Consider the following 56,650-nt stretch of genomic DNA (forward strand, 5'->3'; position numbering starts at 1 on the left):
AAGAAACAGAACCAAAGAAAAAGCGACCCCGGCATCTGCATCCCGCTTCGCGGGATACCCTCACTGCGGACAGTCGAGGCGGCGGTTGCGCTTAACAAAACAGGCGCAACCGAAACCCCGCCCCGCCTGTTCCTCGCTCGGCGCAGATGCAGGGGAATCCACGTGGCACAACGATCTGTGCATATACGTGCTAGGGTATTGTTCGGAAGGTTAATTTTATTCTTGATTTGATCGATATACCCCTTGATTGATTGGCGTGTAGGCTGGGCTAAGCCTGCGCAGCCCAACGTCAATCGTGACAAGTGACAAATAAACTGCAGGATTATTCCGGCGGTTTTGTTTTATGTGTCTTCGGTACGATATTTGCCCACGCGTTCCGCCACGCGGACAGGTAAGGGCTTTGCGTTGTAGCCAAAGCCGACTGCGACCCGGGGCGTAGTCGGCTCCAGCGTGCCCTCTCTCGTTAAGAGCCAAACGATAAAACTGCTTATCTCGCGTCTCGCTCGGCCTGCTTGGACGGGATGTTAAGCCCCAGAGCAACGCCAGCGGTTTCTTATTAGTGCGTATTAAGAATATTGCCCTGGATATTAATCACAGAGCAGCACTAAGCAAAGCTCTGCCGCCAGTTGATGTGTGCTTGTATCCAGACCGATTCAATGCTCTCGCCAGCCAGCAGTGCAATGATGTGGCGCAGGCTTTGTGCGGCCAGTTGCTGGCTGTCTTGTACCACAGCGTTGATCGGGCGTGGCATGCAGTCGAGCAGGCGGTGGTCGTCAAAGCTGAGCAAATGCTGCGGCGCTGTTTTGAATTTGTCTTTTTCATTGATAAAGGCCAGCACGCCTTCCAGTAGCGAGATGGATGCGGTAAAGACCGCCTCCGGGTAGCGCCCCAGTTGCTGGTAACAATCGGCCATCATCGCGTAGCCGCTGTGCTGCTGGTAGTCACGATGAAAAATCAGTGCCAGGTTGGCTTCGGCGTGTACTGCCTGCCAGGCTTGCTCAAAGCCTGCCAGCCTGTCCACGCTGGGCGAGAGCGCAATCTGCCCGCCAAAATAGGCAATTTCGCGCACGCCATGCGCCAGAGCGCTGCCGATCAGCTCCTGGACTTTGTCCTGCGCATTGCTCACGACAAAGGGCAGGGTGCTGCCGATCACGCGGCGGTCAACCAGCACCAGCGGCAGCCTTTTGGCCCATTTGGCGTACAGTTTGGCGTTGGTGGTGCACGGCACCAGCATCAGTCCGTCCACCTGACGCGCCAGCAATTGCTCGACGGCGGTGACTTCCATCGCCGCCTGATCATTGCTGCAGACCACAAACAGCTGAAATCCAGCCTCGCGGCACAGTGCTTCCAGCGCCTGCGCCAGCATGGCATGGGCAAAATTACCCAGCTCGGGCACGACCAGACCCAGTGTGCTGCTGCGCCGGGTGCGCAGCGAGCGCGCGGATGTTGAGGGCTGGAAATGGTGCTCGGCGGCAATCTGCTTGACGCGCTCCACCGTGGCCGGAGCGATGCGATATTGCTCGGCGCGATCGTTGAGCACCATGCTGGCCGTGGTTTTTGAAACTCCGGCCAGGTGGGCGATATCGGCAATGGTGAGGCGTTGATAGGCTGTCATTGGATTCCTGTTGAGCCCTATTGGGCACCGATGCGCTCATCGGCTGGGCTGTCTTGCCGGGGCGAAGCAGGGAAACCAAGCAACTTTTCCACTGCTACTGTTCCGCTGCTTCATCCGGCAAAACGTATTGCTGCTTATTGTTTGACTACATCCAGCGGCACGGGGATAAAGGCATCAACCGCTTCGCCCTTACTCAGCTTGATGGCCGTTTCGACGCCCATTTTACCAATCAGCTCGGGTTTTTGCTGCACTGTGGCTGCCAGCTGGCCCGCTTTCACTGCATTCACCGCGTCGGTGGTGGCATCAAAGCCGACTACCACCACATTTTTCAGCCCTGCCGCTTCGATGGCTTTCAGTGCGCCCAGCGCCATTTCATCGTTATGCGCAAAAACGCCTTTCACGTCCTTATTGCCCTGCAGGATGTTTTCCATCACCGAGAGGCCTTTGGCTCGGTCAAAGTCGGCAGCCTGTTTGGCGACCAGCTTTAAATCCGCCTTGCCATCAACGACCGAATGAAAGCCCTGGCCGCGTTCACGCGCAGCTGAAGAGCCAGGAATACCTTCGAGCTCGACGATACTGCCTTTGCCGCCGATTTTTTCCAGCAAGAATTCTGCGGCCATTTTGCCACCAGCGATATTGTCCGAAGCAATATGGGCGTTCACTTGTGCGCCATTGACGCTGCGATCGAGCGATACCACTTTGATCCCGGCTTTGAGTGCTTCATTCACCGCGCCAGCTACGGCATCCGAATCGGTCGGGTTGATCAGGATGACCTGAACTTTTTTCTGAATCAGATCTTCAATATTTGAAATCTGCTTGGCCGAATCGTCCTGCGCGTCGACGGTAATCAGCTTAACGCCTTGCGTGGTGGCTTCGGCAGCTGCACCGTCTCGCAGCGCGACAAAGAAGGGGTTGTTCTGGGTGGAAATAGCCAGCCCTACGCTCAGTTGGGCGCTGGCGGGCGCAGGCTCGGCTGCGACCTGGGTATCTGGGCCTTGTTTTGAGCAGGCGATCAGACCCGTGGCCAGCAGGCCAATCAATAGGGGAGAAAGAATGCGTTTCATGGGTGACTCCGTAAATTGTAAGAGAAAGTAAAGCAGGGTATTTCGCTCTGTATCAATCAAATCAATATTTACCGGGCAATACCTCTTGTTGTCCTGATAAAAAATCAGGCTTTTTTTCCTGAGCGATCAAGCAAGACCGCCAGCAAAATCACGACACCTTTAATCACCTGCTGATAGAACGACGACACGCCCAGCAGATTTAAGCCATTGTTCAAAATCCCGATCAGCAAGGCGCCAACCAGCGTGCCAAAGATCCAGCCACGGCCACCGGTCAGGCTAGTTCCGCCGAGTACCACCGCTGCAATTGCATCCAGCTCATAGCCCGTTCCGGCCGTCGGCTGAGCAGAATTGAGACGTGAAGTCAGAATCATCCCGGCCGTTGCGGCCATTGCGCCCGATAGCGTATAGACCCAGATTTTGATGCGATCAGTTTTTATGCCCGACAAGGCTGCCGCTTCTTCGTTGCCGCCGACGGCATACACGTGGCGGCCAAACACGGTGCGTTTGAGTACAAACCAGAACACGGCAAACATCACCAGCATCAGAATGACTGGCACCGGAATAAAGCCCGCCACATAGCCGCCGCCGAGCATGGCGAAAAAGTCGCTATTGAGGCCCGTAATTGGGCGGCCTTCAGAGAACACCAGCGATAAGCCGCGCAAAATCGTCATCGTTCCCAGCGTGGCAATAAACGGCGCGACTTTGCCCTTGCTGATAATCAGGCCATTGACCATGCCCATACCCGCACCGGCCAGCACGCCAACGCTGGTTGCGACCACCGGATCAATCCCGTGGCTGAGCATCAGCGCGGTCAGTACCGAAGACAGCGCCAGAATCGAGCCGACCGATAAATCAATCCCGCCGAGCAAAATCACCAGCGTCATGCCAAAGGCGATCAGCGCATTGATCGACACCTGGCGGAACACATTCAGCAAATTGCCGACGGTCATAAAATCCGGGCTGGTGATCGCCAAACCGGCCACCAAAACCAGTAGCGCCAGAAATGGGCCCAGTTTTTGCAGGGTCGCTTTGTGTTGTATCGTCATATTCATCATTTCAAACCTCCAGTTGCAGCAGTCATTACCGTTTCAGCATCGGGCTGGCTGAAAATCCCCGCCTGTGTCCCCTGATGCATCACCAATACGCGATCACTCATGGCCAGAACTTCCGGCAATTCGGACGACACCATCACAATCGCCACGCCTGACTGCGCTAATTCATTAATGATTTGATAGATTTCAGCCTTGCCGCCGACGTCGACGCCACGGGTAGGCTCATCAAGAAACAGGACCTTGGGCGCAATGCCCAGCCATTTGGCAAACACCACTTTTTGTTGATTACCGCCCGATAGGGATTTCACTTCCAGCTCGGCATCGCGAGTGCGGATGTGCATCCGGTCGATTTCCCGCTGCACTACCGCCATTTGCTCTGCGTGATTGATCACGCCAAAACGCGCGTATTTCGATAGATTGGCCAGCGTGGCGTTTTCGCGCACCGACAAGCCCAGCACCAAACCTTGGCTTTTACGATCTTCGGTGACAAAACCAATGCCAGCGGCAATCGCTTCAGCGGGATTACGCGCATGGAGCTCTTGGCCATCGAGCTCAACGCGGCCTGATCCTTTTCGATTAATGCCAAAAATGGTTTTCAGGATTTCACTGCGCCCCGCGCCCATCAAACCGGCGATGCCCAGAACTTCACCGGCACGTACTTCAAAATTAATCCCGCTAATGGTGGCATCGGCCAGATCACTGACTTTCAGTCGCACTTCGCCTAGCGTGGCCTGCCGCTGCGGAAAACGATCACCAATTTCACGGCCGACCATCATGCGGACGATTTCGTCAAAGTTGGTCTGTGCAATCACCCGCTCGCCAACGAATTGACCATCACGCAGTACCGAGATCTTGTCGCAGACTTTGAAAATCTCTTCCATCCGGTGCGACACATACACAATGCCGACGCCGCGTGATTTCAGATCGGCAATGATGCCAAACAGCTTTTCGGTTTCACGCTCGGACAGCGCCGCAGTCGGCTCGTCCATAATCAGCGTCTGCGCATTGAGCGACAGCGCTTTGGCGATTTCGACCATTTGCTGCTGGCCAATCGACAGCGTGCCGGCTTCGACATCGGGGTCGAGGTTTTCAATCCCCAGCAATTGCAGATATTCCAGGCATTGCGAGCGCATTTTGATCGTGTTGATCACGCCAAAACGCCGTGGTTCACGCCCCAGAAACATGTTTTCCATCACCGACAATTGCGGGATCAGGTTCAGCTCCTGGTGAATGATGGCAATGCCCTGCTTTTCGGCATCGCTGGTGTTTTTAATGGGGGTATTGCTCCCATCCACAGCAATGGTGCCGCTATCAGCTTGATACACACCGCACAAGATTTTCATCAAGGTGGATTTACCCGCGCCGTTTTCACCCATCAGCGCATGAATCTCGCCGCGCTCCAGCGCAAAATCGACGCCTTCCAGTACCCGGACGGGGCCAAAGGCTTTGCTGATGCCTTTCATTTGGATCAACATGCTCGGCTCCTAAAAGATCACACCGGAATACAGCACGATATTGGCGTAAGGGCTGGCTTCACCGGTGCGGATAATCGCGCGAGCTTGGTGGGTGAGCTGCTTAAATTGCTCGTGCGGCACATAGTCGATCTGTACGCCGTGCTGCGCCATGCCTTCGGCTTGCTCGGCGACGGCGGGGTTTTTGCTCTGGCATTCGCTGGCGAGTACGGCGCGCTCAACCTGAAAATCGGCCAGAATGCTGTCCAGTGTGGCGAAATACGACGGTGTGCCAATTTGTAGCGATAAATCGATGCACTCCACATGATCGGGGATCGGCAGGCCACAGTCGGCAATCACGATGCTGTCGGTGTGCCCCATGCTCGCCAATACGCGGCTGATGTCACGGTTGAGATGACCTAGCTTTTTCATGCTGCTTCTCCTTGTTCACTCAGAAATGCCAGCAATTGCGCTTGTGTTGGCATGCCACCTTGAGCACCGGCTTTGGTCACCGATAAAGCCGCTGCCGCACAAGCCATACGGCTGGCTTGCGCCAGGCCTAGATCCCAGAAGGCGGCCAGCGCGCCATTAAAGGTGTCGCCCGCGCCGGTGGTGTCGAGCGCTTCAACCTTGAAACTCGCTTGCTGCTGCAGTTGTCCGTTTTCATCGCAATACCACGCGCCATCCTGGCCTGCGGTCATCAGCACTTTGCCTGGGCGCTGCTGCAAGGCGCTGCGCCATTCGCTTTCCGGGATTTGCAAAGCCATGCCCAGCTCGAATTCATTGGGGGTCAGCAGGCTCACTTGCGCCAATAGCTCGGCAGGTAAAGTCATCGCCGGGGCGGGGTTGAGCACAAAAGGTTTGCCGTGTCGTTGTGCCAGCTCGGCCACTTGGCAAATGGTGGGTAGCGGCGTTTCCAGCTGGGCGATCACCACATCGGTATCAATAAAAGCCGCTTCGGCCGCCAGAATGTCTGCGGGGCTGAGCATGGCATTGGCGCCGGGCACTACAATAATGGCGTTGTCGCTCCCCGCCAGTGTGATCATCGCGATTCCGCTGGCGATGCCCGTGCTGGTCTGTATCCAGCGCGTATCAATCCCTTCGGCGATCAGGCCGGCTGTGAGCTGCTGGCCAAATGCATCATCGCCGACCCGGCCGATCATGCTGACCTGAGCGCCCAGCCGCGCTGCCGCAACGGCCTGATTGGCACCTTTGCCGCCGTGGTGGGTGGTAAAGCCACTGCCCAGCAAGGTTTCTCCCAAGCGCGGGTAGTGCCCCACCTGCGCGACCAGATCCATATTGATGCTGCCAACCACCAAGACCTTGCTCATGCTGCCTCCTGAAATATGCTGATTCGATTTAGCCTGCTGTTGGATAAATGCTAAACCGTAATCAGCAATGCGGATTGATTTATATCAAGGATGTGTAGTGAAAATATATACACTACATCCCTGATGCGAAAATCACTTATCGGGCTCTGGTTTGATCCTGATCTAGGTGCTAAGCCGTGTTTTGCGGTGCAATGCTGTTGCGCCTTTCATCCTGAAAGGGGTATGAATATCTGGAGGCAATATGCTGTCATTGGAAATGGCCGAACGCCTGGCGTCGGCGCAAGAGGGGGCTGGAATGGCACGCGAAAACCTGCTGGCGATTGCCGACGAGTTGCGCAGGCTGGCTATGGAAAACGAGCGCTTGCAGGCACAATGTCAGCAATGCGTGCAGCTAAAAAATATCGCCCTGACTATGGTGCATGACTACGCGGTGAACGCCTGAGCGAGCCAAAGCAAATCCGGCTTAAGTCAGTCTGCTTGGTGTTGCAGGGGTATGTGCACGTGGCCATTGTTGGGATTTAATTTCAAACATATACCCATGGATGTATTTAATGAGCGCCTTGTATTCGGTTTTAATGGTCTGCACCGGCAATATTTGTCGCAGCCCGACTGCTGACGGTGTGTTGCGGCAAATGCTGGCTGATCAAAATCTTGCGCAGCAGGTGATGGTTGATTCGGCCGGGATTGCCGACTATCACGTGGGCGAAGCGCCGGATCGACGCTCCCAGCAGCATGCCAAAAAACGCGGCTATGATTTGTCCAGCTTGCGTGCCCGTGAAGTGCGCGCGGCTGATTTTGAGCGTTTCGATCTGATTCTGGCGATGGATCAGGGGCACTTTAATCATTTGCATCGTCGCTGCCCGGCGCATTTGCAGCATAAAGTGCAGTTGTTTCTGGACTATGCCAGCGAGGCGGGTGAGCGCGAAGTGCCTGATCCGTATTACGGCGGCTCTGATGGCTTTGAGCATGTACTCGATCTGATTGAAGACGGCTGCACGGGGGTGCTCAAATGGGCGCAGCAACGCCTCGCCGATCAGTCGCGATAATCCCTTACTTGTAAGTATTGCGCTGCCTGTTTTAGAATGTCGGCTTCCTTCGGGGGAGTAATCGCTGGCCGTTTGCCAAAATGCAATTGAGCCAGGTTTGCGTCAACAAACTTGAAGCTGCTGATGTTTCGCTAATGCAGCTTCATGGCGCCTACAGTGCGCTGGGTTTTGTCTTTGCGGTCTGTGCGACCGCGGCAAGTTCAGTGCGCCTGATGAGACCCGAGGCTGACCATGCGGTACCCTTGTGGGGTGGGCGGCGTGGCTGGCCTCGTCTCGTTTGCCCACCCCGGAGCCTGTTCAATGTTTGATGCTTTACTGATTTCTACCGGTGTTGTCGCAGTGGCCGAAATGGGGGATAAGACCCAATTGCTGTCACTCATTCTGGCTGCCCGGTTTCGTCGCCCGCTACCTATTGTTGCGGGCATTTTTGTTGCTACAGTATTAAATCACTTTGCTGCCGGCTGGATCGGGCAGCAGGTGGCGGGGCTGATTTCCCCGGAGATTCTGCGCTGGATTGTGGGTTTGGGCTTTCTGGCGATTGCGGCGTGGGCTTTGATTCCGGATGTGATGGAAGAGGGCGAGGCCGTCGTCAAACCCTATGGCGCATTTATTGCGACCTGTATTGCTTTTTTTCTGGCCGAAATGGGTGACAAAACGCAAATTGCCACTGTGGCGCTGGCGTTAAAATACACGCCACTGTGGCAGGTGGTGCTAGGCACCACCGTCGGCATGATGCTGGCGAATGTGCCTGCGGTCTATCTGGGCGACTGGATTGCCACGCGTATGCATATTTTGCGCATGGTGCGATTTGTGGCTGCGGCCATTTTTGCGCTGATTGGTGTTCTGGCCTTAAGCGGTATCGGGTATTAAGCAGGGCGCAATATGATGGCGAGCGCAGGCGGCATAACACGCTGCCTTCGCTCGCTTTTTGTATCAATTTGATTCATTAAATGAAACGGGGAAGAGACATGCTGGACGCTTTTTTCAAGCTCAAAGAGCATGGGACTGATGTTAAAACCGAAGTCATCGCGGGTTTTACAACATTCCTGACCATGGCCTATATCGTGTTTGTCAATCCGTCCATTCTGGCGCTGACCGGCATGGATTTTAACGCGGTCTTTGTGGCTACTTGTCTGGCTGCGGCGCTGGGCACGGCGATTATGGCGCTAGTGGCCAACTATCCGATTGCATTGGCACCCGGCATGGGCTTGAACGCCTACTTCACCTTTACCGTGGTCAAGGGTATGGGCGTGTCATGGCAAGTGGCCTTGGGCGCCGTGTTTGTTTCCGGCATTATTTTCCTGATTGTTTCGCTGTTTAAAGTGCGCGAGGCGATTGTGAACGCGATCCCGCACTCGCTCAAGCTGGCGATCTCGGCCGGGGTGGGGATGTTTCTGGCGATTATCGCGCTGAAAAACGCCGGTGTCGTAGTTGGCTCTCCCGCCACTCTGGTGACTTTGGGCGATATTCATTCGCCGACCACCTTGCTTGCGATCTTTGGTTTCTTCCTGATTATTGCGCTGGAATACCGCAAGATTCATGGCTCGATCATCATTTCCATTCTGGCAGTGACGGCGATTTCAATTGCGCTGGGCCTGTCCGAATTCAAAGGCGTGTTTTCTGCGCCGCCGTCAATGGCGCCAACATTCATGCAAATGGATATCGCAGGTGCGCTCAATGTCGGCCTGCTGGGAGTGGTGTTTGTCTTTTTCTTTGTCGACCTATTTGATACCACTGGTACTTTGGTGGGCGTATCGCACCGCGCCGGTTTGCTCGATAAAGATGGCAAACTGCCACGCCTGAAAAAAGCCTTGCTGGCCGATTCGGTCGCCATTACTGCCGGTGCAGCTATGGGCACATCGTCTACGACAGCGTATATCGAGTCGGCGGCGGGCACTGCCGTTGGCGGGCGTACAGGCCTGACTTCATTGGTGGTGGCCATCCTGTTTCTGCTGGCGTTGTGGTTTTCGCCGCTGGCGGCAACTGTCCCGGCCTATGCGACGGCACCAGCGCTTTGCTATGTTGCGGTACTGATGACACGCGGTCTGGCTGAAATTGAATGGAACGATCTGACCGAGTCCGCGCCAGCGGTAATGACCGCGCTGGCGATGCCATTTACCTTCTCGATTGCCGATGGTATTGCATTTGGTTTTATCAGCTATGCTGTGATCAAGTTGCTGGCGGGCCGCCGAGACGATTTAAGCCCGGCAGTGCTGATTATTGCCGGTCTGTGGGTTGTTAAATTTGCCTTTTTCCACTGAGATTGACTGATGACTTCGCCACTGATTGTCGAGCCGCAGATCGTTGAGCCCCCGTACGCTGGATACATTCGCTCGCGGATACGTACCGTGCCGGATTGGCCGCAACAGGGCGTGATGTTTCGCGACATTACGCCGCTATTGCAGGACCCAAAAACATTCCGGGTACTGGTGGATATATTCGTGCATCGCTATATGGACCAGCAGCTGGATGTGGTCGCTGGCGTTGACGCGCGCGGTTTTATTCTGGGAGCGGTTGTGGCGTACGAGCTTAATCTGGGTTTTGTGCCGGTGCGTAAAAAAGGCAAGCTGCCGTTCGATACCGTGGCCGAAGAGTACGAGCTTGAATATGGTTCGGCCACCGTTGAGCTGCACGCCGATGCGTGCAAGGCGGGTGACAGGGTGTTGCTGATTGATGATCTGGTGGCCACGGGTGGCACCATGATCGCGGCGGCCAATCTGCTTAAACGCATCGGCGCGAATGTGGTTGAGGCGGCTGCCATTGTTGATTTGCCCGAGCTAGGTGGCTCGAATCTGGTGCGCCAGCAAGGCATAGAATTGTTTACCGTTTGTGATTTTGCCGGTCATTAACCGGCCTGAGGATGTCATCGTGACTATGGAACTACCTGAAGCCCGTACCATTTTGGATAACGCCGATTGTCTGCACCCGGAGTCCGAGGTGCTGGCCGCACTCGATCAAATGGGCGAGGCCATGTGCCAGGCTTTAGCGCACACCAATCCGGTGGTGTATACCGTACTGAACGGCGGGTTGATTGTGGCAGGACATTTGTTGCCACGCCTGAAGTTCCCGCTGGAAATGGCCTATCTGCATGCCACGCGTTACCGCAATGAAACTTCAGGCGGCGAGCTGGACTGGAAGGTAAAGCCACGCGAAGACATGCGCGGTCGCACAGTAGTGATTGTTGACGATATTCTCGACGAAGGCCACACGCTGGCGGCCATTGTTGATTATTGCAAGCAGCAGGGTGCCAGCGCGGTTCACGTCGCGGTGCTGATCGACAAAAAACATAATCGCAAAGCGACGGGCATCAAGGCCGATTTTGTCGGCATGGAAGTTGAAGATCGCTTTCTGTTCGGTTGTGGCATGGATTACCAGGGTTACTGGCGCAATACGCTGGCGGTTTACGCCGTCAAAGGGCTGTAAAGTTCGCCTTTGCGCTCGCCAGTATGTCCTTGCAAGGGGGAGATATGGCGAGCAGCGCAGATATTGTAGTTAAGCATTTCCGCCAGATTCTGATCTGGCCCTTGCAGTTGATGCCTACGCCGCACAAAGATGGCGAACATCGGGCGATGGGGCGGCAGTGGGAAGCGATGGAAGAAGCTGCCGCAGCCGGTTCGCCGTGGCAGCCGCGCCCGACCGAGTTTGATGGCGATCCCGAGCAGTTTGAAGAGCGACACTATCGGGAGTTTGTCACCTTCCTGCCTTATGTTCAGCGGTTTTTATATGGCGAAAACAGGGCTTCCAATCTGGGGAGCTACGGCCATTCGCCGCTGCATGTTTTTCGCCGCACCGACATCAGCACCGTGCTGATGATGTTCAAAGATGGTGCAGTTCATCATTTCAAAGTTGCCCATATCGACCTGTATTTCTTCTACGACGTCGACGTGGTGATCCTCGCGTTTGAGATCATGGGGGATAATCTGCCGCTTAAGCGCGTGCAGGATGCACTATTCCGGTTTGGTCGCGCCTTTCCGGCTCAGTGGGATGAGGATGCAACCGCGGCCAATTGCCTGCGCAAGGTGGCGTGGCTCAATGCGGATGGCGACGTCATTGCCGAATCTGATTTTGAAGACCGCGCGGGCTATCTGGCTCACCTGGGGCAGTATCGTGCGCCCCGTATGGCGGCGCACTGGGATTTTCTGCTGCAGCCACTGGTTTTGCATCACTCGTCGGCTGTGGGTGCCTTGCGCTATCGGCAAATTGAATATCACCGCATGCCGATTCTGGCCTATCTGGCGGTGGATGATCCGTTCAAGCTCAGCGAAGAAGATTTTTACCGGCTGGGCATGGTGACCCGGCCCGGTCATAGCGATTCCCAGCCCTACACACAGAAAATGTTCGATGAGTTTGAGCGCACTTGCTGCTATGACCGTTTCTGGGTTCCCGAGCGAGGCCATGCCACAGCCTCTACCCGGATGATGTGTAATGGTCACGCCTTTGTGATGGTGGGTATGCATGGCAACGAGTTCTATTCCAACCCCTACACGGGCATACTGGGGCAATTTCGACATCAGCATTTTTTGATGGCGCTGATTGCGCATTTTCACAAAGCCGCTTTGCTGATGTTTTCTGATCGCCTGGCCGTGGCTTTGTCCGAACTCAACTTGAAAGATGTTCGTTCAATCAGGACTTTCAAGCGGGAAATCCGGCTTTTGCTGGAAGGTTTTTTGCGTTTCAACCAGCGTTACTGGTTTCGGGAAGTTTCCAACCAGGTGGTGTCTGATCAGCTCTTTCAAATGATGTCGCATCATTTGAGTACCGATAGATTGCATCAGGATGTTAAAGACTCGGTGCAAAGCATGAATCAGTATCTGGAAAATGACGATTTGCGCCGGCAAGCCGATACCGTCGTGCGTTTGACCGTGGTGACGGTTTTTGGTTTGATCGGCACGACAATTACCGGCTTTCTAGGCATGAATCTGTTTGGTTTGGCCGATGAGTCTGGCTGGATCAAACTGGCGTACTTTGCGATGGTCAGTGTGCCGATTGTCTGGCTGATTTTTCTCACCGTGGCCAAATCCAAGGTCTTGTCCGAGTTTCTGGATGCCGTTTCGGACGAAAGAATCAGCTTTGTACATACGGTCAAAATTCTTGCAAATATCTGGCGCAAAAAGAAATCATGAAAATCTTGCATGGCAAGCTGATCACCGTGCATCTCGATTTGCGCCAAGTCGTGTTAGAATCCTGCATCTTTCAACGATTACGGATGCTTCCCGCTCATGTTCTCGAAGTCCCAAACTATCGCCTCTTACGATCCAGATCTCGCTGCAGCAATCGCTGCTGAAGTTGTTCGTCAGCACGAACACATCGAGTTGATCGCGTCTGAAAACTACACCAGCCCAGCCGTGATGGAAGCCCAAGGCTCTCAACTCACGAACAAATACGCTGAAGGCTACCCAGGCAAACGCTTTTACGGCGGTTGCGAACACGTTGACGTGATCGAACAACTGGCGATTGATCGCGTAAAAGCATTGTTTGGCGCTGAATATGCCAATGTGCAGCCACATTCAGGCTCGCAAGCCAATCAAGCCGTTTACTTCTCGATCCTGAAGCCGGGCGACACTGTGATGGGCATGAATCTGGGTCATGGTGGTCACCTGACTCACGGCTCTCCTGCCAACCTGTCGGGCAAATTGTTCAACATCGTTGCTTACGGTCTGAACGAAAACGAAGAAATCGATTACGACGATATGGAACGCGTCGCGATGGAAACCAAGCCAAAACTGCTGATCGGCGGCGCTTCAGCCTACGCCCTGCGTTTTGACTGGGCGCGCATGCGTGAAATCGCCGATAAAGTGGGCGCTTACTTTATGGTCGACATGGCGCATTACGCTGGTCTGATCGCTGCTGGCGTATATCCAAATCCAGTGCCACACGCGCATTTCGTAACGTCAACCACGCACAAAACATTGCGTGGCCCACGCGGCGGTATCATCTTGGCTAAAGCCGAGTTTGAAAAATCATTGAATTCAAACGTATTCCCGACACTGCAAGGCGGCCCGCTGATGCACGTGATTGCAGGTAAAGCGGTGGCTTTCAAAGAAGCGGCGACGGAAGAATTCAAAGAATACCAAAAACAAGTTTTGCTGAACGCGCAAGCGATGGCAAAAACTTTGGCAGAGCGCGGTCTGCGTATCATCTCTGGTCGCACCGAGTCGCACGTATTCCTGGTTGATCTGCGTCCTAAAGGCTTGACCGGTAAAGCAGCTGATGCTTTCTTGGGTAAAGCCCACATTACTGTGAACAAAAACGCGATCCCGAACGATCCGGAAAGCCCGTTTGTGACTTCAGGTATCCGTATCGGCGCACCAGCGATTACGACCCGTGGTTTTAAAGAAGCTGAAGCGATCCAGGTTGCGAACCTGATTGCCGACGTTCTGGACAATCCGGAAGACGAAGCGAATATCGCCGCAGTGGCAGCCAAAGTGAAAGCGTTGACTGCACAATTCCCAGTTTACGGCGCGTAACTTTTTACTCGCGTACGCTGAAAAAGAGGTGGGGCATTGCGCTCCACCTTTTGTGTTTTTTAGTCAAAGTTAAACTCAAAGCGCTCACGCCGCGTAGCTTCGTCTTCGGCTTTTCGCCTTGCGTGGAAGCTTTTGTTTAATTGCTTGATGTATGTTCTTGAACTTGATGTGCAGCAATGCATACAGCTCAATACCTAACTAGAGTATATGCGGGCTTGAGATTTTTATGCTCGCCCTGATTTAATACTCATTGATCTTTTTCGATCTTTTGCCCGGGGTTCGTTAATGAAGTGCCCATTCTGTGGTTCCCCTGATACGCAAGTCGTTGACTCGCGCGTATCTGATGAAGGCGACGTCGTTCGTCGCCGTCGCCGCTGCACGATTTGCGACAAGCGCTTTACGACTTTTGAAACCGCCGAAGTGCGTATGCCGCAGGTGGTTAAACAGAACGGCCAGCGCGCCGAGTTTGATCGTGAAAAAGTCCGCACCAGCTTCTTGCGCGCCCTGCATAAACGCCCCGTCCCGACCCCGCTCGTTGACGAAGCCATTTCCCGCATTATTCAGAAAGTCCTCACCGTCGGTGAGCGCGAAATCATGTCGCGCCAGATTGGCGAGATGGTGATTGCCGAGCTTGCCAAGCTTGATAAAGTGGCTTATATCCGTTTTGCCTCGGTCTACCGCTCGTTTCAGGACGTTGAAGATTTCCGCGACGTTCTTCGTGAAGTCAGCAATCGTGAAGTGACGAAGGAATAAGCATGTTTACCGCTTTCGACCATGCAATGATGGCCAAGGCGTTGCAAATCGCAGCGCAAGGCGCGCATTTGACGACGCCCAATCCCTGCGTCGGTGCCGTGCTGGTGAATCACGGACAAATCATCGGCTACGGCCACAGCCAGGCCGCTGGCGGTGCGCATGCGGAAATCATGGCGCTGAAAATGGCGAAAGCCCGCGCGCCCGAGCTGATTGTCGGTGCCACAGCCTACGTCACGCTGGAGCCTTGCAGCCATTTTGGCCGCACGCCACCGTGCGCCAACGCGCTGATCGGTGCTGGCGTTGATCGGGTCGTCGCTGCGCTGCGCGATCCGAATCCGCTGGTGGCCGGGCAGGGTCTGGCGCGTCTGGCGACGCACGATATTGCAGTTGCGCACGGTCTGCTGGCCGCGCAGGCACGCGAACACCATAAAGGCTTTCTGTCGCGAATGATTCGTCAGCGCCCATGGCTGCGCGTCAAGCTGGCTGCCAGTCTGGATGGGCGCATCGCGCTTGAGAATGGCCAGTCGCAATGGATTACCGGCGCGGCCGCCCGCGCCGATGTGCAAAAACTGCGCGCCAGATCGTGCGCCATGCTGACAGGCATCGGCACCGTGCTGGCCGACGATCCACAATTGAATGTGCGCGATTTTCCGGCTTCACAACAAGTCCGCCAACCGCAGCGTGTCGTGCTCGACAGCCAGCTGCGCACCCCCGCCAATGCCCGGATTCTGGTCGATGGTGGCAAAACACATCTGCTGACCACGCTGAATGTAGCGCAATCCGTCAGTCCTTACGACGCGACCAACGTCACCGTTGCCACGCTGCCTGCGCAAGATGGCAAGCTTGATTTGCACGCAGTGTCTGCCTACCTGGGCCAGCAGGGTTTTAATGAAGTCACCGTCGAGGCGGGCGGCAAGCTGGTCGGCGCTTTGCTGCAAGCTGGCCTAGTCGATGAAATCATCCTGTATCAGGCCATGAGCCTGATCGGCAAGGGACAGGCGATGGCCGATTTCAGCTTGGCCGATTTAAACGATCAGTACCGCCCGACTGTGATCGAACGCCGCATGGTTGGCGACGATCAGCGCATTACCTTGCGCTTGACCGACCCAAACAGCGTCTTCGCTGAAAGTACTTCAGGAGCGTGAAATGAGCGATAACAAGCAATTACTTTGCCCGGATTGTGGCAAGGAAATCGAAGTTCTGGCCGCTTGCGGTGCGAAAAGTTATTTCTGTAATCACTGCAACGAGTTGAAATCATCGGCACGAGTTCGCGCTGGAAATCCTGCAGTGTTTCCTGAGCCATCATCAATTCCCGAGCACAAGGATTAATATGTTCACAGGCATTATTCAGGCCGTTGGCCAGATTGAAGACGTCAAAACGTTTGATGGCGGTGTTCAGCTGACCGTGAATGCGGCCGATCTTGATATGTCCAATGTGGTACTGGGGGATAGTATTGCCCACAGTGGCGCATGCATGACGGTGATCGAGCTGATACCCCCTAATCGTTACAAAATTGATGTTTCTGATGAGTCACTGCGCTGCACCGTGGGTTTGAGCGAGGCGGGCGGCAAGGTGAATCTGGAAAAAGCCCTGCGGCTGGGCGATATGCTCGGTGGCCATATGGTATCCGGTCACGTTGACGGCGTGGGCAAGGTGATCAGTTTTGAGCCGGTTGGCGAAAATCGCGAGCTGGTGATCTGCGCGCCCAAAAATCTGGCCAAATACCTGGCCGCCAAAGGCTCGGTGGTCGTGAATGGCGTTTCGCTAACGACCAATACCGTGCGCGACACGGCGGATGGTTGCGTGTTTTCAATCAATCTGATTCCGCACACGCTGACCGTCACCACGTTGGGGCAATTAATCGCCGGTGCGAGCGTCAATCTGGAGATAGACCTGATTGCGCGCTACGTTGAGCGCATGGTTTCATCGGGCACCGTTCAAATAGGAGTGACCTCAGCATGAGCCAGATTTCCCCCGTACATGAAATTGTTGCCGAACTCAAAGCCGGGCGCATGGTTGTGCTGGTTGACGAGGAAGACCGTGAAAACGAAGGCGATCTGGTACTGGCGGCTGACTTTGTTACGCCCGAAGCGATTAACTTTATGGCCAAATTTGGCCGTGGCCTGATTTGCCTGACCCTTACCCCCGAGCGCTGCAAAACGCTAAATCTGTCGACGATGGTCTCGAGCAATGGCTCATCATTTGGCACCAATTTCACCGCATCGATTGAAGCGGCCGAAGGCGTCAGCACCGGGATTTCGGCGCATGATCGAGCACTCACGATCCGCAAAGCCGTGGCTTTTGACGCCAAGGCCAGCGATGTTGTGTCGCCTGGTCATATTTTCCCGGTGATGGCGCAGCCCGGTGGCGTGCTGGTGCGTGCGGGACATACGGAGGCCGGTTGTGATCTGGCGATGATGGCTGGCTTGACACCTGCGTCGGTGATTTGCGAAATCATGAACGACGACGGCACGATGGCGCGCCTGCCTGAATTGCTGGTTTTTGCCCAGGAACACAATCTGAAAATCGGTACGATTGCCGATTTGATTAATTACCGTAGCCGCACCGAAACGCTGATCGAATGCGTCGGCCGCCGCCCGGTACGCACTTTTGCTGGCGAGTTCGAGCTGGCGGTTTATCGCGACAAACTCACCTCGGCAACGCATCTGGCTCTGGTTAAAGGCCAGCCCTGTGCCGATGAAGACACGCTGGTTCGCGTGCACGAGCCGCTGTCGGTGATCGACTGGCTTGATCTGGATGCGCGTAGCCATTCATGGAGTATCGAGTCGGCGCTGCAAGCGATTGAACAAGCGGGCAAGGGCGTGATGGTGCTCTTGCATCGCGCTGAAGATGGTAGCGATCTGCTAGCACGTGCTCTGCCTGAGCTCAAACTAAATAAACCGCAGAAATGGGATATGCGTACCTACGGTATTGGCGCGCAGATGCTGAAAGATCTGGGTGTTGGACGCATGCGCCTGATGTCGCCCGAGCGCAAGATCCCGAGCATGACTGGCTTTGGTCTGGAAATCACTGGCTTTTATCAGACTGAATAAGCAGCTTTAAAGACTAATTTGAGCTTACTGCCGCTGGCGGTGAGCGAATAGAACGAATATTGAAAAGGATAAAAAATGAGCGTGGAAGGCATTGCATTGATTAAACCTGATTTGTCTGGCACCGGCCTGCGCATTGGCGTGGTGATGAGCCGTTTTAATACGCCAATTTGCGAAGGCTTGCGCGACAATTGTTTGGACGAGCTGATCAAGCTGGGCGTTGCGCCGCAAGATATTTTGCTCAGTAGTGTTGCTGGTGCGCTGGAAATCCCGCTTGTGCTTCAAACCATGGCGGCCAGCGAGCGTTTTGACGCGCTGATCGCGCTGGGCGCGATTATTCGCGGCGAAACTTATCATTTTGAACTGGTGGCCAACGAGTCCGGCGCAGGCGTAACCCGGGTGACGCTCGATTTTGGCTTGCCGATTGCCAATTGCATTTTGACCACTGAAACGGACGAGCAAGCAGAAGTCCGTGTTATCGAAAAAGCGCGCGAAGCCGCGCGTGTTGCGGTAGAAACCGCTAATTTAGTAAAGGCATTACAAGCATGACCGAAGAACAGAAAACACCGCCCGCAAAAAAACCGCCAATGAAGTCCGCCCGCCGCCGTGCGCGCGAATTTGCGGTGCAGGGGGTGTATCAATACCTGATGAGCCACGACACGGTAAATAATATTGACCTCTATCTGCGTGGCAGCAGCACTTATTTCACCAAGGCCGACGCCAATCTCTACCGCGCCATTCTGTTTGGCGTGATCAAGGATGCGGCCAAACTGACGAGTGCACTTGAGCCGCACGTTGATCGCCCGCTGGAAGAAGTCAGCACCGTTGAGCTGGCTGTGCTCTACACCGGCGCCTTCGAAATTATGTCGATGCCCGAAACGCCGTATCCGGTGATTATCAATGAAGCGATCGAGCTGACCAAAACCTACGGCGGCAGTGATGGTCACCGTTTCGTCAATGGCGTACTCGATAAGCTGGCTGAGCTGGTGCGTAGCACCGAATTTGCCGCCATTCGCGCCAAACGTCAGGGTTGATTGGCAGCTCGGAAGTCATTGACCAAAAGTTTTCGTGCAAGGCATCGAGCCGAAGACAGTACACAGGTACGGCTAGGCGAGATAACGATGCGCGGAAACTTTTGTCTTAATACTTATGAATGAATTCGATCTGATTGCCCGGTATTTCACCCGCCCAACGCTGCCTTTGCAGCACGCCGATTTGGGCGTGGGCGACGATGCCGCGCTGATGAGCGTGAGTGCAGGTCATCAACTGGCGGTGTCGGCCGATATGCTGGTCGCTGGCCGGCATTTTTTTGCCGACGCCGACCCGGAGCGGCTAGGGCATAAATGCCTGGCGGTGAATCTCTCTGATCTGGCTGCGATGGGCGCACGCCCAACGTGGTTTACGCTGTCGCTGGCGTTGCCGCAGATCAATCCCGACTGGCTGGCAGCTTTCAGCCGTGGTTTGTTTGCGCTGGCTGACGAGCATCAGATCGAGCTGGTCGGTGGCGATACCACACGGGGGCCGCTCACGATTGCGATTCAGGTGGCTGGCGAAGTGCCGCAGGGGCGTGCCATGCTTCGTAGCGGCGCACAAGTGGGTGATGACATCTGGGTGACAGGCCCCCTAGGCGGCGCAGCGGCAGCGGTGATGCACCGAACCGGGCGCGCCCAGTTGCCCGTCGATATTGCCCGGCAGTGCGATTTGCGGCTTGATTTGCCGCAGCCGCGAGTGGCATTTGGGCGAGCCATTGCCGCGTATGCGCATGCTGCGCTGGATATTTCGGACGGTTTGGCCGGTGATTTGCGGCATATTTGCCAACGCTCACAGTGCCGCGCACAAATCCGGATTGATGATGTACCTGCTGCGCCGCAGCTCAGTCACTTGCCCGCCGCGCTGGCGCTGGAAGCCAAGCTGGCGGGGGGCGACGATTACGAATTGTGCTTTACTGCGCCGCAATCGGCACGCCAGCAGATCGCCGCCATTGCGACCCACTGCGGGCTTAGCGCCAGCCGCATCGGCAGCATTTTGCCCGCCTCAGCGCAAACCGAGCCGCTGCAGTTTCTAGACTCGAATGATCAGCCATTAGCGCTGTCTTTCGGCGGATTTGACCATTTTAAAACGACATAAACGCAATGCCGATTTCTGCCAGCAGCGACAAAAAACAGCCCCCTCAGCTTAAGCCCGATCTGGGTTTTGTTTTTTCCCATCCGGCGCACTGGCTGGCTTTTGGTTTTGGTAGTGGCCTGGCTTCAAAAGCCCCCGGCACCTGGGGAACGCTGGTGGCCTTGCCCATCATGGCCGCTTTGCAATGGCTGCTACCCAATCCGGTGATTTTCGCTTTTTGCATCCCGCTGTTCGCCTTGGGCGTCTGGGCGTCGGAGGTCACCGGCAAGGCGCTGGGCGTGAGCGATTATGGCGGCATTGTCATCGATGAAATTATGGCCATGCTGATGGTGCTCTGCTTTACGCCGACCGATCCGCTGGCGTGGCTGATCGCTTTTGCGCTGTTCCGCCTGTTTGACATTGTCAAACCCTGGCCTATCAGCTGGTTTGACCGCCGCATCAAAGGTGGATTGGGCGTGATGCTGGACGATCTGATTGCGGCCATTTTTGCGATTGCCGGTATTTTGCTCTATTCGACCCTGATTTGATTTCCCCTCTTTAGGGGTATATGCCTGTAGAGCATGTTGAATAATGCATGCAGGCCAATACCCCGTGTTGAGTTTGTATTGATATTGCATCTCAGCTTGCTCGAGCCGCCTTTGGTTCTAAGTGCCAACCAGCAAGCAGAGCGTGTGCGAGCCAAATCTGCTTTTCTCATTTAGCTCACTGCAGGCTGATTTATTCTCGGCTTGGGTCGGCAGCAAGGCGCTCAGCTCTGTTAAAATCGGCGCATGATCAGACTAAAATCCCTTACCTTGCGTCGCGGTGTCAAAGTTCTTTTGAACCGCGTTGATTTAACCTTGAACCCCGGCTCGAAAACCGGCGTGGTTGGCGCCAATGGCGCTGGCAAATCCAGCTTTTTTGCGCTGTTGCGCGATGAAATCCATGCCGACGAAGGCAATCTGGAAATGCCGCCGCGCGCGGCCATCGCGCATGTTGCGCAGGAAACCCCGGCGCTGGCCTGCTCGGCACTGGATTATGTCCTCGATGGCGATGTTGAATTGCGTCGCATCGAAGCCGATTTACTGGCTGCGGATGCCAGCGAAGAACATGATGGCCTGCGTCACGGTGAATTGCTGGCCCAGCTTGAAGCGATTGATGGCTATTCCGCGCCTGCGCGGGCGGGCAAATTGCTCGCTGGTCTTGGCTTTAGCGTCGAAGAAATCTCCCGCCCGGTTTCCAGCTTTTCCGGCGGCTGGCGCATGCGTTTGAATCTGGCGCAAGCACTGATGTGCCGCTCTGATTTGCTCTTGCTTGACGAGCCGACCAATCACCTGGATCTGGAAACGGTTGTCTGGCTGGAAAACTGGCTTAAATCCTACCGCGGTATGTTGCTGATTATTTCGCATGACCGTGATTTTCTTGATTCAACTGTCGGGCAAATTCTGCACGTCGAGAATGCCGAGCTGACGCTCTACACCGGCAATTACGCCGATTTTGAAAATCAGCGTGCCGAAAAGCTGGCGCTGCAATCACAATCCTACGAAAAACAGCAACGGCAAATTGCCCATCTGGAAAGCTTTATTACCCGCTTTAAAGCCAAGGCCAGCAAGGCCAAGCAGGCGCAAAGCCGGGTCAAAGCGCTGGAAAAGATGGAACGCATCGCCGCCGCGCACGTGGATTCGCCATTTACTTTTGCTTTTCGCGAGCCAGATTCTTCACCCAGCCCGCTGGTGCGACTGGAAGACGCGCAAGCTGGCTATGCAGCCGAAAAACCGATTTTGCGCGATCTGGAGCTGAGTCTGGAAAATAAAGCCCGCCTCGGTTTGCTGGGGGTTAATGGCGCGGGTAAATCGACTTTTATCCGTTCGCTGGCCGGTGAGCAGCCATTGCTCAAAGGCGTGCGCACCGAAGGTAAGGGGTTAAAAGTGGGCTATTTTGCTCAGCATCAGCTCGAATACCTGCGCCTTGAAGAGTCAGCGCTGTGGCATATGCAAAATCTGGACCCCAAAACACGCGAGCAGGAGCATCGCAATTTTCTGGGTGGTTTTAATTTTCACGGCGATATGGCCACTTGTCCGGTGGCGCCGTTTTCCGGCGGCGAAAAAGCCCGGCTGGCGCTGGCCTTGCTGATCTGGCAAAAACCCAATTTATTGCTACTCGATGAGCCAACAAATCACTTGGACATCGAAATGCGCGAAGCGCTGACGTTTGCGCTGCAGGATTTCGAGGGCGCGCTGATTGTCGTATCGCATGATCGCCACTTGCTGCGTGCAACGGTGGATGATTTCTGGCTGATTGAAAATGGCTCTGTACGGCCATTCGACGGCGATCTGGATGATTACACGCGCTATAGCCAGGAGCAGCGCAACGCTCAGGACAAAGCGGCCAAACCCATAGCACCAGCTGCATCCGGTGAGGCGGTGAATCGCAAAGAGCAAAAGCGCCAAGAAGCGCAAGAACGCCAGAAATTGGCCGAATTGCGCAAGCCGCTGGAAAAAAAGCGCGAAAAAAACGAAAAGGAAATGGCCAAAGCGCATGAGTTGCAAGCGCAAATCGCCGGGCAGCTCGCTGATGAAACCTTATACAGCGTCGAGAAAAAAGACCAGCTGCAGCAGGTACTCAAACAGGAAGCCGATTTAAAAGCCAAGGTGGAGACGCTGGAGCTGGAATGGCTGGAGCTGACCGAGCAGATTGAGGCGATTTAAGGCTGCTCTCTAAGGCGGGGTATTGCCCTCTAGGCTAAATCTCGATTGGCTTGCGGCAATATACCTACCCATTTTTTGTGTTTAAGGGCTTGGTGTACAGAGCTGATCCTTTATTTTCACACCAAGCTGACAACAACAGGAAGAAATTGCAGCGGGTTGCCAGGGTTTTACATTACACTTTCATCCTTTCCCGATGATTACTTTCAAGGTTTAAAGACGATGAAAAAGTTAATGCTAACCATACTAATTGCTAGCTGCATGGCGACTGCACAAGCCAGATTGGATGAAGGCGCTGATGCCTACGAGGCCGGAAACTATGCGCTTGCGTTAAAAGAGTTTCAAGCGCTGGCCAAAAAAGGCAACGCCACCGCGCAATACAACCTGGCTCAAATGTACCGTAAAGGTAAAGGCGTGCCAGCCAATGATGCTCAAGCCGTGAGCTGGTATCGCAAAGCAGCAGAGCAAGGTTATGGCGATGCGCAGTTTAATCTCGGCTTTATGTATGCCAACGGCAAAGGCATCAAGCAGGACTATGTCCAGGCCGCAAACTGGTACCGCAAAGCGGCTGAGCAAAATTATGCCTATGCACAATTTAACCTTGGTTATATGTACGAGAACGGTCAAGGCATGAAGCGGGACTACGAGCAAGCATTGCTGTGGTATCGTGCTGCGGCTGAACAAGAGCACGCTGGAGCCCAAACCAATCTCGGCTATTTGTACCAAAACGGATTAGGTGTACCAAAAGACTTCAAACAAGCAATTTACTGGTATCGCGCAGCAGCAGAACAAGGTGATACGACAGCGCAGAACAATCTTGGCCTGCTATATGGTAGCGGTCATGGCGTGAAGCAGGATTATGCCCAAGCAGTGAGCTGGTTTCGAAAAGCCGCCGAGCTGGGGGATACCGAAGCGCAAAACAACCTTGGCTTTATGTACGCCAATGGCCAAGGGGTGCCGCAGAACAAAGTGATTGCCTATGCGCTCTATGCACTGGCTGCCCCAGATTTGAACCATGCCCGAGAGAATCGAGACTTAACCGCCTCGAAGCTAACAGAAAAGCAAATACAAGCTGCTCAAACACTGGGCAAGGAAATGGTCAAACCTAATAATTTAAACAACGCCATTGCGGCCTATTTGAAAAAACCCGTGTAGCGCCTGATGGGTATTGCCCTGTGAGTCAATCTCAGGTTGCCTTATAGGGTAATACATAAGGAGAGTATTTTGCGTTCGACCACATCGATTGTGCTGGTCTGGCTGCTGGTTTGCGGCCTGATTTATTGGGCGTTTGATGCGCTCATCTTAAAGCAGCACAACCCCAATTCGCTGCGCATTACCGCCAATCAGGGGCAGACTCTGGTTTTGAAGCGTTCGCGCGATGGGCATTTTCGCTTGAGCGCGATGATGAATCAGGAGCCGGTGGTCTTGCTGATCGATACGGGCGCCAGCATGGTCACCGTGGGTGAGGAGTTGGCCAATCGGCTCAAGTTGCCGCGCGGCGAAGCGTTTATTACGCAAACGGCCAATGGTGAAACCAGCGCGTACTGGTCACAGGTGACGCAAATGTCGCTGGGGCCATACATGCTGGAAAACGTTAGGGTAGGGGTGGTGCCGCGATTGGGCGATGAGGCTTTGCTGGGGATGAATGTCTTAAAGAATTTCTCGGTGCAGATTGCCGGCGATGAAATGACCATTAAGTCATTGGAATAAAAACGAATTATTAGAATGCAGCCAGCTCGACTTCTGGCGACTGATCCATCAGCTCCAGATGCAATAAATGATCAACCCGCTTCATGACTTCATTCGCTGCAATTAAATATTGCGCAATAGCAGCGCTTAAATCATCACCATATTCGCTAGGGCGTAAAGGCATTTTTCAATCCGATAAAACAATTACTATGCTTTTTATATCGGCATTTGCGCGGTTTTCTTTAGCTTTTTTGCGCCCTTTGCTGTGATTTGCTTCATACAAACATCGATCATTGATTACATAAAAAAGCCCCTTGGCAAATGCAAGGGGCTTTTTCACTACTGCTTCTTGTTGCTGAAAAGACAATTACTGACCGTAGGTTTCTTTGTATTCACGACCGTAGAAGCTATCGAGCAAGACTTGCTTGAGTTCGCTAATCAATGGGAAACGCGGATTAGCGCCAGTACATTGATCATCAAATGCTTCTTCGGCAATACGATCAACTTTAGCCAGGAAGTCCGCCTCGTTCACGCCAGCGTCTTTAATTGAAGCTGGAATATTCAAGGTGGCTTTCAATTCGTCTACCCATGCGATCAGTGCCGCGACTTTCTGATCGTCATTTTTGCCTTGCAGGCCCAAATGCTCGGCAATATCTGCATAACGGCATTTCGCTTGTGGTCTATCGTATTGGCTAAACGCAGTTTGTTTGGTCGGAATATCTACCGCGTTGTAACGAATGACGTTGCTGATCAGCAGGGCGTTCGCCAAGCCGTGTGCCAGGTGGAACTCGGCACCGATTTTGTGCGCCATTGAGTGACACACACCCAGGAAGGCATTGGCAAAGGCCACACCAGCGATCGTCGCAGCATTGTGTACGCCTTCACGCGCTGCTGGATCTTTCGCGCCGTTGATGTAGGCCGATGGCAAGTGTTGTTGTAGCAGTTTCAAGGCTTGCAGCGCTTGTGGATCGCTAAACTCGTTCGCCAATACGGATACATAAGCTTCCAAAGCGTGAGTAACCGCATCGATGCCGCCAAAGGCAGTCAACGATTTAGGCATATTCATGACCAGGTTCGGATCGACGATGGCCATGTTTGGCGTCAATTCGTAATCGGCAATTGGGTATTTCATGCCGGTTTTTTCGTCGGTCACCACCGCAAATGGCGTTACTTCCGAGCCCGTGCCTGAAGTGGTTGGAATCGCAACCAGTTCAGCTTTAACGCCCATTTTCGGGAATTTATAAATCCGTTTGCGAATGTCCATAAAGCGCAGCGCCAAATCTTCAAACGCGACATCGGGATGCTCGTACATCACCCACATGATTTTCGCTGCATCCATGGGTGAGCCGCCGCCCAGCGCAATGATTACATCTGGCTTGAAGCTGTTGAGCATCGCCACGCCTTTGCGTACTACGGCCAGCGTTGGATCAGCTTCAACTTCATGGAAAACTTCAACTTCCAAGCCGTTCTGTTTCAGAATGCGAATCGTCTCATCAACGTAACCGTTATTGAATAAGTAACGGTCAGTCACAATCGCAGCGCGTTTTTTGTTTGACAGCTCTTCAAGTGCAACTGACAAGCTACCGCGGCGGAAGTAAATGCTTTTTGGAAGTTTATGCCACAACATATTTTCAGCCCGTTTAGCGACAGTTTTCTTGTTGATCAGGTGTTTTGGCCCCACGTTTTCAGAAATCGAGTTGCCGCCCCATGAACCACAACCCAGCGTCAGTGACGGCGCGAGCTTGAAGTTATACAGGTCACCGATACCGCCTTGTGAAGATGGGGTATTGATCAAAATACGCGCCGTTTTCATTTTGTCGCCAAAGTAAGCAATGCGCTCGCCTTGCAAATCTTGGTCGGTATACAGCGATGATGTGTGCCCAATCCCGCCCAGTGCAACCAGTGCTTCAGCTTTGTGGACTGCATCAAAGAAATCTTTGGCGCGGTACATGGCCAGAGTAGGGGAGAGCTTCTCGTGGGCAAAGGCTTCTTCTTCACCCACTGAAGCTACTTCACCAATCAATACTTTGGTATACGGTGGCACTTTGATGCCAGCCATTTCGGCGATTTTCAGTGCAGATTGACCAACGATATTGGCATTCAAATTGCCATCTTTCAGAATCACTTTGCGCACAGCTTCAGTGTCTTTCTTATTCAGAATGTAGCCACCGTTCGCGTTAAAGCGCTCTTTCACTTGATCGTAAATGCTGTCAACAATGATGACCGATTGCTCAGAAGCACAGACAACGCCGTTGTCGAATGTTTTTGACATCAAAATCGAGGCTACTGCACGTTTAATATCAGCAGTTTCATCAATGACGACTGGGGTATTGCCCGCACCGACACCAATGGCGGGTTTTCCAGAGCTATACGCCGCCTTCACCATGCCTGGGCCGCCAGTGGCCAGGATCAGATTCAGGTCTGGGTGTTTCATTAGATGATTTGATAATTCTACGGTTGGCTCATCAATCCAACCAATAATATCGCGTGGCGCACCAGCTGATACGGCCGCTTCCAAGACCAAGCGTGCCGCTTCACAAGTTGATTTGCGCGCACGTGGGTGTGGGCTGAAGATAATGCCGTTACGCGTTTTTAGTGCGATCAGTGCTTTAAAAATGGCCGTTGAAGTTGGATTAGTCGTAGGAACGATACCGCAGATAATCCCGATAGGCTCGGCAATTGTCATCGTGCCAAAAGCATCGTCAACCGACAAAATACCGCAAGTTTTTTCATTCTTGTACGCGTTGTAGATGTATTCGGAAGCAAAGTGATTTTTGATCACTTTATCTTCAACAATCCCCATGCCAGTTTCGGCAACGGCCATTTTAGACAATGGCAAACGCGCATCAGCCGCCGCCAGCGCGGCAACACGGAAAATCTCGTCAACTTGCTCTTGGGAAAAAGTAGAAAACAGTTGCTGCGCTTTTTTTACACGAGCAACCAGTGCGTCGAGTTCTTGAACATTAGTAACAGCCATTTTTAGCTCCTGACTTGCGATGTGAGTATCTGTGGTTGATATGCTATGCCTGACGCATCTTTGTTTCTGTGCTTTATTCACACGTCATTGTGATGATATCCAAATTCAACCAAGGATGTCTGTGCAGGCTGCATCTTTCTCATGAACACATCATAGCGCCAGCCATAAAGCCAAAGTTTGATATTTCTCATGGTTTGCGATTAAAGCAATTAATTAAACGTATAATGTATATTATGTAAAGCAATGGGATGTGAGTTTAGATCTGAGCCTATTCTCTGCACCCAATCCCCCAATGTTGATGTGTTGCGCGTGCAGAGTTTCACGATTCGTGTAATTTGCTTAGCCTTTGGCGTAATGCGGCAATCAGGGTTTCGTTTTCAAACAGCGTGGCTGTTTGGGTACGATGCAGCTCTGCGGCGCGACTTTCCAGCGCGCTAATTAATAGCGCTACATCAGCGCGATCAAGTTCAATCGCGGCCAGGCCGATCTGTTTTTTTCTGCGGCGATACGCGGCTTGCTTTTGCGCGGGCGTCATCGCTCGGCCGGTTTTGGGGCGTCCGCGGCGCTTGGGGAGAGGGAGTAAATCTAGTGTTTGGGTGTCTTCGAGTTGCCTGGCCATGGTGCGTCATTTTTTAAAGCGGCGCGCATTCTAGCACTGTTTTCTTTTTTGGTAACGGTCGCCTTTTATCGCGCTAGCGAATGATTTGCTGCTCAGGCGATGGGGTTCGGCTTTTTGGGGCTGCTTTGCGGTAAAATCGCACGCTGTTTTTATTGCTGGACTACTATGGACGCCCCTCTGGATTTTGCCAAGCTCGCCTTGCTTCGTTACCCGGTCAAGCACGCCAAAGAGTTGCGCGCCTGGGATGCCGCAGACGAATATCTGGCGGCCCAGCTTGGCGCTGAGTCCGATATCATTCTATTGAACGACGCTTTTGGCGCTTTGCATTGTGCTGCTGAGCAGGCTGCTTGCGAGCAAATCTGGCACATCAACGATTCATGGTGTTCGCGCACGGCCATCGCCAGCAATGCGCAGCGGGTGCCATTTGCGTATTTTTCTGAGCAGCGTGCGGATATTGGTTTGGTTAAGTTGCCCAAGTCGCTCTCGCTGCTTGATGCTCAGTTGCGCACGCTGGCGCAAAGCCTGACCCAGCCGCTGTTACTGTATTTTTCCGGGATGCAAAAACACGTTAGCAGTGGCCATCTGGATTTGATCAAGGCGCTATGTGCTGAGGTTGAATACCTGCCAACCTGGCGCAAAGCTAGGCTTTACAAGGCCTGGCTGCAGCCCGGCCATGATGACGTCAATGCTTGTACTGTGCCAGTGCCAGAGCTGGATTTGCAGCTGCATAATGTGCCAGGCGTATTTGCTGAACAGAAAATAGACATTGGCTCGCGATTTTTTATTGAAAATTTTGCGCGCCTGCCCGCAGCCAGTACGGTAGCTGATGTCGGTTGCGGCAATGGACTGCTGTCGCTGACTTACCATCGCCTACACCCGGCGGCTCAGCTGTATTTGTATGATGAGTCGCTGGCGGCGGTGGCTTCGGCTCAGGTGAGTTTTGCGCACAATGCACCGGCGGCTACGGTACATATTTTGCATCACGACGGCTTGGCTGATATTGATCAGCAGTTCGATCTGATTTTGATTAATCCGCCTTTTCACCAGCAAAATACAGTCACCACCGACATTGCACTGAGTATGTTTGCCCAAGCGCGCCGATGCATGCGCGCCGATAGTGAGCTGTGGATTGTTGCAAATCGGCATCTGAACTATCAGCAGGATTTGAAGCGCTGGTTTAAATCAGTTGAATGTGTGGCACAAAATGCCAAATTTGTGATTATCAAAGCGAAGATTTAGCGTATGGACGACAACAAAAAGCGCCCGCGTGGCCGCCCTGCTCTTTCCGGCAAGGCCATGAGCGCGGCCGAGCGTAAGCGCCGTTCCCGTGCATTGCAAGTCACGCGTGCCACGCAAAATCACAATCTACGCCTACCCAAGGCCTTGTCGGTTGAAATCGACGCCAGCCTGCATCTGCGCTTTCGCAAGTATTGCGAGGCACAGGGCTTAACCCAGGCGCAGGGCTTGGAGATGCTACTGAGTCAACTGCCTGCTTAGGGTATCTGGCTGAAACCCCTACTCAGATTACCCCTCATGGCTATACCCATAGTAAGCCCTAGCTATTCATTGCCCCAGAACCAGCGCCGGAAACCCCGCTTCGATCTCTTCGCGGGTATTGAGGGTGCGAATTTGGGCAAATAGCAACTCGGCTTCGGGGTAGTGGCGGCGCAGATAGTTGAGCCACTGCTTGAGACGCCCAGCCTGATATTTTGGGTAGCAATGCAGTAGTACTTGCTGCCAGAAAACCACGAAGAGCGGCATCACCGCTTCCCATTCGAGCTTTTGTCCGGTTTTGGCTTCGAGCGCCAAGCCCGGATTGGCCACAATGCCGCGCCCCAGCATAATGTCGTCGCAGTTGGAAATTTCGCGGCAGCGATGGAACTCTTCAACGGTCCAGATCTCGCCGTTGGCGACGACGTTGAACTTCACGTTATCCTTGATTTTGGCGATCCATTCCCAGTAGGCGGGCGGCTTATAGCCATCTGTTTTTGTGCGGGCGTGAACGACCACTTCAGCGGCGCCTGCCGCTTCAATCGCTTGTGCGCAGGCAATGGCTGGCGAGGTGTCGGTGTAACCGAGGCGCATTTTGGCGGTCACCGGGATGTGCGCCGGTACGGCATCGCGAACGGCTTTGACGATCTGGTGAATCAACTCCGGCTCGTCCAGTAGCACCGCCCCGCCACGGTGGCGGTTAACTGTTTTGGCCGGGCAGCCAAAATTTAGATCAATGCCGTGCGGATTAAATGTGGCTAAACGTGCAGCATTTTCGGCCAGACACACCGGGTCGGAACCCAGTAGCTGAACGCGTACCGGAACACCAGTGGCTGTTTTACTTTCGGTCAGGATTTCGGGCGCAATCCGCTCGAAAGTGCGGTTGGGTAATAAGGTATGGGTAACGCGAATAAACTCGGTGACGCACAAATCAATGCCGCCCGCCCGGGTGATGACGTCACGCAGCACGCAGTCAAGCAAGCCTTCCATCGGAGCTAATAAAATCCTCACCCTGCTACCGCCTATCCAGTTCAAAGCCGCATTTTACCAGAGCCGGTGAGGAATCGGGCGTGGCTTGCGTGAGTCTGGGTAAGTTGAGCTGCAGCTTGACAAGGGAACGAACGTTCAATACGCTAACAGAACGAATGTTCATCTAGAGGTGGCGTATGGCCAATCCGAACCGGGATCATGAATATCTGGGTAAGCTGCAAGACTACTACAGCGACTACCGCAGTATTCCATCGTATGCCGTAATTGGCGAGCTGCTGGGTATGGCGTCCAAGTCGGCGGTTTCCGCGCTGGTCAAGCGCCTTACCCTGGCTGGGTATATTGAAATGACGCCAGACAAGCGATTGGTGCCCACCAAGCGTTTTTTTGAGCGCGAGCTGGCCGACTTTAATGTGCCTGCCGGCTTGCCGGCGGCGGCTAACGATGCGATGAGCGAGTCAATTTCGCTGGACGAATATCTGATGCCGCGCCCTTCTACCTCGATCATTATCAAAGTTCGGGGCGACTCGATGATGGACGCAGGCATTTACGACGGCGATCTGGCGGTCATCGAAAAGCGTCACGCCGCCCATGTGGGGGATCTGGTGGTGGCCATGGTTGATGGCGAATATACGCTCAAGGAGCTGGGGCGGGACAAGCAGGGTTACTACCTGATTCCGCACAATCCTGATTTCTCGATTATTCGCCCGTCCGAGAGTCTGGAGATTTACGGCGTAGTCGTTGGCCTGATGCGTAAATACCGTTAAACATCATGCCTGCCTTGCTGTTCTAGCTTCCAAGGGTGAGAGCTGGAAAAATGCCGCCACCGACCGGCACAGACAGCGGTAAAATGCGGCTATCCGCTTTCAACTTTAGGTTGCATCAAATGACAGAAGCTATCGCCTCGGCCTCGCCACTGGGAAAGACCGTCAGTTACACCACCGAATACGACGCCAGCCTGCTGTTTCCAATTCCAAGGCAGGGCAAGCGCGATGAAATCGGCATTGGTGCTGCGCTGCCATTTATGGGGCTGGATATCTGGAATGCCTACGAAGTGTCGTGGCTTAATCCGCGCGGCAAACCGCAAATTGCGCTGGTAACGTTTCAGATTCCGGCCGATAGCGCCAATATAGTCGAATCCAAATCGTTCAAGCTCTACCTTAATAGCTTTAATCAAACCAAGGTTGACGATATAGACCGGCTGGCAAACATTTTGCGCACGGATATTAGTGCCGCAGTGGGTGCGTCAGTTCAGGTGAAAATCAGCGCGCCAGCACAATTTGACAGCTTGCGCCTGGGTGAGCTCAAAGGCTTTTGCATTGATAATCTGGATATTGAAGTCAGCGATTATTCCCCGCAGCCACAGCTTTTGCATTGTGATGAATCTGATGGCACGACCAGTGAAACGCTGACGTCCAATCTGCTTAAATCCAACTGCCTGGTCACCGGGCAGCCTGATTGGGCTTCTGTACAAATTCAATACGTTGGTAAGCCGATCAACCGCGAAAGCCTGCTGCGCTACCTGATTTCATTTCGCAATCACAACGAATTTCACGAGCAGTGTGTCGAGCGGATTTTTGTCGACATTATGCGCACCTGCAAGCCCATGAAGCTGGCGGTTTATGCGCGTTACACCCGGCGCGGCGGCTTGGATATCAATCCGTTTCGCAGTAATTTTAATGCCGACTTCCCTTCTAATCTGCGCGGTGCGCGTCAATAAAACGCTACCTCAGGAGACTGAACATGATCGAGATTGCAACGCTAGCGGGTGGTTGTTTCTGGTGCCTGGAAGCTGTATTTCAGCGTGTTCGCGGCGTGAAGTCGGTTAGGTCGGGATACATGGGTGGGTATGTGTCGCAACCCCAATACAGGCAAGTCTGTGATGGCAATACCGGCCATGCCGAGGCGGTGCAGATTGAATTTGATGCTGCGCAGGTGTCGTTTGCCGAATTGCTTGAGGTGTTTTTTGCTGTTCACAATCCGACTACGCTAAATCGCCAGGGGCATGATGTCGGCACGCAATATCGTTCGGCGATTTTTTATCACAGCCCGCAGCAGCTAACGCAGGCGCAGGCGGCGCTTGCTGACGCGGCTCAGGCCTGGGGTCTGCCGATTGTGACCGAGCTCGTCGAGGCCACAATATTCTGGCCTGCCGAAGATGAGCATCATGATTACTATAACCAGCACCCAGATCAGCCCTATTGCGTGGCGATTGTTGGCCCTAAAGTGGGAAAACTGATTGGACATTTTCCGCATTTGCTCAATTCCGGGCCGATTGAATCCTGAGCGACAACGGCGCAAGCATGCTTATTCGGGCATGCTTTGCGCTAGTTTTCGCTCTGGGGGCGGCGCTATTTCAGGCTTCCTTGGGATATAATCAGGACTTTCCCTAAATGAATGCGTTATGTCGCCACGCTTAGAGTTACTGCACCCCTATCCGTTTCAGAAATTACGTCAGCTGTTCAGCGATTTAACGCCCAACCCAGCGCTTAAGCATATCAATCTGTCGATTGGCGAGCCCAAGCACCCTGCCCCGCAGTTGGTAAAGACGGCGCTGATGGATAATCTGGCTGGCCTTTCAAGTTATCCGGCCACCTTGGGCTCGGATGAATTAAGGCTGAGTATTAGCGAATGGATTGCAAAACGTTATGGCATCGCCGCACCTAATGCTGCGACTGAAATCTTGCCAGTCAATGGCAGCCGCGAAGCGCTATTTGCCTTCGCTCAGGCGGTGATCGATCCAACGGCGAAAAACCCAGTTGTTTTGTCGCCCAATCCCTTTTATCAGATTTATGAAGGTGCCGCGCTGCTCGCTGGTGCCGAGCCATGGTTTGTCAATTGCCTAGCAGAAAACCGCTTTCAGCCTGACTGGGATAGCGTTCCTGCTGAAGTCTGGGCTCGCACGCAACTGGTGTTTGTCTGCTCGCCAGGCAATCCGACCGGCGCAGTGGCGTCGCTGACTGATTGGGAACGCCTGTTTGCGCTATCCGATCAATATGGTTTTGTCATCGCTTCGGACGAGTGCTATTCGGAAATCTATTTTGGTGATGACAGGCCTTTAGGTGGCCTAGAAGCCGCGGTTAAATTGGGGCGAGATTTTACACGGCTGGTGATGTTCTCGTCCTTGTCCAAGCGCTCGAATGTGCCGGGCATGCGCTCGGGCTTTGTCGCTGGCGATGCGGCCATCACGGCCAAATTCCTGCTTTATCGCACCTACCATGGTTGCGCAATGAGCCCGATGGTGATGGCGGCCAGTGCTGCCGCTTGGCGCGATGAAGCGCATGTGATTGAAAACCGGCAGCAATACAGCGCCAAATTTGCTGCTGTGACTCAGAAGCTGGCCGCGGTGCTTGATGTGACGCTCCCCGATGCTGCGTTTTATTTGTGGGCTAAAATTCCCGACCACTTTGCCGGTACGCAAGCCACCAGTAGCGACGAAGAATTTGCACGCCGCCTGTTTGCAGAGGAGCACGTCACCGTGCTTCCGGGCTCGTATCTAGCGCGCGAAGCGCACGGAACCAATCCAGGGCGTGGCTATGTGCGCATCGCGCTAGTGGCGCCACTGGATGAATGTATCGCCGCTGCAGAGCGCATTGTCCGCTTTTGCACCCATTAATCATTTCTAAACAGTTAACTCAACGGAGTCATTATGAGCAATCTGCAATCCATCATCGAAACCGCGTTTGAAAACCGTGCCGACATTACGCCGAGCAATGTCTCTGCCGAATTGCGCGGCGCCATTAACGAAGTAATCAACGCGCTGGATCAAGGCCAGCTGCGCGTGGCCGAGAAAACCTCCGGTGATTGGGTAACCAATCAGTGGGTGAAAAAAGCGGTTTTGCTGTCTTTCCGCATTAACGACAATGTGGTGATGGATGGTGGTTGCACCAATTACTTCGACAAAGTGCCCAGCAAGTTTGGCGATTACACCGAAGCGGATTTCCGCGCAGGCGGGTTCCGCGTTGTGCCTAACGCGATTGCGCGCAAAGGCTCGTTTATCGGCAAAAACGTCGTACTGATGCCGTCGTACGTGAACATCGGCGCTTTCGTTGACGAAGGCACGATGGTTGATACCTGGGCAACGGTGGGCTCTTGTGCGCAAATCGGTAAGAACGTTCACCTGTCTGGCGGTGTTGGTATTGGTGGCGTTCTGGAACCGTTACAAGCCGGTCCAACAATTATTGAAGACAACTGCTTTATCGGCGCGCGTTCTGAAGTGGTTGAAGGCGTCATCGTTGAAGAAGGCTCGGTGATTTCTATGGGCGTGTATATCGGTCAGTCAACGCGCATTTACGATCGCGAAACCGGCGAAGTCACTTACGGCCGTATTCCAGCAGGCTCGGTCGTAGTTTCAGGCAACTTGCCTTCAGCCGACGGCAAGTACAGTCTGTACTGCGCGGTGATCGTGAAGAAAGTCGATGCGAAAACCCGCTCTAAAGTGGGCATCAACGAATTGTTGCGCGGTATCTAATGTTGCAGGGGGTATTGCTCTACAGTCGGGGTTTAAGCTTGCCTTCGGAGTAATACCCATGATGATGCAGTAATAAAAAAGCCAGTCATTCGACTGGCTTTTTTATTTGGGAGTGAAGCTGGAGTAAAGATGTGGGCTTAGAGTACGACGTCGCGCGTCACACCGTAGCGGCGCAGAATGCGGCGCAACTGGTCAAGTGCCTCGATCTGGATCTGACGTACCCGCTCACGGGTTAGGCTTAAATTAGCCGCCAGATCTTCCAACGTACAGATCTCATAGCCATTCAAGCCGTAACGTCGCTCAATCACCATACGCTGCTTTTCATTGAGCTGCTTCATCCATTCACGCACATAGCGCTCGACTTCGGCGTTTTGCAGCGTCGCCTCCGGGCCGTCGTGCTGATCGTCCGGGATCGATTCACCAATGGTGAGCATAGGGTCAATGTCCAGCGGCGCATCCAGAGAGGCGACACGCTCGTTGAGCCCCATCACGCGGCGCACGTCTTCGACGTCTTTACCGACCAGATGGGCGATGTCTTCAATGCTTGGGTCGTGCCCCAATGTGGCTTCAAGGTGGCGCTGGGCGCGCAGATAGACGTTCAACTCCTTGATGACATGCACGGGCAAACGAATGGTGCGCGACTGATTCATAATCGAGCGCTCGATACTCTGGCGTATCCACCAGGTGGCATAAGTCGAGAAACGGAAGCCGCGCTCGGGATCGAATTTCTCCAACGCATGCATCAGGCCGATATTGCCTTCTTCGATCAGATCAAGCAGCGTCATGCCGCGGTTGATATAGTGCTTGGCAATGTTCACCACCAGGCGCAGATTGTGTTCAATCATTTTCTGGCGGGCCGCAAAATCGCCCTGCACCACGAGTCGAGACAGGGTGCGCTCTTCGTCTGGCGTCAGTAGCTTGCACTGACCAATTTCGTTCAGATAAATCTGCGTTACATCGCCGGTGCTTTCGCTGGTGTAGCGTTCGGCGTCTTCTTTGGCTTCCGCTTCGACTTCATCCGCTTCTTCTTCGACGTCCGCTTCTGCTTCCAGTACTTCAACGTCGTCGACGATCATGTCTTGTTCAATAATTGGTTCGCTCATATTTACTCTGTCGCGATGAATTTGCCGGGGTCGACTGGCTTTCCGCCTTTACGGACTTCAAAGTGAAGCTTCACCTGATCCGTATCTGTCTTACCCATTTCGGCAATTTTTTCACCTTTTTTAACGACATCTCCCTCTTTGACCAGCAATTTATCGTTATGAGCGTAGGCGGTGAGATAGCCATTACTGTGTTGCAATATCACCATCTTGCCGTAGCCTCGCAACCCGGTGCCAGCGTAAACTACCTTTCCTTGCGCTGACGCAACAATAGATTGCCCAAGTTTGCCTGCAATATCAATGCCTTTACTTTCTTCATTAAATCCCCGCAAAATCTTCCCGCTGGTTGGCATGCCAAACTCGACGCTGCTGGTATTGCCAGCGGCAGAGGATGATGCCACTGCAGTGCTTGATTTAATGGGGTTTGCAGCGTCAATGGCGCTGGCTGTGCTGGCAACTGGTTTGGCTGTTTGACTGGCTGTTGCACTGGCCTTGCCTTGTTGTTTTGATGCAACTTTTGAAGCCTCTGCTGCGGGCGTCGAGGCGGCGCTTGCTTGTGCCCTATACACCTCTTTGATTGCTTTGGGGCTGGTCTTGGTCACGATCACCGTAGTATCAGGCGCTTTTTTGCTGGCTTCATCGCTTAATGGCGTAATGGTGACGCCGCCCTCGTCCAGTGGTGGGGCCAGTAGCAGCACCTGGCCGATCTGGATTTGTGTGTCAGGCAGCTTATTCCACGCCATCAGGTCGTGGTAAGCCACTCGGTTTTCGGTGGCGATTCTGAATAGCGTGTCGCCTTTTTTCACTGTGTACTGAGTCGCGTCCGGCGTCACGATGGGCGCCGGTTTGCTTACAGCTTGCGTAGTCTGAGTGCTTGCTGTGCCGGCATGGCCGTCAATAATCGGCGCTGGCGAAGTGCGCGGGGTGGTGCAGGCCGCGCAAATCAGGGTCAAAACAAGCAAGATTGAACGAGAAGCACGCACGCAATGTCTCCTGCGATGGGATGGTGTGATTAAAAGTGAGTCAGGATCGACGCTTGAAAAGCATTTGCCGGATAGTTTACACGGGAGTGCGGCGTAAGGCGGCATTCTGATGGCGGTAAAAGTCGGTATTGCTAACCCTGGCTCCAAGCCCGGTTGTCGTGAGCGACAGGCTTAGCTGATTCCGCTGAGCAAAGGAACAAAGTTAACCTTCTCTAGCCGGCTTTCAAGAAAATCCTCGCCGCGCCGCTCGATCATGCGCAGCTCCTGCTCTTGCGAGCCCACCGGAAAAATTAGCCGCCCGCCGTTGGAGAGCTGGCTAATCAGGTTTTCCGGCACAATGGGCGCTGCAGCCGTGATCAGGATAACGTCAAACGGAGCTAGATCGGGCAGCCCCTGGCTGCCATCGGCATGGCGCAGGCGCGCATTGTGAACGCCGAGGCGGCTAAGCCTCTCGCGCGTATTGCGCACCAGCCCGCCAATTCGCTCGATCGTGTGTACCGTTTTAAATAACTTGCTCAGTACCGTGGTCTGGTAGCCGCAGCCGGTGCCGATTTCCAGCACGTTTTTGCGCTCGGGTACGGCGACAGCCAGCTCGGTCATGCGGGCCACAATATAAGGCTGCGAAATGGTCTGGCCAAAGCCGATGGGAAGCGAAGTGTCGTCGTAAGCCTTGTGCGATAAGGCTTCGTCAATAAACTCATGGCGTGGCACCTGGGCTATCACCGCCAGCACCTGCTCGTTGCTGATGCCTTGCGCGCGCAGGCGCTCAACCAGGCGGGTGCGGGTTCGGGCTGAGGTCATGCCGGTGCCACTGCTGATCATCATGTCGCCATCCAGCGATTGATCATGTCCAGCTGCGGATAGGCAGTCAGATCAACCGATAGCGGGGTAATTGACACATAGCCCTGCTCAACGGCAGCAAAGTCGGTGCCATCGCTCGCATCGGCAATATCGCCAATCGGTCCCACCCACCAGATGGTATCGCCGCGCGGATTGGCGCTACGGATGACCGAGGCCGATTTGTGGCGACGCCCAAGGCGGGTAATCTGTGTGCCCTTGAGTGATTCATAAGGCAGATCGGGAACGTTCACATTAAGCAGTACGGGCTGATCAAGCGGCGTTTTCTTAAAGCGCTGCACCAGCTCGCGGGCCACGCGGGCTGCCGTTTCAAAATGTACCGGATTGCGTGAAGCCAGCGAAATGGCAATCGACGGAATGCCGAGCAGATAGCCCTCGGTCGCCGCGGCCACTGTGCCGGAATAAATCGTGTCGTCGCCCATATTGGCGCCGTGATTAATCCCCGAAACCACCATGTCAGGTGGCGAGCTCATCAGGCCAGTGGCGGCCAGATGCACGCAGTCGGTCGGCGTGCCATTGACGTAATGAAAACCCGATGGCGATGTTCTGACCTGCAGAGGCCTATCCAGCGTTAGCGAATTGCTGGCGCCGCTGCGGTCGCGCTCGGGCGCGCACACCAGCGCCTCGCCTTCGTCGCCCAGCGCCATGGCCAGCGCGGCAATGCCGGGGGCGAAATAACCATCATCATTACTAATCAAAAAGCGCATTGTTTTCTCCGATCTGCTCATTCTAACTTGAAGTGCAGGCGCGGCAAATATGCATCTTAACTACGTTGTACGCGCGTAGCACCGGCCCAGATTCCAGCCACTGCAATCAGCAACATCCCCAGTATCGCCAGTGGTGAAATCCGCTCTTGCCAGAGCAAAAACGAGAATAAGGTCGAGAACAACACGGTGAGATAAGCCAGGCTAACCACCACCAGCGAGCGCCCTTTGCGGTAAGCGCGGGTCATGCACAGCTGCGCCAGTGTGGCGGCCACCCCCATGCCAAGCACAATCAGCCACTCGCCCACACTGGGGCGATGCAGGGCGGGCGTCTGCAGCAGCATCCACGCGCCCGCCCCCAGTGTGGAGACTAGCGAGAAATAAAACACGGTCCGCCATTCCGGCTCGCCCGCCTTGCCCAGCTCGCTGACATTCAGATAAGCCACGCTGGCCAGCATGCCCGAGCCCAGCCCCAGAATGCCCGCCAGCCACTGGTCGCCATTCAAGGTTGGGCGCAGCAAAAACAGCACCCCGACAAAGCCGAGCAACACACTCAGAATCTGGCTACTTTGCGGCCATTGCCGCTGCCGCATGGTGACCAAGAGCACAAAGAAAATCGGCGAGGTGTAGTTGAGCGTCACTGCGGTAGCCAAGGGCAAATGGCCGATGGCGTAAAAATACAGCATCAGCGCAACAAAGCCCGACACACTGCGGCTTAGATGTAGCTTGAGGCTGTCTGCACCTACGCGCAGCGATTTGCCTTGCGGTAACACAATCAGCGCAATGCCGATCAGCCCTGCCGCACAACGATAAAAGACCAGCTCGGCCGTTGAAAACGTCGCGCTCCCGAGCTTGACAAAGACGCCCATGACGGCAAAAGCCAGCCCGGCCAACACCATCCAGAATGGCCCGGACTGGCTGGCTTTCAGAAAATATGTTTTCATTAATACTCGTAGCAGGTATTGCCTTGAAGATCTTTTATATCATTCTCTTCGTGGCAATACCCTTAATAAAAAAGGCGGCCTTGGCCGCCTATGGTGCTGCGCTAATTATTTCTCCAGCTCGCTGATGGCCTCGCCCAGCTCGCGGCGCAGGAACTGGTGGAAATGCCGCATGCCGTCTTCCATCGGGCTTTGGTACGGCCCGACTTCATTGCGCCCGGCTTTAAAAAGTGCCGTGCGCCCTGCTTCCATCCGGTTGATGATTTCCACGTCCTCAACCGCCGTTTCGGCATACGCAGCCTGCTCGGCGGCGACAAACTCGGGCTCGAAATAGGCAATGTCCTCGGGGTAATAAAACTCGACGACGTTTTTATAGCTGCGCGGCCCGGTTGGAATAATGGTCGAGATCACCAGCGTATGCGGATACCACTCGACGGTGATGTTCGGGTAATACGTCAGCCAGATCGCGCCATGCTTGGGCAATTTGCCTTGTTCATAGCGTTTAACCTGATTGGCCCACTCTTCGTAGGTTTTTGAGCCAGGGCGCGCCAGCGCATTGTGCACGCCAACGGTTTGCACCGAGTACCAGTCGCCAAATTCCCAGTTAAGCTCGTTGCACTCGACGAATTTACCCAGCCCCGGGTGAAACGGCACCACGTGATAGTCTTCGAGGTAAACCTCGATAAACGTTTTCCAGTTACCTTGGTATTCATCCACTTGAACGCTGTGCAGGACGTATTTGGAAAAATCGAGGTCTTTTTTGACGCCCAGATTTTTCAAATCGCCTTCGATATCGCGGCCATTGTCTTCAAACAACAAGCCGTTCCAGTTGACGAGTTCGGTTTGCGGCAAATGCAGGCAAGGGTTGACCGGAAAATGCGGCGCGCCCATCAGTTGGCCGTGCTGATCATAAGTCCAGCGATGCAGCGGGCACACCGTATGCGTGTTATTGCCACGGCCGCTGAGCATGCTGGCTTGACGATGACGGCAGATATTGGAGAAAACCTTGACGCCCTGATCGGTACGTTTGAGATAGCGCGCACCATTGTCAAGCTCAAGAACGTGATAATCGCCCTGATTGGGCACCATCAGCTCATGGCCGATATAGCGCGGACCTTTGGCAAACAGTTGCTCAAGCTCAAGTTGATACAGTTTTTCATCAAAATAAGCCGCAACAGGTAGCGGTGTCTTTAAATCCAGCGATGCCTTGATCGCAGCGGTCGCTGTAGCCAGATTGGACATAATCCAATACCCCCTGGGCTAGAAGGTCTTGCCACTTTGCACGTAAAAAAACCACGCAACGATGGGTGGGCAAGCCATCAAAACTAAAATTGCCAGCCCAAGGGCTGACCCGAAAAAGCCGCACATTATTGCAGAGCGGTCTCTTTTAGGCAATATTTGGCCTAAAAAGCCAATATTTTTAATGGCTTAGAATAAATAAAAGCCCACCGAAACGCTCAGTTTACCCAGCCTATCGCCTTGGCTGTTTCCGCCCCCATCAGCACATCGCGCAATGATTTGGGCATTTCCGCCTTGCTTTCGTCCAGCGGAATCCGCCCCGCCATGATTTCTGCCAGCCTTTGCGGAAAGCGCGGCTCTAGATCCGGCTCGGCAAAGCCTTGCGGAAACAGCGGCTGATTATTGGCCGGATCATAATGATCATTTGCGCCGTAAATATGTAGCAATTCGTGCGTGACCACCACCTGATTGCTGCCGTGCATTTTCTCGCTGGCAAACAGATGCGCCAAACCAAGCCGCGCTTTGGCAATGCCCACCGAGTGCGGCAATGCCACGCCATTTTCGGCCGGGTGATACAGCATATAAATCCGCGCATCGGGTTTGACACGGCTGTTCGGCGTATGTCGCCACGCCCACCAACGCAGTTGCAAGCTCCAGAGCATGATATTGAACATTGAGCCGCCCGCAGCGAGTTGCGGCGGCGCTACCTTGATCGGCTCGCCCCAGAATACGCGCACTGGGCTGCCGAGTTTCAGTCCATAGCTTTCGCCCTCACGCTTGAAAAACTGCTCGATGTCTTGCCATTGCTCGGTATTTTGGGTCTTGATGTATTGCATGGTATCTTCATCCAGGCCAGCAAAAACGGGGTGTAGATAGATATACTGGCTGCTTTCCCAAGCTTGCGCTTTATTCTCGGTGCGCATGGCGTCCAGCGCCACCCAGGCCAGAATCAGCACCAAAACCAGAATACGAATTTTCTTGAACATAAAAAGCCGTAAAGATGACAATAAAAAAGCCCAACATATTGTTGGGCTTGAGCCTGCTTAAATGCTGGAAACCGGAATCTTGCCGATTTTGGCCTGCCACTCTTTCGGCGCAGTCGCGTGCACCGATGTGCCATTCGAATCCACCGCCACCGTCACCGGCATATCAACGACGTCGAATTCGTAAATGCCTTCCATGCCCAGATCTTCAAAACCCACCACGCGGCTGGCTTTGATTGCTTTGGACACCAGATAAGCAGCGCCGCCGACAGCCATCAGATACACTGACTGATGTTTCTTGATTGCATCCAGACCCGCCGGGCCGCGCTCGGCTTTGCCGATCATGCCGAGCAAGCCAGTCTCAGCCAGTACTTGCTCGGTAAACTTGTCCATCCGCGTCGCGGTCGTCGGGCCAGCAGGTCCGATCACTTCGTCGCGTACCGCATCAACGGGGCCAACGTAATAAATAAAGCGGCCAGCAAAATCAACCGGCAGTTTTTCACCTTTATTGAGCATTTCCACCATGCGCTTGTGCGCTGCGTCGCGGCCGGTCAGCATTTTACCGTTCAATAGCAGCGTTTGACCCGGTTTCCACGTTGCCACGTCTTCGCGCGTGACGGTATTGAGATCAACACGCAGCGATGATTCCGACGCGTGCCAGTGCACATCCGGCCAGTCTTCCAGTTTGGGTACTTCGAGTTCAGCAGGGCCTGAGCCGTCGAGCGTGAAATGCACGTGACGTGTAGCCGCGCAATTTGGAATCATCGCCACTGGTAAGCTGGCGGCGTGCGTTGGGTAATCTTTGATTTTGACATCGAGTACCGTCGCCAAACCACCCAGGCCTTGCGCGCCGATGCCGAGCGCGTTCACTTTTTCGTACAGCTCGATACGCAGCTCTTCCACGCGGTTTTGCGGGCCGCGGGCGATCAGATCATGAATGTCGATTTCTTCCATCAACGCTTCTTTGGCCATCACCATCGCTTTTTCAGCCGTGCCGCCGATGCCGATGCCGAGCATGCCTGGCGGACACCAGCCCGCGCCCATCAATGGCACCGTCTTGAGCACCCAATCAACGATGGAATCCGATGGATTGAGCATGACAAATTTCGATTTGTTTTCCGAGCCGCCGCCTTTGGCCGCGATGTCGATATCGACTGTACAGCCCGGAACGATTTCGTAATGGATCACGGCTGGCGTATTGTCCTTGGTGTTTTTGCGCAAGCCAGCCGGGTCGAGCAGAATAGACGCGCGCAGCTTGTTATCCGGGTGCAGATAAGCGCGGCGCACGCCTTCGTTAATCATGTCGGTGACCGACATCGTTGCGCCTTCCCATTGCACGTCCATGCCGACGCGAACAAACACCGTCACAATGCCGGTGTCCTGGCAAATCGGGCGGTGGCCTTCGGCGCACATGCGGCTATTGGTCAGAATCTGCGCAATCGCATCTTTCGCTGCCGGGCTTTCTTCCAGCTCGTAGGCGCGGCCCAAGGCCTGAATGTAATCTTTGGGGTGGTAATAGCTGATGTATTGCAGGCTATCTGCGATACTGGCGATCAGATCGTCTTGGCGAATCTTGCTCATCGTGTTGGCTCCATCGGTGTAGTGGCGCGATTGTAGCAACAAGCGCGCGCAATCAACAGCGCCAATCGCGGCAAAATCGCGCAGGCGAAGGCCAAAGCGAATACGCCCTGCTTCGCCTTGCAGCCATTTTTATCACTTACCCGCTACAGGTTTCGGATATGCCCGTCAACCCGCTTCTGATTGCCAACTACCTGCGCAGCCAGCCCCAGTTTGATTCGCGCCATCTGCTGCGGCTGATGGTGGATCAGCAGCAAATCGGCTGGCTGGAGCCGCGTATTGCGCAGATTTTGCAGCAATTTGACGCCCGCTTTGTGATTGCGGCGCAGTCCGTCACGCTGCGGCTGGCGCCAGATGAGCTGCAATCACTGATGAACGCCACCGCGCTGTATTTGCGCGAACTAGGCGAAATCCGCGTTTGGCGCGACGAGCTGTATGCGGTGCATCCGCACGCAGAAAGCGGCGAGTTTGGAATAGATACGGCGAGCACGCTGTTTACGCTGGAGCGTGGCGCGTTTCGCCGCTTTGGCCTGTGTAGCCAGGCGGTGCACATTAATGGCCTGACGGATCGTGCCGGATTGACCCAGATCTGGCTGGGGCAACGAGCAGCCAGCAAGGGTATAGACCCCAACTACCTGGATAACTTGGCTGCTGGTGGTATACCCCACAATGAATCACCCGAGCAATGCGTCATTCGCGAGCTGGCCGAGGAAGCCGGAATCAGCCAGCACATCGCACAGCAAGCGGTTTATATCGAGCAGACCCGCAGCACGCGCAATGAGAACGACGGCACGCACGATGAGATTCTGTATTGCTACGATCTGCAGCTGCCCACTGATCTCACGCCGCACAACACCGACGGCGAAGTCGCCGCCTTTCATTGCGTCAGCATGGCCGAATGCGCAGCGCGGCTGCCAGAAATGACCTGGGATGCTGGGCTGGTGACAGCGAGGCTACTGACTCGACTGGTGAGCACATAGTTTGCCTGCCACACCACTGATAAAGCATCGCATCTGCCGCGTGTCTGAAGCTCCGGGCAAAATTTGATCTGGATCAAACTCCGGGATTTTCACCCGGGGCTGGCGGGGTGATGGGCGATAAAATCGCGCCCATTACGATTAACCTGCCACCAGAGCCACCCCACGATGTTGAAAGCCCCTGAACTCCTTCTCCCCGCTGGCACGCTAGACCGGATGCGCGCCGCCTATGATTTTGGCGCCGACGCCGTTTACGCCGGACAGCCGCGCTACAGCCTGCGCGCGCGCAATAATGAATTTGGTCTGGAAGAAATCGCACTTGGCATTGATGAAGCCCACGCGCGTGGCAAAAAATTCTTTGTCGCCAGTAATATCCTGCCGCACAACTCAAAAGTAAAAACCTACCTCGCCGACATGGAGCCGGTGATCGCGATGAAACCCGACGCGCTGATTATGGCCGACCCCGGCTTGGTTATGATGGTGCGCGAACGCTGGCCCGAGCAGGTGATTCACCTGTCGGTACAGGCCAATACGGTGAACTATGCCGGCGTGAAATTCTGGCAATCGCTGGGTCTGGAGCGCGTTATTCTGTCGCGCGAGTTGAGCCTTGATGAAATCGAAGAAATCCGCCAGCTTTGCCCCGATATGGAGCTGGAAGTGTTTGTCCACGGCGCGCTGTGCATCGCCTACTCAGGCCGCTGCCTGCTGTCGGGCTATTTCAACCACCGCGACCCGAACCAAGGCACCTGTACCAACGCCTGTCGCTGGGATTACAAAACGCACGACACAGTCGAAGACGATGCGGGTGATGTCCAAGCCAAGGCGCAAGTGATTCAATTTGATTTCAATAAAGCGATGAGCGAGGGCAACCAGAACTTCGCCGCTTGTGGCGGTGCAGAGCGCCACCCGCTGGCCGACAAAACGTATCTGATTGAAGAAGGCAACCGCCCCGGCGAGCTGATGCCGATTATGGAAGACGAGCACGGTACCTACATCATGAACAGCAAAGACCTGCGCGCCGTGCAGCATATCGAGCGGCTGGTCAAAATGGGCGTCGATTCGCTGAAAATCGAAGGCCGCACCAAATCGCTGTATTACGTGGCGCGCACGGCGCAGGTGTACCGCCAGGCGATTGACGACGCCGTCGCCGGACGCCCGTTCAACCCCGCCCTGCTCGCCGATCTGGATGGCCTAGCCAACCGCGGCTACACCGACGGCTTCTACCAGCGCCACTACACGCACGAAGCGCAAAACTACCTCGACGGCCACTCCAAAGCCAAACGCAGCCAGTTTGTCGGCGAAATCATCGCCAACAACGATGGCTGGGCACGGATTGAAGTGAAAAACAAATTTTCACTCGGCGACACACTGGAAATCATCCACCCCAGCGGCAATATCGAAGTCAAAATCGAGTCTATGCGCGATAAAAACGGCAAGGACATCACCGTCGCGCCGGGTAATGGCATACAAGTGCAAATCCCGCTGGCTGCGCAATACGACAAGGCTTTGCTGGCAAGGTTGTTTTAACCGTTGATTTAATAAAAAAGGCCATCCGCTTGGATGGCCTTTTCAATTTTGGGGTGTTTGGGAATGTTGGGCTGCGCAGGCTTAGCCCAACTTACCGTGCTGCCCGCCAATGTGACCCCGCACAACACCGACGACGAAGTTGCCGCCTTTTATTGCGTCAGCATCGGCGAATGTACTGCGCGGTTGGCAGGCGTGATCTGGGATGCGGGGCTGGTGACTGCTCGGCTATTAGCGCGGCTATTAGACCTTCTTTTTTTATTGGGTTTGTGTAATATATTTGGCAACTTTATGTCAGAATTATTTGGGTAAGGTGTACTGGGTCACCGAGCTAATTTACACTATTCAGCCTCGTCATAGTGGTGATCTCTTCTATTTGAAAGGTGAAAACAATGAACATCAGCGAAATGCTGGAGAATTTCAATCAACGCCTTGTTGCAGAACTCGGCGAAGATGAGGCTGCATCGTTGCAATTGCATCCCTCTGCCCCCGCCACTGAGGCACAATTAGCTCAATTACAAGGGTTTTCCAATCTGCCTATCCCTGCAGAGTTACTACAGTTGTACCGCCAACTCGGCGGTATCACGTTTAATGATTGCGAAGAATCGTACATTGAGATTTTCAGCCCTGCTGAATTACTGTCTTTACTTGTAAATCGCTCGCCAAAACTACCGGCGGACAGCCTTGGATTGATCGATACCATCCGCCGCTCTTGGGCTTATGATCGTAAGGAACTAGATCCTGAGGCGTATTTTGATGAAGACACATTGCGCAGTCTGAACGAAGACTACAAATGCTTTGGTATTTACCGGGAAGATCTTGAAGCCGCTTACTATTTCTACTTCGACAAGAACGGCCAGTTTGGCGAGGTTTATTACCATCAGGATGAATTTAACGTTCTAGAATGTGCGTTGAGCCAAATGGTGGATGAAAGCGCAGCCGACAACTCACTAGCCACGCTGCTGGAGCAAGGCTTTGAAGACTTGGCCGCCTTTCATATCGATGGTAAATATCGAGGGTGGTAAAGTTACGATAAGTAGTGTTGCGTAACCAAATGGAAAAGATTCAACTCCCCCAGCATGGATGCTGCTTGTTCATTGGCTTTGCCGCGGCATGGGTTCGAAGTCTTTCCATTTCGTTGCAACAGACTACTTAGCTAGGTTCAATTAATTTGGAGCAATGTGCCTGTTTTGTGTTGATGGTCTTGCTTTTGCCCCTCTTTTCGCCTCTACCCCTGTGACATTGAGGGAACAGTATCTACCCAACGACGCCAAAACATGATTCAACATCAATCGCAAATACTTTGCCGCAAAAACACCAGTACTCGCGCTAGCTCTTCGGCGGTATGTTGCTGTCGGGTTTGTCCGGCATGACCACCACTTTGGCTTTCGAAAAATAGCGCGTCGTGGCCTAGCTCTTGCAGCTTCGCGGCCATTTTTCTGGCGTGTGCCGGATCAACTCGATCATCCTCCGATGAGGTGGTTAGCAATACTCTGGGGTAGTGTTGCTCTGTAGCTAGCTTTGCATTTTGGTAGGGTGAATATACCCCAAGATACTCTGCATCCGGCTTGCCATATTCGGCAATCCAGCTTGCGCCGGCGCCGAGCTGATCGAAGCGCAGCATGTCCAGAATCGGCACTTCGCAGACGACAGCGCCGAATAGCTCCGGCCTTTGCACCATGCACGTGGCGACGAGCAGGCCGCCGTTGCTGCCGCCCTGAATCGCCAGTTTGGCTGGCTGCGTGACCCCGCGAGCGATCAAATCTTCGGCAATCGCAATAAAGTCGTCAAAGCTGTTTTGCCGGTTTTTACCGCGCCCGGCTTCGTGCCAGGCCGGGCCAAATTCGCCGCCGCCGCGAATATTCGCAACGACATACGCGCCGCCTTGTTTGAGCCAGTGTTCGCCCAGATTATCGAGATAATACGGCAGCAGCGGAACGGCAAAACCACCGTAGCCGTACATCAACACTGGGGTATTGCCATCCGGATCAATTGAGGCATGACTTACAAGGAAATACGGGATGGCAGTACCATCTTTGCTGATGGCGTGATGTTGCTGGACTTGCAGATGACTCGAATCAAAAGCCGCCGGTTGGGCGCGCAGCAACTGCGGTGGCTGCGTATCGCCAAGTTCATGGCAATACAAGCTGGCAGGTGTCAGAAAATCGCTGTACAGATAATAAAACCGATCGCTACGCCACGGCTGCGCAACGACTTCGATCACGCCGCCGGTGTGTATGGCATTGCTGTGCTGCTGCCATTCTCCGCCCTCTTCACCCTCACCCCAGCGCATTGAGATAACGCGACTTGTCACATTATCTAGGATAATAATCAGCAAGCCATTCAGTGTTGCTTCCAGCATTTGGACTGATTGAGCTGGGGATTGCGTTGCAGTCGGGGCAAACAGCAGTTGCGCCCTGCCCAGCTCGCCAGCATCGCAAGCAAGCGCAATCAGACTGCCGGCGGGAAAAGTTGCGCTGGCGTATTGCCAAGGTGCATCCAGACGAATTAGCAAATCGCCGTGACTGTAGGCTTCGATCACGCAGCACGTCGGCAGCGGCAAATGCAGCGGCTCGGCTTCGCCGCCCTCCAGTGAATTGAGGTAAAAATAGCTGCGGCGGTAAAAATCCTGCGCGACTTCGATCAGATCAAACGGCGTAATGACTTCACCACCGGCCGCGTCAAGAAAACGCCATGCAGCCACTTTCAAAATCTGCTCGGGCAGCACGATCATCGACGCGGCGTCTTCCCACGCTTGCCCGCGCTCCAGCAGTACCACTTCGCGCGAATAGCCTGCGCTGGTGATTTGGTCTTCATCCCACGCCGGGCAGACAAAAACGCTATCGGCGTCGCGCCAACTGACCTGGCTTTTGCCGTAGGAAAAAGTAAAGCCGTCGCTCACAAAGCTTTGCGTCGCCAGGTCGTATTCGCGAATCACGCAGGCGTCGCTACCGCCGATACTCAGGCTGACCAAGCAGCGCGTGGGCTGCAAGGTGCAGTGATCAACGCCAGCCAGATACCAGTCGTAGCCCTCATGCTCGGCCAGCGCGTCAATATCAAGCAGGATTTGCCAGTCTGTTTCGGCCTGCGTGTATTCACCCAGCGTCGTCGCACGATACACACCGCGCGGCTGCGCCGCATCCTGATGAAAGTTGTACAGCATGTCGTCGTGAACAGAAAACAGCGGGATTTGGCGCGTGTCCTGCATATTGCGCAAAATAGCCTCGCGCAAGGGCGCAAAGCGCGGGTCGCTATCGAGTTTTTCTGCGGTTTCTGCGTTTTGCTCGGCGATCCAGTGTGCGACCTGAGGGCTGTCGCTGGATTCAAGCCAGAGATAAGGGTCTTGGTGTGGCATGCGGTATCTTGATTGGAGGCAATGAGGCGCGATTATAGGCCAATGTGCCGTGGCCGTTTGGATCGCGCAACTGGGTGTTTAGCGTGGTAATACGGCAGGCTCCAGGCCTTTGAGTATCCAGCCCGGATAGGTTTTTTTGTATTGTTGCCAGAATGCCGGGGACTGAAATTGGCTGCTAAGTGCTTTGTGTAGCAGTGCGTAGTCGGTCGGCGTTAGGCGGGTTTTGGACAAATACGCGCCTGCCTGCACCAGCGGAATTTGCGTTAGCAAAGTAATGTGCACTTGCTTGGGATCAAGCTGATTTTCCAGCATGGCTTGGTAAAATGTCGTTGGCGGCATAATGGCGGCGTGAATTCTACCCGCCTGCAATTTGCGCGCAATAATATTGGGTTCGGCCACCTCCTCCAGCGCGCCTTGCTGACGCAGCCGCTGGATCAGCTCGATATAGGCTGTGCTGGCATAGGGTGCGCCGCGCACGATATTGATTTTCAGCTCGCCACGTTCCATGGCTTTGATGGGATCATTGAGCGCGCCGCCATAGCTGATGAGCGCAATGCGTGATTTAACAATCGGGATAAAATCGCCCGCCTGCTCCAGCTGCGTGCGCTGAATGGCAATCGGAATCAGGTCGACCTCATGGCTTACGCTGAACATATGCAGAGTACGAACAAATGGCGCTTCAATAAAATCGAATTTACAACCTGTCTTGCGGCTCACCTCGCGAAGCGCGTCGATATAAATGCCGCCCTGCACTTGATCCTTACTCACGATCAGCGACTGGGTAATTGGGCTGACTCCAACCTGAATAGTGCGCGAGCAGGCCTGCGAATCTGGAGAAAACAAGATCGCCCAGAGTGCAATGGGCAAAAGGTATTTAAGGGCGGAACGGCGGAAAGTCAGGAGCATGGCGGAGGAGCGATCAGCTGAAGTACTCCAGCATAGCCAATCGGTGCGAACTTTGTGTGAACGCGGCTAAGGTGCAATAAAAAACGGCACATTGCTGTGCCGTTTTTTTGCTATCTGGAGCGGGCGATGGGAATCGAACCCACGGCTCGTGCTTGGGAAGCACGGGTATTACCATTATACGACGCCCGCAGAAGTGCAACTATAACACGGTTTGCTGTGGCAAATCAAAATACCTGCCAGTTGATTTAATGAGCGCACTGCAGGGGTATTGCCCTATAAGGCAATGGTGTCAATTGCTACAGAGCAATACCCTTCTGGTCAATAAAAAAGCCCCGCACGATGGCGGGGCCTTGCCTTGCAGCTAGACGCTTATACTTTTACCGAATCTGCTTCAGCTTGGTAAGTGTCGATCTGATTGAAGTTCAGGTATTTATAAACTTCAGCCGATTTGCTATCGAGCACGCCCACGTCGGCCATGTATTCTTCAACCGTAGGGATGCGACCCAGACGTGAAGCAATCGCGGCCAATTCGGCTGATGACAAGAACACATTGGTGTTTTTGCCCAGACGATTCGGGAAGTTACGCGTTGACGTAGAAACCACGGTTGCGCCTTCGCGAACTTGTGCTTGGTTACCCATGCACAATGAGCAGCCTGGCATTTCAGTGCGCGCACCTGCTGCGCCGAATGTGCCGTAGTAGCCTTCTTCGGTCAATTGTTGCGCGTCCATTTTCGTCGGTGGCGCGATCCACAATTTAGTTGGCAGATCGCGTTTGCCTTCGAGCAATTTACCTGCCGCGCGGAAGTGGCCGATATTGGTCATGCAAGAGCCGATAAACACTTCATCGATCTTAGTCCCAGCCACTTCAGACAATACTTTCACATCATCCGGATCGTTCGGGCAAGCCAGAATCGGCTCTTTAACGTCGGCCAAGTCGATTTCGATCACGGCTGCGTATTCTGCGTCAGCATCTGGCTCGATCAGGCTTGGGTTGGCCAACCAGGCTTCCATGCTCTTCACGCGGCGCGCCAAGGTTTTCGCATCGCCATAACCGTTGGCGATCATTGATTTGAGCAGCACGATGTTCGATTGCAGGTATTCAGCGATTGGTTCTTTGTTCAGGCGAACTGAACAACCCGCAGCAGAACGCTCAGCAGATGCATCGGTCAATTCAAAAGCTTGCTCCACTTTCAGATCTGGCAAACCTTCGATTTCGAGGATACGGCCAGAGAAAATGTTTTTCTTGCCAGCTTTAGCAACAGTCAACAGACCGGCTTTGATTGCGTAGAGCGGAATCGCGTTTACCAGATCACGCAGCGTGATGCCTGGCTGCAATTGGCCTTTAAAGCGAACCAAGACAGATTCAGGCATATCGAGTGGCATAACGCCCGTTGCCGCAGCAAACGCTACCAAGCCAGAACCAGCTGGGAATGAAATACCGATTGGGAAGCGAGTATGAGAGTCGCCACCAGTACCTACGGTATCTGGCATCAACATACGGTTCAGCCATGAGTGAATCACGCCGTCGCCCGGACGCAGCGATACGCCGCCACGGTTGCGGATGAATTCTGGCAGGGTGTGGTGAGTTTTAACGTCTACCGGCTTTGGATAAGCTGCAGTGTGGCAGAACGATTGCATCACCAAGTCGGCCGAGAAGCCCAAGCACGCCAAGTCTTTCAACTCGTCACGCGTCATTGGGCCTGTCGTATCTTGCGAGCCCACTGAAGTCATTTTTGGTTCGCAGTATGTACCTGGACGAACGCCTTGGCCTTCTGGCAAACCGCAAGCGCGACCGACCATTTTCTGCGCTTGCGAGAAACCTTTGCCTGAATCGGCAGGGTCTTGCGGCAGACGGAATGCAGTCGATGGTGCCAGACCCAAAGCTTCGCGCGCTTTTGAAGTCAGGCCGCGGCCGATAATCAGATTGATACGGCCACCAGCACGCACTTCGTCGAGCAATACTTCAGTTTTCAGGCTGAAAGTGGTTACGACTTGGCCGTCTTTTTCCACTTTGCCTTCGTATGGGTAGATCGTGATGACGTCGCCCATGTGCAGGTTAGTTACGTCAAATTCGATTGGCAATGCGCCAGCGTCTTCCATCGTGTTAAAGAAGATCGGCGCGATTTTGCCACCAACGCAGTAGCCGCCAAAGCGTTTGTTTGGCACGAATGGAATATCTTCACCCGTCCACCACAGCACCGAGTTGGTTGCTGATTTACGTGATGAGCCAGTGCCGACTACGTCACCAACGTAAGCGATTGGGTGGCCTTTCTTTTGCAGCTCAACGATTTGCTTCATTGGGCCCACTGAACCTGGAACGTCAGCTTCGATGCCTTCGCGCGGGTTTTTCAGCATCGCCAAAGCGTGCAATGGAATATCAGGGCGCGACCAAGCGTCTGGCGCTGGCGACAAATCGTCGGTATTGGTTTCGCCAGTGACTTTAAATACGGTCACAGTCACTTGTGCAGGCACTTCCGGGCGGCTAGTAAACCACTCGGCGTCAGCCCAAGATTGCAAAACGGCTTTCGCGTTCGCGTTGCCAGCATCTGCCAGCTCTTTCACATCGTGGAAGTAGTCAAACATCAACAAGGTTTTTTTCAGGCCTTCAGCCGCAATGCCGCCGACTTCAGCGTCACCGAGCAAATCGATCTGTGGCTTGATGTTAAAACCGCCCAACATCGTGCCGAGCAACTCAGTCGCTTTTGCACGAGAAATCAGTGCACAGGTTTCAGTGCCTGCAGCAACGGCAGCCAAAAAGGCGGCTTTCACTTTGGCGGCATCATCAACACCAGCAGGAACGCGGTGGGTTAGCAGATCAACCAGAAAGGCTTCTTCGCCAGCGGGCGGGTTTTGCAGCAATGAAATCAGATCGGCAGTTTGTTGTGCAGACAGTGGCAGTGGTGCGATGCCTTGCGCGGCGCGCTCGGCTACATGTTGACGGTAGGCTTCTAACACGGCGATACCCTTTTTTAGCTATGGATGGGGGCGTTACTCGACCAAATTCTTGATCAAAAGCAAATCCTAGCCATTTTACCCCCAGAAGGCCTTGCTGTGAACCAAGAAGTAAGTGGAAACACCAAGACTACATCTCAATGTCATACGACGGCCATCCGAAGAGCAGCCTAGCGTCATAGGTCGCGCGCCATAGCTAGGTCCGCCGGGTCGCGATCAGCTTCGCTGGCAATACACTAGGTTCTCACCTTCCAGTATTGACTCGGGATTACTGGCCAGCTGCCGTGTCGTTGCCGTTTCCAGCAGCTCAAATCCACGCTCTGCCAAAAAATCAGCCATGGCCGGCTCAGGCAAAGCCCAGACAAAGGGCTCGCCACGCCAGGCTAACCAGCGCTCGACCCAGCGGCTACGCGGACGAAAACCCGATTTACCGTCCGGCCACTGGCTCATAAAACTGAAAACAAACTGCAGGCGTTTACAAGGCCAGTGTTTCAAGCTAGCAAATAGCCGCTCAATCGCCGCAGACGACAGATACATCAGCACGCCTTCGGCAATCACCAGCGTTGCTTTGTTCTCGAAGATCGGCAACCCATCCAGACCATCAGCGTTTAAATCACAGGCAATAAACTGGATCGACTGCGCATCAAGCCCCAGCGCAGCCTGCTTGGCGCTTTGCGTTGCCGGATGGTCGATTTCTATCCATGTGATTTGCGGCATTTCCAGCGACAAGCGCAATGCCAGCGTGTCAAATCCCGCGCCCAGCACGATTACACTTTCAAAGCCCTGTGCGATGGCCATACGGCAGCGCGCTTCGATCCAGCGTTTGCGCTGCCAGTAATGAGCCAGAATACCGGGCAAGGTATATTGCTCTAGCCATTTCCAGATAGTCGCTGTGGGCCTATACCCTGCCGAACTGGCCAACAGCCGATCTGCCCACGATGTCGACAGTAGCCTTGTACACCACATGGCGGCGGTCGGCGCCACCAGCTGCGCCGTATCGGGCTCATTGGCGAGCAGGATCGTGCTGGCGGCAATCAGTTTGGCGGTGCTGCTCGGGGTTTCTGCTTTCATTAGGCGCCTTTCATGGGGCTGCGTGCCGCGTAAATTCGTCGCGATAGTGGCAGTACCAGTCGCTGCGAAATAGCTCATCGGGGTCGTATTGCTTTTTGAGTTGCAGCCATTGGGCAAACTGCGGATATGCGCGGTTTACTTGCACTGCCGAGGCGTAGCGATGGTAGGTCAGGAAAAAACTGCCGTCCAGAGCAGTACTGGCGTCGATCAATTCGCGAAACGCTTGTGCCGTGCGCTGCAAACCGGCTTGGCTGTGTTGGGTGCGTAGATTGAAAATCACGCAGGCGAAATCGGCCTTGGCCCACGGTAAAAACGACACCGTGTCGCGCATAATGGCGCGGATCGTGCCATACACCACTTCAACGCCCAACCGACGCAAAATGCCTTTGGCTTGCTGCATAAAAGCGAGCAAGTGCTCGCGCGGCACATAATGCTCGCCAATCACCAGACTTTCCGGCGCGGCGTCCGCTGCGCGCTCGCCCGCCAGAAACTCGGCATAACTCGGAATGTAGGTACTGAGCTGCATGGTATCGGCCCAGTATTGCTGGCCGTCGGTATTCAGATAGTGCTGCGAATAAAGCCGGAAAGCCTGTGCTTTGTCGTCGTGCGCGAGCTTGAGCAGCTTGAGCCACGCCGCAGGCGGCAAATCGGCACTCGGCTCAGGAGCGGTTGACGATGTGGCTTGGTAGCAGGCAAAGACGCCGCGCTGCAAAAAGCGCTCGTCACTGTGGTCAATTGCAAATTGAAAATCACCGTACAAGCAGCCTTCGTCGGCTCGCCGGAACACTGCATTGATGGCGTCGTCCAGATCGATAATATCAACCAAGCGTTTGACACATTGCCGACGACTCAGACGCAGCGTGGCCGCATAAATCACGCCGAACAGGCCGTAGCCGCCAATGACCAGTGCAAACAGCGCCGCATTCTGCTGGCGGTTGCAAAGGAGCAATTCGCCGTGCGCGTTAATTACGGTCAGGTCTTCAATATCATCACCCAAGGGCTGCATCAGCAGGGCGCGACCGTGGGCATTGGCGGAAATCGAACCACCCAGCGTGACGCTATCGACACCGGTTTGCTTCTGCCGGATCGCCCAACAACCACCTTGCGGGTGCGGCATGGTGTGCGTCGCCGCGATAATCGCAGGCCAATCAGCGCCCGCTTCGATCTGCAGCAAGCCACGCTCGGTGTCGTGACTCAGTACGCGATTGAGGCCGCGCAAATCAAGATGCAGCGCCCCGCTCGCCATTTGTTGCCCACCCATTGCGTGCAGGCCACCAGAGACGGAAATATAGCGCTGCTCGTGCCGCGCACGGCGGATGATTGCTTGCAATTGCGCACAATCTGCTGGCTGCTCAATGGAGGCCAGCTGCGTCGGGTTGAGTCGGGAATGCACGTCATTCAGGAATGCCGTCATTGCATGCTCCTTGAGCTTGAGTCGGGCTATAACACTGAACGAATTGAATGGTGGGTATATCGCTACAGAAATTGTACAAATTGGCCTGCAGCCATATACCCTACTCGCTCAGCGTCAACGGTTCGATGGCTTCACCTTCAAGCCGCACCTGCTCGATATTGTTGAACTGTTTTGAGATTTTTTCACTGGTAATACTCACGTCCTGCGCGTCTTCGTGCGCTTGACGGATATGCGTGGCGAGCTTTTTCATTCGCGTGTCAAAACGGTTGAACTCCTGCCCCAGCTTGCCCAGCGCCTCCTTGATGATATGCACCTGTTTGCGCGTTTCCACGTCCTTGATCACTGCTCGCGCAGTATTGAGCACGGCCATCAACGTTGTGGGCGATACGATCCAAACCCGCCGCGCCATGGCGTGCTGTACCAGTTCAGGGTGATAGGCATGAATTTCGGCAAAGACCGCCTCGGCCGGAATAAACATCACTGCGCCGTCGGCAGTGACATTAGGCACGATGTATTTATTGGCAATGTCGTCGATGTGTTTTTTAACGTCGGCTTTAAACAGCCGCGTCGCCTGCACTTTGTCGACTTCGGTGCTGAACATGCGATGGTAGTTTTCCAGCGGGAATTTCGAATCCACCGCCACGGTGCCGGTCGGCTCGGGCAATTTGAGCAGACAGTCGACGCGCACGCCGCCGGGCAGGCTGGCTTGCAACTCGTACACCTGTTGCGGCAGCACATTACTGATCAGATGCTCCAGCTGCACTTCGCCAAAAGCACCGCGACTGCGTTTATCGCCGAGCAATTCCTGCAGGCTGACCACATTGCTCGTCAAACCATCAATTTTTTTCTGCGCTTCGTCGATGGTCGCCAACCGCGCCATCACGCTGGCAAAGGTTTCATTGGTCTTTTTAAAGCCCTCGTCGAGCCGCTCGGCGACTTTGCCGGAAATCTCGCCCAGCCGTGTATCGGTGGCTTTGGTCAGCTCGCCCACGCTGGCGGTGAGCGTTTGCGACGATTGCTGCAGCGCCACTTGCAATTGTTCCATTTCTCGCTTCGATTGCTCGGCGAGCATGGTCGAGAGTTTGAGCAGCATATCTTCGCGCAGCGCGTCCTGCTTGCTCTGCAATGCGCCGGAAATATCGCTGAGTTGTTTTAAAACCTGCTCGCGGGTGTCGCCCTGGCTGGCCGTCAAT

Annotated in this window: 56 protein-coding genes and 1 tRNA gene (1 of these 57 cut by a window edge); 31 read left to right on the forward strand and 26 right to left on the reverse strand. The window is 54.2% G+C overall.

Going from position 1 to position 56,650, the window contains the following annotated elements:
* Positions 1-604: 604 nt before the first annotated feature.
* The 6 genes from ABHF33_RS16440 to ABHF33_RS16465 all read right to left on the reverse strand — a co-directional run bounded on the left by ABHF33_RS16440 (position 605) and on the right by ABHF33_RS16465 (position 6,513).
* Entirely contained in the window at positions 605-1,615 is a 1,011-nt protein-coding gene (locus ABHF33_RS16440) for a LacI family DNA-binding transcriptional regulator (RefSeq protein WP_348944964.1), read from the reverse strand.
* A 134-nt stretch (positions 1,616-1,749) separates the two neighbouring features.
* Entirely contained in the window at positions 1,750-2,679 is a 930-nt protein-coding gene (rbsB, locus tag ABHF33_RS16445) for a ribose ABC transporter substrate-binding protein RbsB (RefSeq protein ID WP_348944965.1), read from the reverse strand.
* Positions 2,680-2,783: 104 nt separating this feature from the next.
* Complete coding sequence (locus tag ABHF33_RS16450) at positions 2,784-3,734, reverse strand: ABC transporter permease subunit (protein ID WP_348944966.1); 951 nt, start codon at positions 3,732-3,734, stop codon at positions 2,784-2,786.
* Positions 3,731-5,206, reverse strand: a complete 1,476-nt coding sequence (locus ABHF33_RS16455) for a sugar ABC transporter ATP-binding protein (RefSeq protein WP_348944967.1) — start codon at positions 5,204-5,206, stop codon at positions 3,731-3,733. Before ABHF33_RS16455 ends, ABHF33_RS16450 begins: the two co-directional genes overlap by 4 nt.
* 9 nt (positions 5,207-5,215) lie before the next feature.
* On the reverse strand, positions 5,216-5,614 hold the full coding sequence (gene rbsD, locus ABHF33_RS16460) for a D-ribose pyranase (RefSeq protein ID WP_348944968.1): 399 nt from the start codon (positions 5,612-5,614) through the stop codon (positions 5,216-5,218).
* Positions 5,611-6,513, reverse strand: a complete 903-nt coding sequence (locus ABHF33_RS16465; RefSeq protein ID WP_348944969.1) for a ribokinase — start codon at positions 6,511-6,513, stop codon at positions 5,611-5,613. The genes rbsD and ABHF33_RS16465 overlap by 4 nt, the downstream gene beginning before the upstream one ends.
* A gap of 241 nt (positions 6,514-6,754) precedes the next feature.
* Between ABHF33_RS16465 and ABHF33_RS16470 the strand changes: the two genes are divergently transcribed.
* The 20 genes from ABHF33_RS16470 to ABHF33_RS16565 all read left to right on the forward strand — a co-directional run bounded on the left by ABHF33_RS16470 (position 6,755) and on the right by ABHF33_RS16565 (position 24,348).
* A complete protein-coding gene (locus ABHF33_RS16470; protein WP_348944970.1) occupies positions 6,755-6,955 on the forward strand; it encodes a hypothetical protein in 201 nt (66 codons plus the stop codon).
* A gap of 109 nt (positions 6,956-7,064) precedes the next feature.
* Positions 7,065-7,559 carry a low molecular weight protein-tyrosine-phosphatase gene (locus ABHF33_RS16475; protein WP_348944971.1) on the forward strand — a complete coding sequence of 165 codons (495 nt, stop codon included), beginning with the start codon at positions 7,065-7,067 and terminating at the stop codon, positions 7,557-7,559.
* A gap of 300 nt (positions 7,560-7,859) precedes the next feature.
* Positions 7,860-8,429 carry a TMEM165/GDT1 family protein gene (locus ABHF33_RS16480; protein ID WP_348944972.1) on the forward strand — a complete coding sequence of 190 codons (570 nt, stop codon included), beginning with the start codon at positions 7,860-7,862 and terminating at the stop codon, positions 8,427-8,429.
* Between the two features lie 80 nt (positions 8,430-8,509).
* Positions 8,510-9,820, forward strand: coding sequence for an NCS2 family permease (locus ABHF33_RS16485; protein WP_348944973.1), 1,311 nt, complete (start codon positions 8,510-8,512; stop codon positions 9,818-9,820).
* A 9-nt stretch (positions 9,821-9,829) separates the two neighbouring features.
* Positions 9,830-10,408: an adenine phosphoribosyltransferase gene (locus tag ABHF33_RS16490; protein ID WP_348944974.1), complete on the forward strand. Its 579-nt coding sequence runs from the start codon at positions 9,830-9,832 to the stop codon at positions 10,406-10,408.
* Positions 10,409-10,433: 25 nt separating this feature from the next.
* The gene (locus ABHF33_RS16495) at positions 10,434-10,982 is read left to right on the forward strand and encodes a hypoxanthine-guanine phosphoribosyltransferase (RefSeq protein ID WP_348946657.1); all 549 of its coding nucleotides are present in this window, start codon (positions 10,434-10,436) and stop codon (positions 10,980-10,982) included.
* Positions 10,983-11,026: 44 nt separating this feature from the next.
* A complete protein-coding gene (locus tag ABHF33_RS16500) occupies positions 11,027-12,682 on the forward strand; it encodes a CorA family divalent cation transporter (protein WP_348944975.1) in 1,656 nt (551 codons plus the stop codon).
* A gap of 96 nt (positions 12,683-12,778) precedes the next feature.
* Positions 12,779-14,026 carry a serine hydroxymethyltransferase gene (glyA, locus tag ABHF33_RS16505; RefSeq protein ID WP_348944976.1) on the forward strand — a complete coding sequence of 416 codons (1,248 nt, stop codon included), beginning with the start codon at positions 12,779-12,781 and terminating at the stop codon, positions 14,024-14,026.
* 285 nt (positions 14,027-14,311) lie between these two features.
* Positions 14,312-14,779, forward strand: coding sequence for a transcriptional regulator NrdR (gene nrdR / locus ABHF33_RS16510; RefSeq protein WP_157315458.1), 468 nt, complete (start codon positions 14,312-14,314; stop codon positions 14,777-14,779).
* Between the two features lie 2 nt (positions 14,780-14,781).
* Complete coding sequence (gene ribD, locus ABHF33_RS16515; RefSeq protein ID WP_348944977.1) at positions 14,782-15,924, forward strand: bifunctional diaminohydroxyphosphoribosylaminopyrimidine deaminase/5-amino-6-(5-phosphoribosylamino)uracil reductase RibD; 1,143 nt, start codon at positions 14,782-14,784, stop codon at positions 15,922-15,924.
* Between the two features lies 1 nt (position 15,925).
* A complete protein-coding gene (locus ABHF33_RS16520) occupies positions 15,926-16,108 on the forward strand; it encodes a zinc-ribbon domain-containing protein (protein WP_348944978.1) in 183 nt (60 codons plus the stop codon).
* A gap of 1 nt (position 16,109) precedes the next feature.
* Positions 16,110-16,742: a riboflavin synthase gene (locus ABHF33_RS16525; protein ID WP_348944979.1), complete on the forward strand. Its 633-nt coding sequence runs from the start codon at positions 16,110-16,112 to the stop codon at positions 16,740-16,742.
* Positions 16,739-17,833 carry a bifunctional 3,4-dihydroxy-2-butanone-4-phosphate synthase/GTP cyclohydrolase II gene (gene ribBA / locus ABHF33_RS16530; RefSeq protein ID WP_348944980.1) on the forward strand — a complete coding sequence of 365 codons (1,095 nt, stop codon included), beginning with the start codon at positions 16,739-16,741 and terminating at the stop codon, positions 17,831-17,833. The genes ABHF33_RS16525 and ribBA overlap by 4 nt, the downstream gene beginning before the upstream one ends.
* Before the next feature lie 75 nt (positions 17,834-17,908).
* Positions 17,909-18,379, forward strand: coding sequence for a 6,7-dimethyl-8-ribityllumazine synthase (ribH, locus tag ABHF33_RS16535; protein ID WP_348944981.1), 471 nt, complete (start codon positions 17,909-17,911; stop codon positions 18,377-18,379).
* A 38-nt stretch (positions 18,380-18,417) separates the two neighbouring features.
* Positions 18,418-18,864: a transcription antitermination factor NusB gene (gene nusB / locus ABHF33_RS16540; RefSeq protein ID WP_348946659.1), complete on the forward strand. Its 447-nt coding sequence runs from the start codon at positions 18,418-18,420 to the stop codon at positions 18,862-18,864.
* Positions 18,865-18,979: 115 nt separating this feature from the next.
* On the forward strand, positions 18,980-19,957 hold the full coding sequence (gene thiL / locus ABHF33_RS16545; RefSeq protein ID WP_348944982.1) for a thiamine-phosphate kinase: 978 nt from the start codon (positions 18,980-18,982) through the stop codon (positions 19,955-19,957).
* Positions 19,958-19,962: 5 nt separating this feature from the next.
* Positions 19,963-20,481 (forward strand): phosphatidylglycerophosphatase A family protein, encoded by a 519-nt coding sequence (locus ABHF33_RS16550; RefSeq protein WP_348944983.1) that lies wholly within the window; start codon positions 19,963-19,965, stop codon positions 20,479-20,481.
* Between the two features lie 243 nt (positions 20,482-20,724).
* On the forward strand, positions 20,725-22,641 hold the full coding sequence (locus ABHF33_RS16555) for an ATP-binding cassette domain-containing protein (protein WP_348944984.1): 1,917 nt from the start codon (positions 20,725-20,727) through the stop codon (positions 22,639-22,641).
* A gap of 219 nt (positions 22,642-22,860) precedes the next feature.
* Positions 22,861-23,793 (forward strand): tetratricopeptide repeat protein, encoded by a 933-nt coding sequence (locus ABHF33_RS16560; RefSeq protein ID WP_348944985.1) that lies wholly within the window; start codon positions 22,861-22,863, stop codon positions 23,791-23,793.
* A 69-nt stretch (positions 23,794-23,862) separates the two neighbouring features.
* Positions 23,863-24,348, forward strand: coding sequence for a retropepsin-like aspartic protease family protein (locus ABHF33_RS16565; RefSeq protein WP_348944986.1), 486 nt, complete (start codon positions 23,863-23,865; stop codon positions 24,346-24,348).
* Positions 24,349-24,358: 10 nt separating this feature from the next.
* Here the strand turns inward: ABHF33_RS16565 and ABHF33_RS16570 are convergent, their stop codons facing one another.
* From ABHF33_RS16570 to ABHF33_RS16585, 4 genes are all read right to left on the reverse strand, one after another.
* Positions 24,359-24,511: a hypothetical protein gene (locus ABHF33_RS16570; protein WP_348944987.1), complete on the reverse strand. Its 153-nt coding sequence runs from the start codon at positions 24,509-24,511 to the stop codon at positions 24,359-24,361.
* Between the two features lie 3 nt (positions 24,512-24,514).
* Positions 24,515-24,694 (reverse strand): hypothetical protein, encoded by a 180-nt coding sequence (locus ABHF33_RS16575; RefSeq protein ID WP_348944988.1) that lies wholly within the window; start codon positions 24,692-24,694, stop codon positions 24,515-24,517.
* Complete coding sequence (gene adhE, locus ABHF33_RS16580; RefSeq protein ID WP_348944989.1) at positions 24,695-27,304, reverse strand: bifunctional acetaldehyde-CoA/alcohol dehydrogenase; 2,610 nt, start codon at positions 27,302-27,304, stop codon at positions 24,695-24,697.
* Positions 27,305-27,623: 319 nt separating this feature from the next.
* On the reverse strand, positions 27,624-27,923 hold the full coding sequence (locus ABHF33_RS16585; RefSeq protein WP_348944990.1) for a hypothetical protein: 300 nt from the start codon (positions 27,921-27,923) through the stop codon (positions 27,624-27,626).
* 165 nt (positions 27,924-28,088) lie between these two features.
* Between ABHF33_RS16585 and ABHF33_RS16590 the strand changes: the two genes are divergently transcribed.
* Positions 28,089-29,162 carry a class I SAM-dependent methyltransferase gene (locus tag ABHF33_RS16590; protein ID WP_348944991.1) on the forward strand — a complete coding sequence of 358 codons (1,074 nt, stop codon included), beginning with the start codon at positions 28,089-28,091 and terminating at the stop codon, positions 29,160-29,162.
* Between the two features lie 3 nt (positions 29,163-29,165).
* Entirely contained in the window at positions 29,166-29,420 is a 255-nt protein-coding gene (locus ABHF33_RS16595) for a RepB family protein (RefSeq protein WP_348944992.1), read from the forward strand.
* 66 nt (positions 29,421-29,486) lie between these two features.
* Here ABHF33_RS16595 and ABHF33_RS16600 read toward each other — a convergent pair whose 3' ends face one another.
* On the reverse strand, positions 29,487-30,404 hold the full coding sequence (locus ABHF33_RS16600) for a tRNA dihydrouridine synthase (protein WP_348944993.1): 918 nt from the start codon (positions 30,402-30,404) through the stop codon (positions 29,487-29,489).
* Positions 30,405-30,580: 176 nt separating this feature from the next.
* On the opposite strand from ABHF33_RS16600, the gene ABHF33_RS16605 reads away from it, so the two are divergent.
* The 5 genes from ABHF33_RS16605 to dapD all read left to right on the forward strand — a co-directional run bounded on the left by ABHF33_RS16605 (position 30,581) and on the right by dapD (position 34,872).
* Positions 30,581-31,168 carry a LexA family protein gene (locus ABHF33_RS16605; RefSeq protein ID WP_348944994.1) on the forward strand — a complete coding sequence of 196 codons (588 nt, stop codon included), beginning with the start codon at positions 30,581-30,583 and terminating at the stop codon, positions 31,166-31,168.
* Between the two features lie 119 nt (positions 31,169-31,287).
* Entirely contained in the window at positions 31,288-32,121 is an 834-nt protein-coding gene (gene queF, locus ABHF33_RS16610) for an NADPH-dependent 7-cyano-7-deazaguanine reductase QueF (RefSeq protein WP_348944995.1), read from the forward strand.
* A 23-nt stretch (positions 32,122-32,144) separates the two neighbouring features.
* On the forward strand, positions 32,145-32,687 hold the full coding sequence (gene msrA / locus ABHF33_RS16615; RefSeq protein ID WP_348944996.1) for a peptide-methionine (S)-S-oxide reductase MsrA: 543 nt from the start codon (positions 32,145-32,147) through the stop codon (positions 32,685-32,687).
* A 118-nt stretch (positions 32,688-32,805) separates the two neighbouring features.
* Positions 32,806-34,017, forward strand: a complete 1,212-nt coding sequence (dapC, locus tag ABHF33_RS16620; protein WP_348944997.1) for a succinyldiaminopimelate transaminase — start codon at positions 32,806-32,808, stop codon at positions 34,015-34,017.
* Between the two features lie 33 nt (positions 34,018-34,050).
* On the forward strand, positions 34,051-34,872 hold the full coding sequence (gene dapD, locus ABHF33_RS16625; protein ID WP_348944998.1) for a 2,3,4,5-tetrahydropyridine-2,6-dicarboxylate N-succinyltransferase: 822 nt from the start codon (positions 34,051-34,053) through the stop codon (positions 34,870-34,872).
* Positions 34,873-35,009: 137 nt separating this feature from the next.
* On the opposite strand, the gene rpoS is transcribed toward dapD, so the two are convergent.
* The 8 genes from rpoS to ABHF33_RS16665 all read right to left on the reverse strand — a co-directional run bounded on the left by rpoS (position 35,010) and on the right by ABHF33_RS16665 (position 43,261).
* Positions 35,010-35,975, reverse strand: coding sequence for an RNA polymerase sigma factor RpoS (rpoS, locus tag ABHF33_RS16630; RefSeq protein ID WP_348944999.1), 966 nt, complete (start codon positions 35,973-35,975; stop codon positions 35,010-35,012).
* A gap of 2 nt (positions 35,976-35,977) precedes the next feature.
* Positions 35,978-37,060, reverse strand: coding sequence for a peptidoglycan DD-metalloendopeptidase family protein (locus tag ABHF33_RS16635; RefSeq protein WP_348945000.1), 1,083 nt, complete (start codon positions 37,058-37,060; stop codon positions 35,978-35,980).
* A gap of 66 nt (positions 37,061-37,126) precedes the next feature.
* Complete coding sequence (locus ABHF33_RS16640) at positions 37,127-37,780, reverse strand: protein-L-isoaspartate(D-aspartate) O-methyltransferase (RefSeq protein ID WP_432803944.1); 654 nt, start codon at positions 37,778-37,780, stop codon at positions 37,127-37,129.
* Positions 37,777-38,520 carry a 5'/3'-nucleotidase SurE gene (gene surE / locus ABHF33_RS16645; RefSeq protein ID WP_157314799.1) on the reverse strand — a complete coding sequence of 248 codons (744 nt, stop codon included), beginning with the start codon at positions 38,518-38,520 and terminating at the stop codon, positions 37,777-37,779. The genes ABHF33_RS16640 and surE overlap by 4 nt, the downstream gene beginning before the upstream one ends.
* Before the next feature lie 56 nt (positions 38,521-38,576).
* Positions 38,577-39,461, reverse strand: a complete 885-nt coding sequence (locus ABHF33_RS16650) for a DMT family transporter (RefSeq protein ID WP_348945001.1) — start codon at positions 39,459-39,461, stop codon at positions 38,577-38,579.
* 105 nt (positions 39,462-39,566) lie between these two features.
* The gene (locus tag ABHF33_RS16655; RefSeq protein WP_348945002.1) at positions 39,567-40,700 is read right to left on the reverse strand and encodes an aromatic ring-hydroxylating oxygenase subunit alpha; all 1,134 of its coding nucleotides are present in this window, start codon (positions 40,698-40,700) and stop codon (positions 39,567-39,569) included.
* 215 nt (positions 40,701-40,915) lie between these two features.
* Entirely contained in the window at positions 40,916-41,683 is a 768-nt protein-coding gene (locus ABHF33_RS16660) for a hypothetical protein (RefSeq protein ID WP_348945003.1), read from the reverse strand.
* Positions 41,684-41,740: 57 nt separating this feature from the next.
* Positions 41,741-43,261 carry a fumarate hydratase gene (locus ABHF33_RS16665; protein ID WP_348945004.1) on the reverse strand — a complete coding sequence of 507 codons (1,521 nt, stop codon included), beginning with the start codon at positions 43,259-43,261 and terminating at the stop codon, positions 41,741-41,743.
* A 158-nt stretch (positions 43,262-43,419) separates the two neighbouring features.
* Here ABHF33_RS16665 and ABHF33_RS16670 point away from each other — a divergent pair, with 158 nt between their 5' ends.
* The 4 genes from ABHF33_RS16670 to ABHF33_RS16685 all read left to right on the forward strand — a co-directional run bounded on the left by ABHF33_RS16670 (position 43,420) and on the right by ABHF33_RS16685 (position 46,784).
* Positions 43,420-44,238, forward strand: coding sequence for an NUDIX hydrolase (locus tag ABHF33_RS16670; protein ID WP_348945005.1), 819 nt, complete (start codon positions 43,420-43,422; stop codon positions 44,236-44,238).
* Between the two features lie 168 nt (positions 44,239-44,406).
* Positions 44,407-45,762 carry a tRNA 5-hydroxyuridine modification protein YegQ gene (yegQ, locus tag ABHF33_RS16675; protein WP_348946662.1) on the forward strand — a complete coding sequence of 452 codons (1,356 nt, stop codon included), beginning with the start codon at positions 44,407-44,409 and terminating at the stop codon, positions 45,760-45,762.
* A gap of 63 nt (positions 45,763-45,825) precedes the next feature.
* Positions 45,826-46,071, forward strand: coding sequence for a hypothetical protein (locus ABHF33_RS16680; RefSeq protein ID WP_348945006.1), 246 nt, complete (start codon positions 45,826-45,828; stop codon positions 46,069-46,071).
* Positions 46,072-46,151: 80 nt separating this feature from the next.
* Positions 46,152-46,784, forward strand: a complete 633-nt coding sequence (locus ABHF33_RS16685; protein WP_348945007.1) for an SMI1/KNR4 family protein — start codon at positions 46,152-46,154, stop codon at positions 46,782-46,784.
* A 263-nt stretch (positions 46,785-47,047) separates the two neighbouring features.
* Here ABHF33_RS16685 and ABHF33_RS16690 read toward each other — a convergent pair whose 3' ends face one another.
* The 7 genes from ABHF33_RS16690 to rmuC all read right to left on the reverse strand — a co-directional run.
* A complete protein-coding gene (locus ABHF33_RS16690) occupies positions 47,048-49,114 on the reverse strand; it encodes a prolyl oligopeptidase family serine peptidase (protein WP_348945008.1) in 2,067 nt (688 codons plus the stop codon).
* Between the two features lie 78 nt (positions 49,115-49,192).
* The gene (locus ABHF33_RS16695) at positions 49,193-50,020 is read right to left on the reverse strand and encodes a hypothetical protein (RefSeq protein WP_348945009.1); all 828 of its coding nucleotides are present in this window, start codon (positions 50,018-50,020) and stop codon (positions 49,193-49,195) included.
* Between the two features lie 115 nt (positions 50,021-50,135).
* A tRNA-Gly gene (locus tag ABHF33_RS16700) sits at positions 50,136-50,209 on the reverse strand.
* A gap of 180 nt (positions 50,210-50,389) precedes the next feature.
* Positions 50,390-52,975 (reverse strand): bifunctional aconitate hydratase 2/2-methylisocitrate dehydratase, encoded by a 2,586-nt coding sequence (gene acnB, locus ABHF33_RS16705; protein ID WP_348945010.1) that lies wholly within the window; start codon positions 52,973-52,975, stop codon positions 50,390-50,392.
* A gap of 213 nt (positions 52,976-53,188) precedes the next feature.
* Positions 53,189-54,043 (reverse strand): class I SAM-dependent methyltransferase, encoded by an 855-nt coding sequence (locus ABHF33_RS16710; RefSeq protein ID WP_348945011.1) that lies wholly within the window; start codon positions 54,041-54,043, stop codon positions 53,189-53,191.
* A gap of 10 nt (positions 54,044-54,053) precedes the next feature.
* A complete protein-coding gene (locus tag ABHF33_RS16715) occupies positions 54,054-55,457 on the reverse strand; it encodes an FAD-binding oxidoreductase (protein WP_348945012.1) in 1,404 nt (467 codons plus the stop codon).
* Positions 55,458-55,557: 100 nt separating this feature from the next.
* Positions 55,558-56,650: the 3' portion of a DNA recombination protein RmuC gene (gene rmuC, locus ABHF33_RS16720; protein ID WP_348945013.1), read on the reverse strand. 386 nt of this gene lie beyond the right edge of the window; only the last 1,093 of its 1,479 coding nucleotides appear in the window; its start codon lies off the right edge, out of view; it ends in the stop codon at positions 55,558-55,560.

Source organism: Chitinibacter sp. FCG-7 (assembly GCF_040047665.1).
Taxonomy (GTDB): domain Bacteria; phylum Pseudomonadota; class Gammaproteobacteria; order Burkholderiales; family Chitinibacteraceae; genus Chitinibacter; species Chitinibacter mangrovi.

Bases quoted from the DNA above. Each gene is read 5' to 3' on its own strand.
- ribBA (WP_348944980.1), top strand. From the start codon at position 16,739: ATGAGCCAGATTTCCCCCGTACATGAAATTGTTGCCGAACTCAAAGCC.
- ABHF33_RS16710 (WP_348945011.1), bottom strand. From the start codon at position 54,043: ATGAAAGCAGAAACCCCGAGCAGCACCGCCAAACTGATTGCCGCCAGC.
- ABHF33_RS16655 (WP_348945002.1), bottom strand. From the start codon at position 40,700: ATGTCCAATCTGGCTACAGCGACCGCTGCGATCAAGGCATCGCTGGAT.
- ABHF33_RS16640 (WP_432803944.1), bottom strand. From the start codon at position 37,780: ATGATGATCAGCAGTGGCACCGGCATGACCTCAGCCCGAACCCGCACC.
- ABHF33_RS16595 (WP_348944992.1), top strand. From the start codon at position 29,166: ATGGACGACAACAAAAAGCGCCCGCGTGGCCGCCCTGCTCTTTCCGGC.
- ABHF33_RS16715 (WP_348945012.1), bottom strand. From the start codon at position 55,457: ATGACGGCATTCCTGAATGACGTGCATTCCCGACTCAACCCGACGCAG.
- ABHF33_RS16450 (WP_348944966.1), bottom strand. From the start codon at position 3,734: ATGATGAATATGACGATACAACACAAAGCGACCCTGCAAAAACTGGGC.
- ABHF33_RS16685 (WP_348945007.1), top strand. From the start codon at position 46,152: ATGAACATCAGCGAAATGCTGGAGAATTTCAATCAACGCCTTGTTGCA.
- ABHF33_RS16520 (WP_348944978.1), top strand. From the start codon at position 15,926: ATGAGCGATAACAAGCAATTACTTTGCCCGGATTGTGGCAAGGAAATC.
- ABHF33_RS16490 (WP_348944974.1), top strand. From the start codon at position 9,830: ATGACTTCGCCACTGATTGTCGAGCCGCAGATCGTTGAGCCCCCGTAC.
- ABHF33_RS16695 (WP_348945009.1), bottom strand. From the start codon at position 50,020: ATGCTCCTGACTTTCCGCCGTTCCGCCCTTAAATACCTTTTGCCCATT.
- ABHF33_RS16550 (WP_348944983.1), top strand. From the start codon at position 19,963: ATGCCGATTTCTGCCAGCAGCGACAAAAAACAGCCCCCTCAGCTTAAG.
- ribH (WP_348944981.1), top strand. From the start codon at position 17,909: ATGAGCGTGGAAGGCATTGCATTGATTAAACCTGATTTGTCTGGCACC.
- ABHF33_RS16650 (WP_348945001.1), bottom strand. From the start codon at position 39,461: ATGAAAACATATTTTCTGAAAGCCAGCCAGTCCGGGCCATTCTGGATG.
- ABHF33_RS16570 (WP_348944987.1), bottom strand. From the start codon at position 24,511: ATGCCTTTACGCCCTAGCGAATATGGTGATGATTTAAGCGCTGCTATT.
- ABHF33_RS16500 (WP_348944975.1), top strand. From the start codon at position 11,027: ATGGCGAGCAGCGCAGATATTGTAGTTAAGCATTTCCGCCAGATTCTG.
- ABHF33_RS16585 (WP_348944990.1), bottom strand. From the start codon at position 27,923: ATGGCCAGGCAACTCGAAGACACCCAAACACTAGATTTACTCCCTCTC.
- ABHF33_RS16635 (WP_348945000.1), bottom strand. From the start codon at position 37,060: ATGCCGCCTTACGCCGCACTCCCGTGTAAACTATCCGGCAAATGCTTT.
- ribD (WP_348944977.1), top strand. From the start codon at position 14,782: ATGTTTACCGCTTTCGACCATGCAATGATGGCCAAGGCGTTGCAAATC.
- msrA (WP_348944996.1), top strand. From the start codon at position 32,145: ATGATCGAGATTGCAACGCTAGCGGGTGGTTGTTTCTGGTGCCTGGAA.
- ABHF33_RS16660 (WP_348945003.1), bottom strand. From the start codon at position 41,683: ATGTTCAAGAAAATTCGTATTCTGGTTTTGGTGCTGATTCTGGCCTGG.
- ABHF33_RS16680 (WP_348945006.1), top strand. From the start codon at position 45,826: ATGTTGGGCTGCGCAGGCTTAGCCCAACTTACCGTGCTGCCCGCCAAT.
- dapD (WP_348944998.1), top strand. From the start codon at position 34,051: ATGAGCAATCTGCAATCCATCATCGAAACCGCGTTTGAAAACCGTGCC.
- adhE (WP_348944989.1), bottom strand. From the start codon at position 27,304: ATGGCTGTTACTAATGTTCAAGAACTCGACGCACTGGTTGCTCGTGTA.
- ABHF33_RS16495 (WP_348946657.1), top strand. From the start codon at position 10,434: ATGGAACTACCTGAAGCCCGTACCATTTTGGATAACGCCGATTGTCTG.
- ABHF33_RS16605 (WP_348944994.1), top strand. From the start codon at position 30,581: ATGGCCAATCCGAACCGGGATCATGAATATCTGGGTAAGCTGCAAGAC.
- ABHF33_RS16485 (WP_348944973.1), top strand. From the start codon at position 8,510: ATGAAACGGGGAAGAGACATGCTGGACGCTTTTTTCAAGCTCAAAGAG.
- queF (WP_348944995.1), top strand. From the start codon at position 31,288: ATGACAGAAGCTATCGCCTCGGCCTCGCCACTGGGAAAGACCGTCAGT.
- ABHF33_RS16440 (WP_348944964.1), bottom strand. From the start codon at position 1,615: ATGACAGCCTATCAACGCCTCACCATTGCCGATATCGCCCACCTGGCC.
- ABHF33_RS16665 (WP_348945004.1), bottom strand. From the start codon at position 43,261: ATGAGCAAGATTCGCCAAGACGATCTGATCGCCAGTATCGCAGATAGC.
- ABHF33_RS16475 (WP_348944971.1), top strand. From the start codon at position 7,065: ATGAGCGCCTTGTATTCGGTTTTAATGGTCTGCACCGGCAATATTTGT.
- rpoS (WP_348944999.1), bottom strand. From the start codon at position 35,975: ATGAGCGAACCAATTATTGAACAAGACATGATCGTCGACGACGTTGAA.
- rbsB (WP_348944965.1), bottom strand. From the start codon at position 2,679: ATGAAACGCATTCTTTCTCCCCTATTGATTGGCCTGCTGGCCACGGGT.
- surE (WP_157314799.1), bottom strand. From the start codon at position 38,520: ATGCGCTTTTTGATTAGTAATGATGATGGTTATTTCGCCCCCGGCATT.
- ABHF33_RS16590 (WP_348944991.1), top strand. From the start codon at position 28,089: ATGGACGCCCCTCTGGATTTTGCCAAGCTCGCCTTGCTTCGTTACCCG.
- dapC (WP_348944997.1), top strand. From the start codon at position 32,806: ATGTCGCCACGCTTAGAGTTACTGCACCCCTATCCGTTTCAGAAATTA.
- ABHF33_RS16560 (WP_348944985.1), top strand. From the start codon at position 22,861: ATGAAAAAGTTAATGCTAACCATACTAATTGCTAGCTGCATGGCGACT.
- ABHF33_RS16555 (WP_348944984.1), top strand. From the start codon at position 20,725: ATGATCAGACTAAAATCCCTTACCTTGCGTCGCGGTGTCAAAGTTCTT.
- ABHF33_RS16480 (WP_348944972.1), top strand. From the start codon at position 7,860: ATGTTTGATGCTTTACTGATTTCTACCGGTGTTGTCGCAGTGGCCGAA.
- glyA (WP_348944976.1), top strand. From the start codon at position 12,779: ATGTTCTCGAAGTCCCAAACTATCGCCTCTTACGATCCAGATCTCGCT.
- rbsD (WP_348944968.1), bottom strand. From the start codon at position 5,614: ATGAAAAAGCTAGGTCATCTCAACCGTGACATCAGCCGCGTATTGGCG.
- ABHF33_RS16690 (WP_348945008.1), bottom strand. From the start codon at position 49,114: ATGCCACACCAAGACCCTTATCTCTGGCTTGAATCCAGCGACAGCCCT.
- ABHF33_RS16670 (WP_348945005.1), top strand. From the start codon at position 43,420: ATGCCCGTCAACCCGCTTCTGATTGCCAACTACCTGCGCAGCCAGCCC.
- thiL (WP_348944982.1), top strand. From the start codon at position 18,980: ATGAATGAATTCGATCTGATTGCCCGGTATTTCACCCGCCCAACGCTG.
- ABHF33_RS16455 (WP_348944967.1), bottom strand. From the start codon at position 5,206: ATGTTGATCCAAATGAAAGGCATCAGCAAAGCCTTTGGCCCCGTCCGG.
- nrdR (WP_157315458.1), top strand. From the start codon at position 14,312: ATGAAGTGCCCATTCTGTGGTTCCCCTGATACGCAAGTCGTTGACTCG.
- ABHF33_RS16600 (WP_348944993.1), bottom strand. From the start codon at position 30,404: ATGGAAGGCTTGCTTGACTGCGTGCTGCGTGACGTCATCACCCGGGCG.
- ABHF33_RS16465 (WP_348944969.1), bottom strand. From the start codon at position 6,513: ATGAGCAAGGTCTTGGTGGTTGGCAGCATCAATATGGATCTGGTCGCG.
- ABHF33_RS16470 (WP_348944970.1), top strand. From the start codon at position 6,755: ATGCTGTCATTGGAAATGGCCGAACGCCTGGCGTCGGCGCAAGAGGGG.
- nusB (WP_348946659.1), top strand. From the start codon at position 18,418: ATGAAGTCCGCCCGCCGCCGTGCGCGCGAATTTGCGGTGCAGGGGGTG.
- ABHF33_RS16525 (WP_348944979.1), top strand. From the start codon at position 16,110: ATGTTCACAGGCATTATTCAGGCCGTTGGCCAGATTGAAGACGTCAAA.